Genomic DNA, 57,671 nt, shown 5'->3' with positions numbered 1-57,671 from the left:
TTAGCTTAATAGTTTTATCAGTTGTGCTCATACATACCGGTACTATGGGTACATCTGCGCTTAAAGCGGTGTGAAATGCGCCGGTTTTAAATGGCAGTAAACCGCGGCCATAGCTTCTTGTGCCTTCGGGAAATACCCAAATAGATAGGCCTTTTTGTTTAATTTTTTCAGCGGCTTTTGAAATTGTACCTGCCGCTTTTGAGCGATTAGCTCTATCAATCAGTATGTTGCCCGACAACCAGTAAAGTTGTCCAAAAAATGGGATCCACTTTAAGCTTTTTTTGCCTAAGCTAACGCAGTTTTCAGGCACTATAGCCGATACAGTAAATAAATCGTAATTGTTTTGATGGTTTGATAGGTAAACCGCAGGGCCAATATTGAGCGCATCTGGGTGGCGCTTAAGGACAAGTTTAACCCCTAACATTTTAGCCATTGAGCCAAACCAGCCAGCTATCACATGCACATTATTAGGGTGAAACGGTCTCACAATCGACAATAACAACCCAAACACGCAGCTGAAAAATATAAACAGCACCATAATTAAAATACGTATAACAGCTAACAAACTTCTCTCCAAAATGTGTGTGCAATGCGCTATAAGCCACGCATATTTCACTATTATAACGTGATTTTATGACGATCACGAGACAATAGCGAACAGCTGTAAGCTGAAAAATACAGGATAAACAAAAACGGCCTGCAAAAGCAGGCCGTTAGAGGTGTATATTTCGGGTTTATTCTTCGACTAATGTGTCATCATTTTGCTCATCTGCCGGCGTAAACTCCACCACTGCTTCATCAACACGCTGTAAGCCTCGCGGTAACTTATTACCTCTACGCCCGCGCTCACCATGATAATGCTCCAAGTCGCTCGGTTTAAGCGTTAGCTTTCGTTTACCAGCATGAAGGGTAACGCTACTGCCTTGTGGTACCACCGCCAGCACTTTGACAAACTCTTCACGTGCTTGCACTTTAGCCCCTGGAATAGAGATAATTTTATTGCCTTTACCTTTACCCAGTTTTGGTAAGTCGCGCAGTGGGAATAACAGCATGCGCCCTTCGTTCGAAATGGCCATGCAGTAATCGGTTGCTACATCGTTTACTCTGATTGGTGAAAGTAAAATTCCGCCCTTAGGCACGCTCACCAAGGCTTTACCGTTTTTATTTTTACTTACTAAGTCTTTAAAGTCAGTAATAAAGCCATAACCCGCGTCAGAGGCCATAAGCAGCACTTGATTATCTTCACCCATTACCACGTGCTCAAAATTAGCCCCAGTGGTGAGGTTAAAGCGCCCTGTCATTGGCTCGCCTTGGCTACGTGCCGAAGGCAAGCTGTGCGCATCGGTTGCAAATGCACGCCCTGCTGAGTCTAAAAATACCGCAGGCTGATTACTCTTACCCTTAGCGGAGGCTTTGTATTCATCGCCAGCACGGTAATTAAGCCCTTCTACGTCAATGTCATGGCCTTTACCAACACGTGCCCAGCCTTTATCAGAAAGCACGACTGTTACCGACTCTGAAGGAATTAAATCTTTTTCACTCAGTGCTTTAGCTTCTACGCGCTCAATAACAGGTGAGCGGCGATCGTCGCCATACATGTCGGCCGCTTCTTGAATTTCTTTTTTAAGAAGCGTTGACATACGACGGTCTGAGCCAAGCGTTAGCTCTAACTTGTCACGTTCTTTGGCCAACTCATCTTGCTCGCCACGTATTTTAAATTCTTCTAGTTTTGCTAAATGACGAAGTTTTAACTCTAAAATGGCTTCGGCTTGAGTATCGGTTAAATCAAAGCGCTCCATCAACACAGGTTTTGGTTTATCTTCTGTGCGAATAATTTCAATTACTTCATCAATATTTAAAAAGGCAGCAAGTAAACCTTCTAAAATATGCAATCGTGCCAGTACTTTATCTAAACGGTGCTGTAAGCGCCTGCGTACTGTTTCGCGTCTAAACGTTAGCCACTCAGATAAAATACTGCGTAGGTCTTTTACTTGCGGGCGGCCATCAAGGCCTAGCATGTTTAAGTTTACACGGTAGTTTTTTTCAAGGTCGGTGGTGGCAAATAGGTGCGCCATTAACGGCTCAGCTTTAATGCGGTTTGAACGCGGTACAATCACAATACGGGTTGGATTTTCGTGATCAGACTCATCTCGTAAATCAGCGACCATTGGCAGCTTTTTAGCATTCATTTGCGCTGCTATTTGCTCAAGCACTTTAGCCCCTGAACACTGATGCGGTAGCGCCGTAATAACAATATCGCCATGCTCTTCAGTATACACCGCGCGCATTTTAATTGAGCCTCGGCCGGTTTTGTATATTTTATGAATATCGGCTTTTGGGGTAATTATTTCAGCGTCGGTTGGATAATCAGGTGCGTGCACAAGCTCAAGTAACTCATCAAGCTCGGTTTTAGGCTTATCAAGTAATAAACAACAGGCACTGGCTACTTCACGCACATTATGTGGTGGAATATCGGTTGCCATACCTACTGCAATACCCGTTACGCCATTTAACAAAATATGCGGTAAGCGCGCCGGTAACACTAATGGCTCGTCCATAGTGCCGTCAAAGTTTGGCGTCCAATCAACGGTGCCTTGCCCTAGCTCTTTAAGTAATACCTCAGAGAACTTTGATAAGCGTGCTTCGGTATAACGCATTGCTGCAAACGATTTAGGGTCATCTGCTGCCCCCCAGTTACCTTGCCCATCGACTAATGGGTAACGGTAAGAAAACGGCTGCGCCATTAATACCATAGCCTCGTAACAGGCACTGTCGCCATGCGGGTGGTATTTACCTAATACATCACCTACCGTACGAGCCGATTTTTTATATTTAGCAGCGGCCGATAAACCCAGCTCGCTCATAGCATAAATAATACGACGTTGAACCGGTTTTAAACCATCACCAACATGCGGTAATGCACGGTCCATAATTACGTACATAGAGTAATTTAAGTAGGCGTCTTCGGTAAAACGCCCCATTGTTTGTTGTTCAATTCCTTGCATTAGCAAGGTATCTGTATCACTCATTAAAGCTTACCTAGTTTTTCTTATAGCTTACGCGGTAGATCACGTTTGCGTAATCGTCGCTTATTAGCAGACTGCCGTCATTTAATTGTGCAAATGCAACTGGGCGTCCAAAGGTTGTTTCGTTATGCATAAAGCCGGTAATAAATGGCGTGTATTTAGTAATACGCCCTTGCTCTACATTGGCTACAGCCACTTTATAACCTGACTTTTTAGTACGATTCCACGAGCCATGTTCAGCAACAAATAGCTGCTCTTTGTAAGAGCCCGGGAACTGTTTACCGGTATAAAAATGAATGCCAAGTGGCGCAACGTGAGCTCCTAGCGCAAGCGCTGGCGGGCTGTAGTCGCTAATGTTTTTACCTTTACCAAACTCAGGATCTACAATGGCACCGGCGTGAACATAAGGAAAACCAAAATGCTCGTTTTCTTTACTTACGCGGTTAATTTCATCAGGTGGAATATCATCACCCATCATGTCGCGGCCGTTATCGCTAAACCATAATGCTTGCGTGCTTGGATGAAAGTCAAACCCCACTGAGTTGCGTACCCCTTGGGCTATTGTTTTAATTTGTTTGGTTTCTACATCAAGTGCAAAAATACGCCCGTAACGCTCATCTTCGGCGCATATATTACACGGAACACCAACCGGAATAATAAGCTCGCCAGTGGGTGCAAAGCGTAAAAACTTCCACCCGTGGTGACGATCCGATGGCAACGCGTTGTAAACCACGTCAAATTTAGGGTCTTTTAACTGCGTGTCTACGTTTTTAAAGCGAATAATACGGTGTACTTCACCTACGTATAAGTCGCCATCTTTAATTGCTAAACCAGAGGGCATGTTTAGCCCCTCAGCAATCACCATTTTTTTATCTGCTACGCCATCACTGTTATGATCGATTAACGCATACACATTTCCTGCTTTGCGCGAACCTGCGTAAACAATGCCTTTTTTTGATACTGCTATTTGGCGTGCATTTTCAACATCATCAGCAAATAAGCTTACCTCAAACCCTGGTGCTACGGTGAGTTTGTCTAGTATGTCTTTTGCCATTGCTGGGGCTGTTGTTAAGCCAAGCAATAATAAACTTCCTAGTATTTTATTCATTTGCCTCTCCAAGTGTTAAACACAAGCCTATTATACCTGTGCTTTATTACCGTGATCTTCTAGCCACTGGCGTCTGTCTGACGAGCGCTTTTTAGCAAGTAGCATATCCATCATTTCTAATGTTTGCTCTTCTTCATCTAGCGTAAGTTGCACTAAGCGGCGAGTATTTGGGTCCATTGTCGTTTCGCGCAGCTGCAGCGGGTTCATTTCGCCCAGCCCTTTAAATCGTTGCACGTTTACTTTACCGCGCTTTTTCTCTGCTTCTATGCGGGCCAAAATACCTGTTTTTTCATCTTCATCGAGGGCGTAATACACCTCTTTACCAATGTCGATTCTAAACAGCGGTGGCATAGCTACGTATACATGTCCTGTTTTAACCAGTTGCGGAAAATGACGCACAAACAAAGCACACAATAAGGTGGCAATGTGTAGTCCATCCGAGTCAGCATCGGCCAATATACAAATTTTATTATAACGCAGGCCGGTTAAATCAGTTGAGTCTGGGTCAATACCCAGTGCCACCGAAATATCATGCACCTCTTGCGAGGCTAATATTTGCCCTGATTCAACTTCCCACGTATTCAAAATTTTACCGCGCAGTGGCATTATTGCCTGAAACTCACGATCGCGCGCCTGCTTAGCCGAGCCACCTGCTGAGTCACCCTCTACCAAAAATAGTTCTGTACGGTCGTTATCGGCGGCACTACAGTCGGTTAGTTTACCGGGTAACGCTGGGCCTGAGGTGACGCGTTTACGCACTACTTTTTTAGCCGCTCGCAATCGGCGCTGTGCATTTGAAATACACAGTTCTGCAAGCAATTCTGCAGTATCAGTGTGCTCGTTTAACCATAAGCTAAATGAGTCTTTAACCACACCCGATACAAACGCTGCACATGAGCGAGAAGAAAGCTTTTCTTTAGTTTGACCAGCAAATTGTGGGTCTTGCATTTTTACCGATAACACATAGCTACAGCGCTCCCAAATATCATCTGGGGTAAGCTTTACGCCACGCGGTAATAAGTTTCTAAATTCACAAAATTCGCGCATTGCTTCAAGTAAGCCTTGGCGCAAACCATTTACGTGTGTACCACCTTGTGCGGTAGGAATAAGGTTTACATAGCTCTCCGCAATCGACTCGCCGCCTTCTGGTTGCCATACAACAGCCCAATCAGCCCCTTCAATCGAGCTTGAAAACTCGCCTACAAATGGGTCTTTTGGCAGTACTTCAAAGCCTTTAACAGCTTCAATTAAGTAATCCTTTAAACCTGTTTCGTAAAACCATTCTTGAGTTTCTTTAGTTTGCTTATTAACAAACTTAATGCGCAAGCCTGGGCATAAAACCGCTTTAGCTTTTAATAGGTGGTTTAATTTAGTAATTGAAAAGTTAGCTGAGTCAAAGTAACTCGCATCGGGCCAAAATCGAACGGTTGTACCGGTGTTGCGCTTACCAACAGTGCCAATGACATTTAAGTCTTCAACTTTATCACCGTTCTCAAAGGCCATTCTAAATTGTTGAGCGTCGCGCCTTACCGTTACTTCAACACGGTGCGATAACGCATTTACAACCGAAATACCTACCCCGTGTAAACCGCCCGAAAACTGATAGTTTTTGTTAGAGAATTTACCACCTGCATGCAGCTTGGTAAAAATCAGCTCCACCCCAGGAATACCTTCCTCAGGGTGAATATCTATAGGCATACCACGGCCATCGTCTATAACTTCAAGAGAGTTATCTTCGTGTAAGATCACATCAATTTTAGTGGCATGGCCCGCCATGGCTTCATCGACACTGTTATCGATAACCTCTTGGCCTAAATGGTTTGGACGTACCGTGTCGGTATACATACCAGGGCGGCGTTTTACCGGCTCTAATCCATTGAGAACCTCAATGGCTTCGGCGTTATAATTTTGCTGACTCATAATTTTTATCTTTATATGCGCTTAGGCTAATTTGTTTTAGGTAATTTAAGAAACTCTACAATACTATCAAAGGTGCGTTCAAAACCAACAAAGCTGTGATCGCCACCAAACTCAACTAACTGTTTGCATTGTGAAAAATAATTTACTGCGTGTTGATAATTTAACACTTCATCTCCCGTTTGCTGCAACAAATAGAGCAATTCGGGGGATGTTAATTTAGGCACATACAATGCTTTTAAAGCATCCATGTGGCTGGTATTTAACTCATAATGATAATCTTGGTACGGATTATAATTGTGGCCAATAAGCGGCGCTAATAAGTTAAACGGTGCTACTGCTGGGTTTATTAATGCTGCTCGCAGGTTATAACGCTGCGACAAATAGGTGGCATAAAATCCACCTAGTGAGCTCCCAAGTAACGCGGTATCTGGCGTTAATAAATGCTCAAGCTGTAAAATAGCTTGTAAGGGCTCGTGATTTAAACGCGGTACGCAATAGTCAACGTCATAGTTTGCCATAAGCTCGCCAAAGCGCACAGCTTTATATGATTTTTCAGAACTATTAAAGCCATGAATATAAATTACGCGTTTAACCATACAACATCCGTTTTAACTGTTAAAGCATTGTCCTGTGTAGTTAAATGCAACATTCGATAAGCGGGGCCGTGGTTTTCTTGCTGCCATTGCGGGCAATTTTTTGTAAATTGCACCGAACTGGCGGGCGTTGCATAAATACTCAGCTCTCTAAAAGTTTGCGTATAGTGATTATGCACATGACCGTGCAGCAACGCCGCTACATTAGCACTATTAACTAACACGTTTAATAATTGCGGGCCGTTTTCAAGCATGTGTTTATCAAGGTAGCCATTAATAGCAAGCGGGTTGTGATGACAAAACACCACATGCTGTGATTGCGAACTTGCTAAACAATCCGCGATTTCATTTAAGTGCTCACTAGACACCCACCCTGCAGGTGTAGGGCCTTTTGAGTTTATAAGTAGCAGCTCAAATCCTTGTGCGATAATGCGTTTAGCTGACACTATTTCCCCACCACTGATGCGATTAAGCATGGCAATCTCATCATGATTGCCTGGTACCCAAAATACTGGGCAGGTCAAATCAGCGTTATTAATAAGCTCAGCAAATAATAAATAAGAGTCAAAACTATGATCTTGTGTTAAATCACCACCAAATATAACCGCATCTAATGACTGCGAGGCCATGTGCGCTAATGCTTGTGCAAAATGTGCGGCGGTGTTTACGTTAAAGTACTCTGCGTTAGGGTCGGCAAATAAATGGCTATCGGTTATATGCGCAACACGCAGCGATGAGCGATTAAAGTGATAATGTTCATCAAACCAAGCCATTGTTTATATCCCAGTTTAGTACTGCTCGGCCATGCTCTACACAGGCTACTAACCAGTCATATAAAAATGCATTAAGTTGATACTTTTCATCTTTTTGGTGCATTTTAGGATTTGGATAACCATAAGATGGCTTTATCCGTTGATGGTAATCGTGGTGAATAATTTCAGCCACTTTTGCATCTTGATAAAGCCTGACTGTTAAATACAAAGGAGAAACGCCTTTAACCATCCCTGTTAGCTGTTTGATAGAAATATCCAGTGTGTACTTAGCACTATCGTCAATGATAATGGCAAATTCACTATGACCTAATTTAACTTTACGCACACTATTAGCGCTGCGCTCTTTAGGTAATAGTTTTGAAAGACGTACGTAATTATGCTCGCAAAGCGTCATGTACTTTGGGAGGCTCTGAATATATCGTTGGGTTGCTAAAAGTGCTGTCAAAGTACCGCCGTATTAAAAAGTTAAAATTATGTCCACTTACTGCTTATTTTTTCACGATTTAACGCCAACCACTGTAAACAGATTACCGTTGCCGCGTTATCTATTTCACCGTTATTGAGGCGCGAAAGCGCATCATCAAGGCTTAAAATATGGGTTTTAATGTCTTCACCTTCGCTTTCAAGGCCATATACACCACTTTGTACTTGGCTTAAATCTGCTCGCGCTAGGTATAAATGTAAGCGCTCAGTGGTACCGCCCGGACTTGAAAGGTAAGAGAGCATAAATTCAAGATCAGTAAGCTCAAGCCCAGCCTCTTCATAGGCTTCTTTTTTTACCACCCCTTCGTAATCGGTACTGCCATCAGTCATACCGGCAATACATTCTAGCAGCCAGGGCGAGTGTTTGCTGTTAATAGCGCCAATACGTATTTGCTCTATTAATAGTACACTTTGCGTAGTTACATCATAAGGTAGAACAGCGATTGCATCGCCCCGCTCTAGTATTTCGCGCTTTATAAGTTGCGATGTACCACCATTAAACAGACTATGCTCAAACTCATACATATCCACCTTAAAAAAGCCATTATACAGACTTTTAACTGCTTTTAAGCTCACATCTTTATGTGTAAATTGAACCAAGCTTTTATCTGCCATATTATACATCCCGCTTATTTAAACGATTAAAGTTTGTTAATATATTCTGTTACATTTGAACATACAGTTTTACTAATTTCTTTTTTAGTTATTAAGCAAAACACGTTACCATGCTTTTAGTACAAAATTTGTCTAAGGACTGAACCTAACATGAAAAAGAACATCCTTGCAGCGCTCGTTAGTTTGTCGTGCGCATTAGGCACAACCACAGCAAGTGCTGAAGATTTAATGCAAGTTTTTGAAATTGCTACTGCTAACGATCCCACTGTTTTAAAAGCAAAAGCCCAAGCAGATGCGCAATCTTACGAGAGCGATTTAGCAATGAGTGCATTACTGCCGCAAATTGGCGTAAGCATGGGCTATGAAAAAAGCGATTCTACCTCTTTTCAGAGCGTTGGTGATTTAGCTGACCAAGTTAAAATAAACAGCGATACCGACCAATTCACGCGTGGTGTTAGTTTAAGCCAAACCTTATTCGACTTAGGCGCATGGAATACACTTGATATTGCCGAAAAACAAGCGCTGCAAGCCAATGCGCAATACGATAACGCAAAACAAAACTTAATTGTGCGCGTTGCTGAAGGCTATTTTAACGTATTAAGCGCCATTGATAACCTTGAATTTGTGCAAGCCGAAAAGCGTGCCATTGAACGCCAGTTAGAGCAAACAAAACAGCGCTACGCAGTTGGTCTTACAGCGATTACAGATGTTCACGAAGCGCAAGCACAATACGATAACTCAGTAGCACAAGAAATTATTGCCAGTAATGCCGTTGAAACCGCACGCGAGCAACTGCGTGAAATAACCGGTAAATACCACGCAAAACTTGATTTTTTAAACACCGAAACATTTTCAACAGTAAAACCGGTTAAAAAATCGACTGACTTTGTAAAAGTAGCTGAGAACAATAATATCAGCTTACAAGTGGCTAAAGTCACGGTTGATATTGCTAAGGATCAGATCACGCTTGCTAAAGCTGGCCACTACCCAAAGCTAACACTTGATGCCAGCTACGGTGATTCTTTAACTGACCAAAATATAAATGGTTTAAGCTTTAACGACCAACCACGTGCCGACTCAACATCGGTTGCCGTTAATTTAAGTGTTCCTCTGTACACAGGCGGCGCAACCGTAGCTGCAACTAAACAAGCCCGTGCGTTTTATGTTTCAGCCAGCCAAGATTACGAAACAAATTACCGCGCCGTAACGCGTACCGTTATTACCTCATACAACCAGGTTGTATCAGACATCGCGACTTACAAAGCTCTAGAGCAAGCTGTGGTATCAGCGCAAAGTGCGCTTAAAGCAACAGAAGCTGGCTTTGAAGTAGGCACGCGTACTATTGTTGATGTGCTTGTAAGCACGCAAAACCTGTACGATGCAAAACGTAACCTAGCTGATGTACGCTATCGTTACGTGTTATCTACGCTTCGCTTAAAGCAAGCTGCAGGTACACTAACAAGTGCCGATTTACTGGGTATTAACCAAGGCTTAAAAAAAGCCTAATAAGTTAAAAAGTAGCGTTTAAAGCCAGCCATTGCTGGCTTTTTGTATTTTATAACACTAAGCGTTAAACTAGCGTTTTTATTTTAGAGAGTATTTTGTGGTCACCTCATCTCCTTTTAAAGCCTCGTTTTTAGGCCCTCGTTATTGGCTAACGTGGATTGGCGTTTTCTTTTTGTATTTGATTTCGTGGTTGCCACAAAAAATTCAGCTTAGCTTAGGTAAGTTATTGGGGCGCTTAGTACATAAATTTATGAAACGTCGTCGCCATATTGCCGAGGTTAATATAAAGCTGTGTTTTCCTGATATGAGCGAAGCCGAGCAACAACAGCTTGTGCTAAAAAACATGGAAAATACCGGTATTGCCATGGTTGAAACTGGCATGGCCTGGTGGTGGCCGCAGTGGCGCGTTAAAAAAGCGTATGGCTCTATCAAAGGATTAGAGCACTTTGAGCGCGTGCAGGCTCAGGGTAAAGGCGTATTGCTATTGGTGCCGCATATTTTGCATTTAGAAATGGCGAGTCGTGTTATGGGCACCAAATGCCAAGGGCTGGGGTTTTACCGCCCACATAACAATGCACTCATGGAATACTTTACAACTAATGGCCGCCTTCGTTCTAACGAGTATTTAATTGGACGAAAGGACGTAAAAGGCTTGTTAAAGTCACTAAAAAATAAAAAGGTGTGTTATTACCTACCCGACCAAGACTACGGCCGTAACCGCTGTGAATTTGTGCCTTTTTACGCAGTGCCAGATACAGCCACAACCACAGGTACATTACTTTTTGCAGCAAGTAAACACTGCGAAACCATGAGCCTAATTAGTCGTCGTGATGAGCACGGTAAATACCATTTAGAAATAGTACCTGAGCTTGAGAACTTCCCAAGCGGCGATGATAAAGCAGATGTAACACGTGTAAATCAGCGCGTTGAGCAATCAATTAACGCAGCGCCTGAGCAATACATGTGGCTGCACCGCCGTTTTAAAACACGCCCTGATAAAAATACCCCTTCTTTTTATAAAAAGTAGTGGTATAAATAAATAATGATAATAAATGAGCATGAGTTATGTGGTTTTGGGTTAAGCATTTAATACTAGCAGTTGCATTAATCTTACTAGCTACCTATGTGTTAGTTGGTACGGGTCCATTGTTTGACATAAAAGAGAGTAAAAACGCAGCTGCCGAGGGGCTTTCTCGCTTTTATTCGTCTATCCGTAACCAAGTTAAATCCGATAGGGAGCGCGATAAGTTTGTATTACAACTTAAAAAGCCCGAGCAAACACTTGATCGTGTTTTAGCAGAGCGCGGCAGAGCCGTTGACCCGATGCCTGCTAGCTGGACAGGAACAAGTGCACCAAGACGCTTTGAAAACGGCTCAACGTTAAAAGACGTACTTAACCAATACGCTAAAAGCGAAGGTATTCAATTATATTGGTATTTGAGTAAAGACTACGTTGTAAAAGATCATTTTAGGGTTGATAGCAGTTTTACCTCAGCGCTTTATCAAGTTGGCCGCGCAATTAATGATGACTTTGAATACGAAGTGTATACCTACCTTTGCCACAAACAGCGCGCAGCGGTGATCACTGAGCTGCCCTCTGAATTTGTGCGCAGCAATTGTCTAAAGCTTAATACTTAGCAGCGTAAATAAACCAACCCCATACATAATAAAAACCCAAGCCTGTGCTTGGGTTTTTAGTGTTTATGTTTCGAGGGCGTGTTGAACTTTGATGGTTGAATTTTCAGCAGCATGTTTGGTTTTTAGGCAAGACAGAGCCTATGAAGTGTGGTTATTCCACATAAATAGGCGATAACGCAGCATAAATGCCAAACATGCGCTGCCCTTCGGGTTCTGCCTAGGGGCGATAAACTCTTTGTTGCCTACATGGATGTAGGTAAGGGGCGTGAGCAGGACGCGGAAGCCTTGCTCGGTTTTTACTTATTCTTACAGGGATGTAAGTCATTAGAATAACGCAGGAGCAGTTATCGAGCCCACTAGGTTACAAACCTCGCGCCGCGATTTAATCGTCCCTAGATTGAACAAATTTCAATCCGCAAAGATCAACACGCCCTAGTTCAAATATTGTATTCCAGCATGTTGTTACACTTTCTATATCGGTTTGATACTCCTTACGCGACACCAAACGACCTTGCTGATTTAGGCTTAAAACGTGGTAACGTGAGCGATAATCAATATACGCCTGAATTAACTGCTGCTTTTGGGTTTTAGTGATACAACCAATTGCGGCAGCGTCTGTAAGTATTCTTACATTATCGGAAAACACCGTTAGCTGGCTAAACTGATTTGCGTTTTTGAGCACTAGGTATTGAGTTATAAATTCAATGTCGGTCATGGCACCTACATCTTGTTTTAAATCAAATTGCTCAGAGTTTCCCTTAGCTAAGTGCGTGCGCATTTTTTCGCGCATTTTAAGCACATCCTGTTTGAGTGTATCTACATCCCGTGGGGCACATAATATCTCTTTACGAATTTGTGCAAAGCGCGCTCTTAGCTCATCTTGGCCTAATATAACGCGGGCGCGCACAAGCGCTTGGTGCTCCCAAGTCCATGCTTGGGTTTGCTGATAATGATTAAAGCTCTCTAAGTTAATAGCCAATAAACCAGAGGCGCCTTCAGGGCGCAGGCGTGTATCAAGCTCATACAATATGCCCGAGGCGGTACGGGTATTAAATAAATGCATTAAGCGCTGTGCAAGTTTTAAATAAAACTGTCGTGAGGTAATCGATTTATCGCCATTGGTACTGCTATTACCGTCGTGATTATGCACAAACACAAGGTCTAGGTCGGAGTCGTAGCCTACTTCAAAGCCGCCCGTTTTACCGTACGCAATAACGGCAAAGCCTTTGTGTTCATCATCTGTATTTGGTGGCATGCCAAAGCGCTTAACCGTGTTATACCACGCTATATTAACTGCTTGGTCTACCACAGCCTCGGCAAGAGCCGTTAAGTGATCGCTTACTTTCATAACATCAATCACACCGGTTGCATCGGCAGCCGCGATACGTAATTGATGTGTTTGCTTAAACTGCCTAAGCGCTTCCATTTGTAGCTCTAGGTCGTCGTGTTCTATACGTAAAAAATATTGCCGTATTTCATCTTTATAGGCGCTCAACGGCGTAGGTTTGTAAAGCGCAGCAGGGTCTATTAGCTCATCAAGCAAAATAGGATAACGAGAAATATGCTCCCCTATCCATTTACTATGGCAACATAATAAAACAAGCTGCTTTAGCGCACCTTGGTTTTCGTAAAGCAATTCAAGGTAAGCAGTACGCGATACAATTTTATTTAAAATTTGGCATACCAAGGTAAATGTTTCACCACTGGCATTAAAGTCACTGAGCTGTTTGAGCAATAAAGGCATTAGCTTGTCGAGAATATCTCGCCCACGATTACCTATATTTACCTTACTCAAACGTTGTTTAAAATCATGAAGTGGTACTTGCCATTGCTCTTTTATATCGTTTAAAAAGCTAACATCACCATGATCCCAAGCACTTATAAACGCACCTTCGCAGGTATCAAGAGGAACAGTTTCCTCCCCTATCACCAATAAAAATTCATCGTGAATTTTAGCCATGACCTGCTCAATGTCGCTCATGGTATGGTTAAAGCTTTCAGACTCGAGTAAGTAATTTAAGCGCTCTTGATTAAGCTCATCATCGGGCAGAGTTTGTGTTTGTTGATCGTCAAACATTTGCAAGTATTGCTCTACTTTACGCAAGTGTAAGTAGTTGCGCTTTAGCTCATTCGCTTCTTGCTCATCCATCGCTTGGTTTAACGTTAACTGCTCTAAGGCGTACAGTAACGATTGGGTTTGTAAGTTAGCCTCTCGCCCACCACGGACCATTTGCAAAGCTTGTACAATAAATTCAACCTCGCGAATGCCACCAGCACCTAGTTTTATATTGTTGGTCAGGCGTTTTCGGCGAACCTCTTGGGCTATCATAAGCTTCATTTTTCTGAGCGATTCAATCACCGAAAAATCAATATATCGACGATAAACAAAGGGCTTTAAAAGCTGTATAAATTCATCCCAATATTGATTGGGTGTGCCAATTAGCCGCCCTTTTAGCATGGCGTAACGTTCCCAATCGCGCCCTTGCTCTTGGTAGTAATCTTCTATGGCGTGAAAGCTCATCACTAAAGGCCCACTTTCACCAAATGGGCGCAAGCGCATATCAACCCTAAATACTTGGCCATCACCGGTTACTTGATTAAGTGCATTAATCAGTTTTTGTGCTACTTTGGTGTAAAACACTTGGGCTTCAATACGTTTACGCCCACCTTGGGTCGGTACATTGCGCGGATAAGCAAAAATCAAATCTATATCTGATGAATAATTAAGCTCGTGGCCGCCCAATTTACCCATGCCTAAAACCATTAAAGGCAAAGAGTTACCTTGCTCATCTGATGGCTCCCCTGCTGTTTTTGCCGTTTGCGCATGGGCCCATCTATTTGCGCTATTAATTAGCATATCAGCTAATAGGCTTATGTATTTTATACTGTCACTGATTGGGTTATCGCAACACAAATCGAGGTACGCTACTTTTAACCAGTATTTTTCTCGGTACTGTCTTAAAATCTTATTGCACTGGTTTTCATCTACCTGCTGCAAGTCAAGGCCGTCGAATGGCGCGGGCACGTCTCGGCTAAATTGCTCATCGGGGTTTATTAACCAGTCTTTTAATTGAGGTTGCGACTCTAAACTACGAAAAGCAAAGTCGCTCAAAGCACATAATTTTACAACTTCTTCTTGTATAGGTTGCTGCGGATACAGCTGTGCAAAGCGTGTTGAGCCAAGTTTTTGTAATTGAATAGGAAGTTGCATTTTGTTACTCATCAATCCTCTCTTTTATATATGCGCTAACCATACTAGAATAACTAAAACCAAGAAAGGTTATCTCTACTTAGGATCAGCATGTCATATTTATCATTATCTAACACTAGTTTAGTTGCGATTGCCATTAGTTTTGCGGTTATATGCATTACTATTTTTAGTCTTAGAATTGTCGCTCAAATAAAAGCAAAACAGGCACTTAAAGACGAACTAGCGCAGCATGATAATTTTGCAATGGGGATTAGTTTCGCCTCAGAAATTACCGTGGTTATTGCAACTATGGCGTTTTTATTTGATGAAATAAGTATGAGTACGGCACAACATAATCCATTAAAAGTGGTTATTTTAATTGTTCTATTATTTACATTTATAAAAGCCGGACATTTAATTCATAGAAAGTGGATATTACATAGATTTAATGAAGAAGCTGCTATATTAAAGCAAAATGTATGCGCTGCATTGGTTGATTCTGGTATGTTATTAGCCAATTGTATTATTGCACTTGGCTTGTATACCTGGACTCATGCACAAGGGTTTAGTAACTTACTTATTGCTTTTGTTAGCTTTTTTACGCTACAAGGGATGTTTGCGCTAGATAGCAAAATCCGTGAATACCGCTTCGCTAAAGCAAACCAAGGTGCCTCACTGCAAAGTAACTTTAACCTTGAAAACACCTCTATTGGCATTAGATATGCAGGAAAATCAATAGGTTTAGCCCTAGCCGTGTATGCTGGATTATCTAGTGCGGCCTTTCAAAATGGAAAAATGGTCGAAAATATATTTACACTGGTAATGCATTGCGGTGTAATGTGGGTGTTATTATATTGTTTAAGTTTTGTAATAAAAGCTATTTCATTACCCAATATTGATGCCGCTTTAGAGGTCGACCATCAGGACAATATAGGCATAGCATGCATTGAGTTTGCTGTTTTTTGTGCTATAGGCTATTTACTTATTAGCATGTTTTCACTTTAACGCCACGCTATTAAATAAGTCGCCAAGCGCCCCGTATTTAGTTAACTGGCATAACACATTTGCATAAAGCAACGGGGCCCTATGTCATTTGAAGTAACTAATTATTTGTTAATTGATATAGATAACGAATTTAGTCGTACATTTGCCGAGTATTATTTTAAGCACGCGGCACCCAATACACCCAGCACCTTAATAGTTGCAGGCAGTAACACCCGTAAGCTGGTAAAAATGATGTTTGACGAACTCATTAAAGACTATTGCTATTGCGACCTAGAAAACGAAATTAGCGTATCTGAACTGGCCACTTACCTACACGAGCACCACGATATTCAGGGCGTGTTATTTAATAACACCGACTATCTACTTGCCGACGACAAACAACGTTTTATATATAACTCTCTGCATGAAAAACGCTACGTAGTTAGCTTTGACGACAACGGCTATACATTTAATCGTATTACTGACGAAGGCTTTAAAAATCACTTATCGTGCGATACCGATATTGCCGAAACACCTAAAGATTTAATCGCACTTGCCAAGGCACTTAAACAAAAATAAATAATTGCGTACAGCGCCCCGCTTACTTACCATAGCGCTATACACCTTTACGCTATAAAATAAGTGACCCCCATGCGAGTACCTCATATTTATCAGGCATCGAGTATTGCCTTAAACACCCCGGTTTCTTTAAACGACGATGCAGCGGGCCATATTGGCCGCGTATTGCGCATGAAAGTAGGCGAACATGTGTCTATTTTTAATGGCGAAGGCGGTGAATACTTCAGTGAAATTATTGAGGTAACTAAGAAAACAGTTGTTGTTATGCCACAACGTTTTGATGAGCATGATGTCGAGTCGCCGCTTAAAATTCATTTAGGGCAATGCGTATCACGTGGCGACAAAATGGACTTTACCATCCAAAAATCTGTTGAGCTTGGTATTAGCGAAATCACCCCTATTTTTAGTCAGCGCTGTGGCGTTAAACTCAGTGGCGACCGGTTAGAAAAAAAACACCAACAATGGCAAAAAATTGCAATTTCAGCCGCCGAACAATCGGGGCGTAACTTTGTGCCAGTTGTTCACACACCGGTTGATTTAAAGCAATGGCTTGAACAACAAACAGACGCCATTAAGCTCACTTTGCACCCTCGTGCCGAGCACAGCATTAAAACAATAACCGTTCCAAGCGCCGGTGTACGCTTTTTAGTAGGTCCTGAAGGCGGCTTTACCGATGAAGAAATGCTGCAAACTAAAGATCAGCACTTTGTTGATATTCGCTTAGGGCCGCGCGTTTTACGAACAGAAACGGCCGCTTTAACGGTCTTAAGTGCATTACAATTGCAATTTGGCGATTTAGCTAATTGAAATAGCTCAATGGCACCCTCATATTAAAACTATTAGCACTCTAGTAGTCATTATAATTAGATTAAGGCACAGCGCATGGCGATAAAGTTAGGTATTATTTCTGATCCTATTAGTGGATTTAACATCAAAAAAGACACCGGTTTTGCAATGATGATGCAAGCGCAAAAACGTGGCTACGAAATTTACTACATGGAGATGGATGACTTATCGCTTCGCCAAGGTAAATCGTATGCAACCGCAGCAAAAGCGCAGGTATTTAACAACACCGAAAAGTGGTACGAACTTGAAGAAAAAACCACAATTGCGCTTGCCGACCTAGACGTTATTTTAATGCGAAAAGATCCACCGTTCGATACGGAGTACATCTACGCAACTTATATCTTAGAGCGTGCAGAGCAAGAAGGTACGTTAATTATTAATAAACCACAAAGCCTGCGCGATGCTAACGAAAAGCTATATACAGCGTGGTTTAGCGAGCATACGCCAGATACGCTAGTAACACGCAGCCAAGCTCAAATACGCGCGTTTTTAGCTGAGCATAAAGACATTATTTTAAAACCACTTGATGGCATGGGCGGCGCATCTATTTTTCGTATTAAAGAAGATGATGCAAACATTGGCGTTATTTGCGAAACCTTAACGGAGCATGGTAGTCGCTTTGCCATGGTGCAAAATTACATTCCAGAGATCAAACAAGGCGATAAACGCGTATTGGTTGTTGATGGTGAAGTGATTCCGTATTGTTTAGCGCGTATTCCACAAAATGGTGAAACCCGCGGTAACTTAGCTGCAGGTGGCCGTGGTGAAGCCCGCCCCCTTAGCGAGTCAGACCTTAAAATAGCTCAAGCAGTTGCCCCTACGCTTAAAGAAAAAGGGTTAGTGTTTGTAGGGTTAGATATTATTGGCGACAAGCTCACCGAAATTAACGTAACAGCACCAACCTGCGTACGTGAAATTGAAGCCGCTTACGATATATCTATTACCGGTATTTTGTTTGACGCAATTGAGCGTAAGCTCGCTAAATAAACACCATTTAAAAGTCCATTAATTTAAGTATTTCATACAATTAATGGACTTTTTATACGCTACGTATATATCTATGCCATACTCAAAGTTCAATAAGTATTCATAAACTAAAAGGGTGAAATCTATGCAATCATTAGAAAATCATTTTTTAATCGCTATGCCGTCGATGCAAGACCCTTTTTTTAAACGTGCCGTTACCTATATTTGTGAGCACAATGAAGATGGGGCTATGGGATTGGTGATCAACCAGCCTATTGATGTGACCGTTGGTGAGCTTTTAGATAAAATAGAAATAGACAACGACAAAACCCAACAAGCCGCGCAAGTCTCTGTGTTTGCAGGTGGTCCGGTTAAAACCGACCGAGGTTTTGTACTTCATTCACCTCAGCCAGGCTACTCTGCAAGCCAAAAGCTTAGCAGTGATATAATGATCACCACATCAAAAGACGTACTTGCCAACCTGACCACCGCCCACGCACCTGAGCAATTTATTATTACGCTTGGTTACTCGGGCTGGGAGCAAGGACAACTTGAGAAAGAGCTTTTAGATAACAGTTGGTTGATCATTAAAGCCGATCCGAAGATCATTTTTGATACGCCGGTAGAAAAACGCTGGGAAAAAGCAGTTTCGATGCTAGGCTTTGATGTTAGCCAACTTTGCAGCGAAGCTGGACACGCTTAAAGAACGATAATGACGAAAAAAAACCTTAAGCCGCAAGGCCAGCGCACCGTAATGGGCTTTGACTTTGGCACCAAAAGCATTGGTATTGCCATAGGACAAGAACTAACAGGCAGTGCGTCTAGCTTAAAAGCGGTAAAAGCCCAAGATGGTATTCCTAATTGGGATCATATTGCGGTTCAAGTTAAAGAGTGGCAACCCGACTTAATGGTCGTCGGGTTACCCCTTAATATGGATGGTACTTCGCAAGAGGTAACCTTTAAGGCTAAAAAGTTTGCTAACCGCTTGCACAATCATTACGGCATACCGGTGCAAACACAAGATGAGCGACTCACAACCGCCGATGCAAAAGCGCGTTTATTTGAGCACGGTGGCTATAAAAATTTAGGGAAAGGAAATGTCGATAATATGTCGGCAGTGATTATTTTAGAGAGTTTTTTTGAAGCCAGTTATGGTGAATAAGTAATGCCAACTCCTTTAATTACGTAATCTATTTTAAAGGTCGAAAAGCACCGCAGTGGTATAAAACGTTATAAGTAATTTTATCCATAAAAAAAGCGCCCAGCGGCGCTTTTTTTATGGATAAAATGCAGTGTTAATTGCTGTTTTTATCATCTAGTCCATCAATAGTTACACCTTGTAAAAATCCTGCACCTTGTTGCTCATTATTGCGCAGCTTAATCATTAAGCGTAAATCGTTTGGCGAATCAGCATGATGTAGTGCATCGGCGTAATTAATACGCTGCTGTTTGTATAGCTCAAATAAGGCTTGGTCAAAGGTTTGCATACCCATTTCTTTAGACTTAGACATGGCCTCTTTTATGCCACCAATATCCCCATTTTTAATTAGCTCAGCCACCATGGGTGAGTTTAATAATATTTCAATCGCGGCTACACGCCCTTCCCCATCAGAAGTGGGAATAAGTTGCTGGGCAACAATGGCGCGTAAATTTAGCGCTAAGTCGTACTTAAGCTTGTCGTGTTTTTCTTTAGGCACTAAGTGCATAATACGGTCAATGGCTTGGTTGGCATTATTAGCATGCAATGTAGCCACACATAAGTGACCCGTTTCGGCAAAGCTCAGAGCGTATTCCATGGTTTCTTGCGAGCGTATTTCACCAATTAAAATAACATCGGGAGCTTGGCGTAAAGAGCTTTTAAGTGCCGACTCAAAGCTGTCGGTATCAAGCCCTACTTCGCGCTGAGTAATAATACTTTTACGGTGCTCGTGTACAAACTCAATCGGATCTTCAATGGTGAGTATATGGCCACGCTGATGACGATTTCTGTAGCCAATTAAGGCAGCCAGTGAAGTTGATTTACCCGTGCCAGTACCACCAACAAACAGCACTAACCCGCGTTTTGACATAATCACATCGGTAAGTGTAGAGGGCAGCCCTAAATCACTTATATCAGGTATTTGCGTTACAATGCGGCGAATAACCATACCCGCTTTATCGCGCTGCCAAAAAGCCGATATACGAAAACGCCCTTCGTCTGTGGCTATCGCAAAGTTACACTCTTTAGTGGTATGAAACTCGTTTTTTTGTTTATCGCTCATCGCTGACTCTACAAGCGCAAGCGATTGCTCATCACTTAACTTATCGTCGCTAAGAGCGATAAGCTCACCATTAATTTTTGCACTGACTGGTAATTGGCTAGAGACAAATAAATCCGAGCCTTTTTTATCAATCATTATGTGTAAAAAGTGATTTAAAGATAAATTCATAATATGTCCTTAGCCACCAAACTGGGTTTTATCTTGGGCTTTTTCTTTTGCGGCTGCGGTTGTCACAATGCCGTGATTAACTAAATTATTTAAACATTGATCCATGGTTTGCATACCGTGTGATGCACCCGTTTGAATAGATGAATACATTTGTGCAATTTTATCTTCACGAATTAAGTTACGAATCGCCGGTACACCAATCATAATTTCGTGCGCGGCCACGCGTCCACCGCCAATTTTTTTAAGCAGTGTTTGCGAAATAACGGCGCGCAGTGATTCAGAAAGCATTGAGCGCACCATATCTTTTTCTTCACCTGGGAATACATCAATAATACGGTCAATCGTTTTTGGTGCCGAGGTGGTATGTAGCGTACCAAACACTAAGTGGCCGGTTTCTGCGGCGGTCATCGCAAGGCGAATGGTTTCTAAGTCACGTAGCTCACCAACGAGTATTACATCCGGGTCTTCACGCAGCGCGCTGCGCAGTGCATTAGAGAAGCTGTGCGTATCTCGGTGTACTTCACGTTGGTTAATAAGACTGAGTTTATTATCGTGTACAAATTCGATAGGATCTTCAATGGTGAGGATATGGTGATGTTTTGTTTGATTTATATAATCGACCATAGCCGCAAGCGTTGTTGATTTACCCGAACCAGTTGGGCCGGTAACCAATACTAAACCACGCGGGTTATCTGATATTGTTTTAAAAATATCTGGCGCACCTAAATCCTCAAGCGTCAGTACATCGCTAGGGATGGTACGAAACACCGCTGCAGGGCCGCGGTTTGAGTTAAATGCGTTAACACGAAATCGAGCAAGGTTAGGCACTTCAAACGAAAAATCCACTTCTAGATTTTGTTCGTAGTCCTTGCGCTGATTATCGTTCATAATGTCGTAAACAAGGCTGTTTACATCTTTGTGTGCAAGTGCAGGTATATTAATGCGGCGAACATCACCATCTACGCGTATCATAGGTGAAACACCTGACGATAAGTGTAAATCAGATGCTTTGTGTTGCACACTAAACGCTAATAATTCGGTAATATCCATTTATGACTCCACAACTAACTGATAAATATATGGTTACAATAGCAGAACGACTCACATCCGCCTACGCTAGAATTGCCAGCGCGGCTAAAAATGCTAAACGTAGTAGCGATGCTATTACGCTGCTAGCAGTATCAAAAACAAAACCAAGCGACGATATTATTGCTGCCTACGAGCATGGCCAGCGCCAATTTGGTGAGTCTTATGTTCAAGAGGCTGTAGATAAAATAGCTCAACTACACACATTTAGCGACATCATTTGGCATTTCATTGGCCCTATTCAATCAAATAAAAGCGCCCTTGTTGCTGCACATTTTGATTGGGTACAAAGCGTAGATAGAATAAAAATAGCTAAGCGTTTAAACAGTCAACGTCCAGAAAACCTAGCCCCTTTAAATGTGCTTATTCAAGTAAATATAAGCGCCGAGGAGGCAAAGTCGGGCTGTAGCGTAGAGCAAATCCCCGAACTAGCTGAGTTTATTGACCAATGTGAGCAACTCACTTTGCGTGGTTTAATGGCTATTCCGGCTAAAAGCGACGATCCGAGTGAGCAAAGTCAATCTTTTGAGCAATTACAAACTTGCTTTGATAAACTAAAGGCCCAATATCCTCATATAGATACGTTGTCGATGGGGATGAGCAATGATGTTGAAGCCGCCATTAGCGCAGGTTCAACCATGGTGAGGATCGGCACAGATATTTTTGGAACTCGAACTTAAAAGGTGATAACAGACATATGTCAGATAAAACAATCGCATTTATAGGCACAGGTAACATGAGCTACGCCATTATTGGTGGCATGGTAAAAAACGGTTTTAATGCAAACAACATCATTGCTACAAACCGCAACCAAGAAAAGCTTGCCAAGGTAGCAGACGATTTCAAGGTGAAAACCACCAGCGACAATAACGAAGCCTTACGCGATGCTGATGTCATTGTATTGTCTGTTAAACCACAAATGATGGGCGATTTATGTAAATCGTTTCAAGAATCGGGTATCGACTTTAGTGATAAACTGTTTATTTCGGTAGCGGCTGGCTTAACCGTTAAGCGTTTACGCGAAATGCTTGGCCAAAACGTTAAAATGGTACGTTGTATGCCAAACACGCCATCGCTACTAGGGCGTGGTGTATCGGGTTTATTTGGCGCAGATGAAACAGCCGAAGAGCACGACTTTGTACAACAAGTGTTTGAGTGCACAGGTATTGTTGTTTGGGTAGAGCAAGAGTCGCAAATTAACGATGTCATTGCTGTGACAGGCTCATCGCCCGCTTACTTTTTCTTATTTATGGAAGCCATTGAAGAAAAAGCGAAAGCACTTGGCTTTAACGATGAAGATGCGCGCCGCTTAGTACAGCAAACTGCGCTAGGTGCAGCCGAAATGGCATTGAGCCAACCAGAGATAAGCATTTCGCAATTACGCGCTAATGTAACCTCTAAAGGCGGCACCACCCATGCTGCGGTTGAGCATTTAAAAGGCGAAGGCCTAGTGCAAACAGTTAGCGATGCAATGGATGCGTGTATTGCGCGTGCAATGCAAATGGAAAAAGAACTTTAAAATTACTTTTTATTGAAGGTTACACTATGAATGCCATGCAATTTTTGATCAGTACCCTGTTTGATTTGTTTTTAATGGTGGTACTACTGCGTTTTTGGCTACAGTGGGCAAAAGCCGACTTTTACAACCCAATGAGCCAATTTGTGGTTAAAGCAACCTCGTTTGCAGTTAACCCGTTACGTAAAATTATACCCGGGTTAGGTGGGCTTGATTTAGCCTCTCTATTGCTGGCATTTATTGTAGCCGTTGCCAAAATAAGTACTTTAATGTTGGTGATATACGGCGCATGGGCTGCGCAACCTGTGTTTATACAAGCACTTATTACCGTACTTAAAGAAGGCTTAAACCTTGTATTTTGGGTATTGATTATTCGCGCTATTTTAAGCTGGGTAAGTCAAGGTTATAACCCAATAGAAGCGGTTTTCCATCAGCTTACTGAGCCAATGCTCAAGCCACTTCGTAAAATTATTCCACCAATGGGTGGCTTAGATTTATCGGTGCTTGTACTAATTATTGGTATTCAGTTTTTACAAATGCTGCTAATGGACTTTTTAGCCTAAATTTTTTGTTATAAGCAAAAGAGGCCCTTTGGCCTCTTTTTTATATAGGACATCATAATGAACCGTTTAATTAAGTTTTGCTTTATTAGTTTTTTAGCCTTTGCTTTTAATGCCCACAGTGAAGACATGCAAGGCGCACAGTACAAAGAGCTGGGCCCTTGGCAAGTGCATTACATTGCTTTTCCATCTACCTTTATTCAGCCGCAAATAGCTAAAACATATGGCCTTGAGCGTAGTGGTTATAAAGGCATTGTTAATATTTCAGTTCTGAAAAACAATAGCGATAAAACCGCGCAAACCGCTCAGCTCAGCGGCACCGCAAAAAACCTACTCGGCAATAAGCAAGCCCTTACTTTTAAAGAAGTAAAAGAAGGTGAATCAATTTATTACCTTGCGCAAGTAGACTACACCAACGAAGAGATTTTACGTTTTGAGATAAACATCCAGCAAGGTAGTCAGTCTCAAAAACTCACGTTTCAGCAAAAATTTTACGTAGATTAAAAACATGACCAAAACATTAGTGCTTGCCACAGGCAACCCTGGCAAAGTTAACGAGCTGGCCAATATGCTTAGCCCGCTTAATATAAATGTGCTTCCGCAAAGCGATTTTAACGTAGACGAAGTGGCCGAAACCGGCACCACCTTTGTAGAGAACGCGATAATTAAAGCCCGCCATGCTGCTAAAATTACCGGCATGCCAGCCATTGCAGATGACTCAGGCTTAGAGGTAGATGGCTTAAATGGTGCGCCGGGTGTTTACTCAGCTCGTTTTGCCGGTGAAAGCGCCAGCGATCAAGACAACATAGATAAACTACTTAACGAATTAGCCGATAACCCAAATCGTAAAGCCCGCTTTTGGTGTGTGCTGGTATTAATGCGCCACGCCGACGACCCTACCCCACTTATTTGCAGCGCAAGCTGGGAAGGCGAAATTACACAAACCCAAAATGGCGAAGGCGGCTTTGGTTACGATCCGGTATTTTTTGTAGCAGAGCAAAACTGTACCAGCGCCGAGCTCACCAAAGCGCAAAAAAATGCGGTGAGTCATCGCGGCCAAGCACTTAAAAAGTTATTACTAGAGCTACAAAACAAAGGCGGCCTGTGAACCTTCCACCACTGAGCTTATATGTGCACGTACCTTGGTGCGTGCAAAAATGCCCCTATTGCGACTTTAATAGCCATGGGCAAAAAGGCGACATTCCTGAAGCTGAATATGTTCAGCATTTAATTGACGACTTAAAAGCCGATTTGCACTTGGTGCAAGGGCGTAAAATTCACAGTATTTTTATTGGCGGCGGTACACCAAGCTTATTAACTGGCGATGCATACACCCGCTTGTTAAACGAAGTCGATAACCTAATTGGCTTAAGCGACAACTGCGAAATAACCCTTGAGGCAAATCCTGGTACCGTAGAAACCGGGCGCTTTAAAGAGTACGTTAAAGCGGGTATTAACCGTATTTCTATTGGCGTGCAAAGCATGCAAAACGACAAGTTAAAAGCACTTGGCCGTATTCATGGTGCCGATGAAGCGCACTACGCTGCAGAGCAAGCTAAGCAAGCCGGGTTAAATAGCTTTAACCTTGATTTAATGCATGGCTTACCGGGGCAAAGCCTTGACGATGCACTGAGCGATTTAAAAAAAATAATTGCTTTAAACCCGCCACATATTTCCTGGTATCAGCTCACTATTGAGCCTAATACACAATTTGCATCCAAACCGCCCACTTTGCCACAAGATGAAACCCTATGGGATATTCAAGAGCAAGGCCAAGCACTACTTGCTCAAGCCGGTTACATACAATACGAAATATCGGGCTATGCAAAGCCAGGCTTTCAATGCCAACATAACTTGAATTATTGGCGTTTTGGCGATTATCTCGGTATTGGCTGTGGCGCTCATGGTAAGGTGACTGATGCAAAAACCGGCATTATTACCCGTACTGAAAAAATTAAGCATCCGCGCGGTTACATGGATATGCTTAAGCCGTACTTGTATAAAAGCTGGCAAGTAGAGCAAGACGATTTAGCCTTTGAATTTTTTATGAATCGCTTTCGCTTAGTCGAGCCTTGCCCTATTGATGATTACAGTGCGCTGACTAATCAGCCATTGCAAAGCCAACAAGCAGCGTTAACTAAAGCAATAAATGCAGGTTTGTTAATACAAGAAAACGGCCACTGGCAAGTTAGCCTCAAAGGGCATCGTTTTTTAAATGACCTGCTAGAATTGTTCGTGTAGTGGTTTTAACCACGCGCGATAAACATAAAATACAAGCAAATAAATATAATACACCCTAATGGGTTTCTAACAACAAAGGGAAAACAATGCGTAAACTTACCTTTATTGCAGCAGCCGTGAGCGTTGCTATTTTAGCCGGCTGCCAGCAGGCACCACAACAAACAACCCCGGCGCCTGCAGTTCAAGCGCAACCTGTGCAAAGCGAAATCGACAAAGCGAATGCGTTTTTTGAAGATACCTTTAACCGCGATGTGATGAGCAGCCCGGTTTATCAAACTTACATGGGTATTAAAAAAGATTACGATAAATGGGATGACGGCAGCGAAGAGCAAAAACTAAAAGACCTTGCGCAAGTAAAAGAAGACTTAGTTACTTTAAATGCTATCAACCGCGACCTGCTTGATGATGCCACTAAAGTAAGTTACGACTTAAAAAAACAAGACCTAGAAAGCTCGATTGCTGATTTTAAATGGCGTTACCATAACTACCCGGTTAACCAAATGTTTGGTACTCACTCTATGGTGCCTGCGTTTTTAATTAACCAACATTCAATTAGTAATGTTAAAGAAGCTAAAGATTATATTGCGCGTTTAAACGGTGTACCGACTGTATTTGATCAGCTAATTACTGATTTAGAAACCCGTGCTGATAAAGGCATTATTGCGCCTAAATTTGTGTTCCCACATGTTATAGATTCGAGCAAAAACATCATTCATGGTGCGCCGTTTGAAAAAGGTGAAGACTCAACACTATTAGCCGACTTTAAACGTAAAGTAAGTGCTCTTGAAATTAGCCAAAATGAAAAAGATGCCTTAATTAGCGAGGCAACTGATGCATTAAAATCAGCCGTTAAGCCTTCTTACTCTAAGTTAATTAATTACTTAGCACAGTTAGAAAAACGTGCAGATAACCGCGATGGCGCATGGAAACTGCCTGACGGCGAAGCGTTTTACAATAACGCACTTAAGCGCACCACAACAACTGACTTAACCGCTAAAGAAATTCATGCCATTGGCCTTGCTGAAGTAAAACGTATTCATGATGAAATGCGTGAAATTAAAGACAAAGTAGGCTTTAAAGGTGATTTAAAAGCGTTTATGCAGTTTATGAAAACGGATAAACAATTTTATTATGCCAATGACGAGCAAGGTAAACAGCGTTATTTAGATGAAGCCACTGGCCTAATCAACACCATGAAAACTCGCCTAGATGAGTTATTTATTGTTAAGCCAAAGGCTGATCTTAAAGTTAAAGCCGTTGAAGCATTCCGCGAAAAAGCAGCAGGTAAAGCATTTTACCAACAACCTGCGCCAGATGGCTCACGCCCTGGTATTTACTACGCAAACCTTTACGACATGGAAGCAATGCCAACGTACCAAATGGAAGCATTAGCATACCATGAGGGTATTCCGGGTCACCACATGCAAATTGCCATTTCACAAGAGCTTGAAGGTGTACCTAAGTTCCGTAAGTTTGGTGGCTACACCGCTTATATTGAAGGTTGGGGCTTATACTCAGAGTACATTCCTAAAGAAATGGGCCTTTACTCAGACCCATACTCAGACTTTGGTCGCCTTTCTATGGAATTATGGCGTGCGTGTCGCTTAGTCGTTGATACCGGTATTCACGCAATGAAATGGACTCGCCAAGAAGGTATTGATTACTACGTGAATAATACGCCTAACGCCACATCTGACGGTGTTAAAATGGTTGAGCGTCACATTGTAATGCCATCGCAAGCGACAGCTTATAAAGTGGGTATGCTTAAAATTTTAGAGCTGCGTGAAGATGCTAAAAAGCAACTAGGCGATAAGTTTGATATTCGTCAGTTCCACGACGTTATACTTAAAAATGGCCCTGTACCACTTAACGTATTAGAGAACTTTGTAAACGAGTGGGTAGCAAGTAAAAAAGCTTAATACTTGGTTATAAATAGAAAAAGGTCGCTGATGCGGCCTTTTTTGTTTTATAGTAATAAAAACGCTCAGAGGTAGAGTTAATAATGGATTTAAGCATACAATTACTTAATGCGCGCATTGCTAAGCATCAGCTAGACGAGCTCGATAACGACTTTAAACAGTTAAGCCCGGCTCAGCAAACATTACAGCTAAACCACCTTTACGAAAGTGCTTTGCGGATGAGTATTAAATACGACTTTATGCAAAATGTGGCAACACGTATTTTAACAACCAACACCCCACCAGCACCTTTTATAAACCAATTAACAACAACTGATGCATTAACGTTTTTTACACCTGCATTAAAAGAAAATAACGGCTTTTTAGCACAAGACAGCCAAGGAAATAATGTACTGCACAATGTATTTAAACACGCCAATGCTCAAGAGCTGGCGTTTAACTATGTGCGCTCATTAATGCTATTTGAATCTAACGATAATTTAGTAAAAGCCCTTGCACAAACAAATGCTCGCGGCCTTACCCCTGTTGCCTGTTATATCGCCTATGCTGATAAACCTAGCACACCAATAAAGCATGAATTTTCAGCATTATTAGCGCTTATGGAAATAGAGCAAAAACAAAATCCAACCGCTAAACAGCAACTGGTAAATATATTAAAAGGCGCTGATATAAACGAAACTAGCATTTTACTTAGCGCTGCTTACCTACAGCGCTCAACCGCGCAAATTGCCCACTTAGTTAGAGCAATTTAGTCACTTAAGTAATATTCAACACTGGTGACCACCCTCACCTTTTTGATATGTGGCGTATTTGAATCGCGATTGCTAATGCTAAATTGCCCTTGGCGAGCGGATTTTATTTTACCAAGCTTTGAGTTCGAATCTTTAGCAAATTTGTTGGCAACTTCACGGGCTTTTTCTGTAGCCTCTTGCACCATTGCAGGCTTTATATCGTTAAGGCCGGTAAATAAATACTCAACTTTGGTTTCGTAACTATTTTGCACAATGGCAATGCCCTGTTTAGCTAATTGACTCACTTTACTCAGCGCATTTTGTACTTTGTCGGGCGCGTTCGAATACACAATAATATTAACGCGTACCAAGTAACGAAATTTTTGATTATCGTTAGCGTATTCACGGGCTTGCTTATCAATAATCGACTGGCTACCCGTGCTTATTTCGTCATCATCAAAGCCATGTAGCTTTAAAAATGCAATAACAGCATCGTTTTTTTGCTCAACCCGACTAACCAGCTTTTCTAAGTCGTTGTCTGCATCGCTGTATTGCAGCGGCCAAATTACCGTATCGGCGCTAACTTCACGCTCTGCTAACCCTTTAACCTGCACACTACGTTCCATGCTTTTTACATCTACTGCGGCACTTTTAATAATAAAGCCTAATAAAATTAAGCCTATACTTAGGCAAATTGCGGCTATAACGGTGTAAAAACCGGGTGTTTTATTCACAAAAAACTCCTTGATTGATATCAATAATAAGTATCTATGCGCTCGAAATAACTCAGCAAACAGGGTACATTGAGACTATAAATAACGCAAAATATAATCAGCCAAGGATATGCCATGAGCTTAAAGCGCATCAGCCAATTTTTTAATCCGGCCTCGGTAGCCGTTATTGGCGCCTCGAATACCCCCACACGCGCGGGGTTTGTGGTTATGCGCAATTTATTACAAGGTGGGTTTAAAGGGCCAATCATGCCCGTAACCCCTACCCATAGTGCGGTACACGGTGTGCTTGCCTACCCTGATATTGCCGCGCTGCCCAAAGTGCCCGACTTAGCCGTTATTTGTACAAATAAAAATACCTTACTGAGTATTATCGAGCAGCTAGGTGAGCTTGGCTGTAAAAGTGCAATTGTGATTGCTGATGGGCTCTCATTGAGCCAAAAAACAGCTTTAAAGCGCGCTGCAAATGCCCATCACGTTACTTTGCTTGGGCCTAATTGTTTAGGGCTGCTTATTCCGCATATTGGCCTTAATGCCAGCTTTTCTCACACAGTTGCAGCACCAGGGAAACTGGCATTTATATCGCAATCCGCAGCGGTGTGTTCCACTATTTTAGATTGGGCTAAAAATAAAGAGATTGGCTTTTCGTATTTTGTTTCGGTCGGTGATTGCCTAGATATCGATTTTGACGAGCTGCTCGATTTTTTAGGCCGCGATGCTAAAACCAAAGCGATTTTGCTCTACATAGATAATATTGAAGATATTCGCGGGTTTATCTCGGCAGCACGGGCAGCGGCCTTTAGTAAGCCAGTTATTGCCATTAAAACGGGAAAAACCGGAGCAGGTGCACTGGCTGCTGAAATTCATACCGGTGGCAAGCAAAGTTCAGATGCAGTGTACGATGCGCTTTTTCAACGCGCCGGTATGCTGCGTGTTAGTGATCTGCGCGAACTTTTTGCAGCCACGCAAACACTTGCCATCCACCCTAAATTACTAAAAGTTGAGCAGTTAACCATTTTAACCAACGGCGGCGGCCCGGGGGTTATGGCGGTCGATGAGCTTATTTTAAATTCGGGCAAACTTACCCAGCTTAGTGAGCAAACGCGCTCCGCACTCAATAAAGTTATTCCGCAGTCAGATACTACATCTAACCCTGTCGATATTTTTGGCGACTCTGCTCCGGCGCGTTACAAGCAAGCATTAGAAATTTTACTTCGCGCCGAAGAAGTTAAAAACTTACTTATTATTCATACCCCTTCGGCACTTGCACCAAGTGAAGACTATGCCGATATGATAGTGCAAACCTTACAAAAAATACCAAAGATGGCACGCCCTTATGTAATGACCAACTTTATGGGTGAAGATGCGGCTTATGCCGCGAGGCGTGTTTGCTCTAACCACACTATTCCAACCTATCGTACGCCTGAGGGTGCGGTTGGCGCATTTATGCATTTAGTTAGCTACCGTCGTAACCAAAAACATTTAACGCAAACACCCGAATCAAATACCGATGATGCAAAAATAAATAAATCAGCGGCCACTTCGCTCATTAACGAATTTTTAGAAGAAGAGCAAAGCTACTTACCCACTCATCAAGCAAGCCAAATTCTTAGTCATTATGGTGTTGAGTGTATTCAAACAGAAGTAGCCTACACGCCCACAGAGGCGCGTGAGCAAGCAATTGAACTAGGCTTTCCGGTAGCGTTAAAGTTGATTAGCCCAAGTATTGCCTCAAAATCAGAAGTAGGGGGCGTGGTTCTTAACTTAAACGATGCAAACGAGGTTGAGCAAACCGCCTTTGCCATGCTGATACGAATTAAAAACACCTATCCAGATGCTGTTATTGAAGGGTTTTCATTGCAAAAAATGGCGCCGCGCGCCGGCGCTAATGAGCTGCGAATCGCCATTAAAACTGAGCCTAATTTTGGCCCTGTTATATTACTTGGTGAAGCGGGTAATGGGTTAGAGTATGCCCAAGCAGCCGTTGCTTTGCCGCCGCTTAATATGAACTTAGCTAAATACCTCATTGCAGCAGCAAACGATAAAGGCGTATTAAAAGATCGCATTTTGCCAGAAAAGGTCGACAAATATCGCTTGTGCGCCCTGCTCACACGTATATCTCAACTTGTTGTCGATCAGCCCGATATAAGTGCCATGGAACTTAATCCTATTTTAGCCAGCAATGGGCAATTTTTAGTACTTGATGCCACTATTAGTGTTAATCGCTATCAGGCACGCAGCGATCGTAAACGTTTATGTATTCGCCCTTACCCTATTGATCTTGTAGAAGAAGTAACCCTTAAAAATAATACGCGAGCTACATTAAGGCCTATTCGTCCAGAGGATGAAAAAGCCCACCAAGAGTTTGATCAATCACTCAATAAAGAAGATCGTTACAAACGCTTTTTTGGTGAGCTGCCCCAGTTTAACCACGATCAACTCGCAAAAATGACGCAAATAGATTACGACCGAGAAATGGCCTTTATTGTATGCCAGCGCTTTGAAGGTAAAAGCCGCACCCTAGGTGTAGCACGCGTTATTATGGACCCTGATAATTTACATGCTGAGTTTGCAACCGTGGTTCGCTCTGACTACCAAGGCTTAGGTCTTGGCAGGCTGCTTATGAGCGCTGCAATAAATCATTGTAAGCGCCAAGGCGTAGAAGTAATTGAAGGCATAACACTGCCTGAGAACACCGGCATGATTGAGCTTGCCCGTAAGTTAGGTTTTACAATTAGCCGCGATTTTGAAGAAGGCAGTATTAATATGCTGTTAAAGCTAAACACATGAGTAGCACAGCAAGGCAAACTTTAGCGCAGGTATTTGAAGGGACTGGCGATTACCGCAAAGCGGGGCATATACTCGACACCGCGCTAATTGCTTTAATTATGCTTAACGTTATTGCCATTGTGTTGGAATCAGTACCGAGTATAAACAAAGTATATTACCCGCAGTTTTTACTTTTAGAGGTTATTTCGGTGGCTATTTTTAGTCTTGAATACCTTGCAAGGCTTTGGGCCTGTGTCGATAAAAGCAAATACGCGGCTATAAAAGGTTCAAACGCAAAACGCCGGCTGCATTATTTTTTATCACCTTTGGCTCTTATCGATTTAATAGCCATTTTACCCAGCTTGTTAATGTTTGTGTTTCCTCTGGATTTGCGTTTTTTACGTGTATTAAGGCTGTTAAGAGTATTTAAACTTACCCGTTATTCACGTGCAATGCAGTTGTTATTACAAGCATTTAAAGACGAAGCGAGCTCGTTACTGGCCGCGTTTTTTATTATGTCGGTACTGCTAATACTTGCCTCCTGCGGTATTTATTTATTGGAGCACGATATTCAGCCAGATAAATTTGGCTCTATTCCTGCGGCTATGTGGTGGGCTATGGCGACCCTCACTACGGTTGGGTATGGTGATGTTGTACCGCTAACGCCACTTGGTAAACTATTTGGTGGCGTAGTCACTTTGGTGAGCATGGGAATGGTGGCAATTCCTACAGGCTTGCTTGCCTCTAGTTTTTCGGAGCAAATACGTAAACGCCGGCAATTTTTTGAAGATGCCGTACATGAGCAAATTCACCAAGGCAGTTTAGATGACTCACAGCGTTTGCACTTAGAGGAGCTGCGCTACAAACTAGGTTTAAGTAAGCTTGAGGCCAATAAAGCAATTAAAACGCAGCTTAATCAACGCAACAGCCATTTATTTTGCCGCCACTGTGGTAAACGCCAATAAGCTTATTTTTACTGGTTAAATATGTTGCCCCAATCTTGTTTGATCAGTGCGGGAACAGCTTCTTTAGGTACTGGCTTACTAAATAAATAGCCCTGAAAATGCTTACACCCTAACTGCTTTAAAAACTGCAGCTGTTGTTTGTTTTCAATGCCCTCAGCCACACACTCTTTACCTAAGCTATGAGCTAAGGTAAGCGTTGATTGAATAATGGCTTCATCATCCGAGTCCACGCCAATATCTTGCACAAAACTTCTATCTATTTTTAGTACATCGATAGGAAAACGCTTTAAATACGTTAATGAGGCATAGCCTGTTCCAAAGTCATCCATGTAGAGCTTACAGCCAAGCTTTTTCAGCATTTCCATACTGTGCAGCGCATGTTTAGAGTCGCGCATTAAAATAGACTCGGTAATTTCAAACACTATGGCTTCTGAGGGCACATTAGCGTGGCTCAACGCTTTATGAATGTCGGTTACAAGCTCTTCGTATTCAAAATCAAGTGCAGAGAGGTTTATCGACAAGTACAGCTGTGGTGAAATCTCACGCCATTGTTTAAGCGCTTGCAACGCACGGGCAAAGGTTTGCAGCATAATTTTTGTTATTAACCCTATGCTCTCAGCCGCTAAAGAAAACTCTTGCGTGGGCACTAAAGTGTTTTCAGGCCAGCGTAACAACACTTCAAAACCTTCGGTTTTTTGAGTGTGCGCATTCACTATAGGCTGGTAGTAATTGCAAAACTCTTGCTCTTGATACGCTTTAGTTAGCAAAGACTCTAAATGCAGGGCTTTTTGTACATGCTGGTTCATCTCCTGCTTGTAAAACTTATAACTGCTTTCGAGCGACTCTTTTGCATGGTACAAAGCTATACTGGCAGCTTTTAACAGCGCAGCATGATCTGCGGCATCATCAGGCGCTATTGCTACCCCGATACTTAAATTAACATTTACCACCTGGCCATTAAATTCCATATTTTGGCTTACAGAGTCTATTAATTTAGAGCAAATAAGTAATACTTCTTCAATTTGCTGCACATCTTCCACCAGCACCACAAATTCATCGCCACCAAAGCGTGCAACACTTGCAGAAGGACGCAAGGAGCGCTTAATACGCTTAGCCACTTGCTTTATTAGCTCATCAGCCGCTTCACGTCCAAATGAGTCGTTAAAGTATTTAAACCGCTTAATGTTTATGTGCAGCATAGCTACTTTACATTGATGATTTTGCGCTTGCTCAATCGCATGCTCAACCCTGTCGTTAAACAGCATACGGTTAGGCAAACCGGTTAATGAGTCATAATTGGCTAAAATATGAAGCTCATTTTCAGCCAATTTTTGCGCATGAATATCGGTTAAAATAATAACGTAGCTGCTTAAACGGTGTTCGGTGTCGGCCACTGCACTTATTTTTACTAACACATGGCGCTGCTCACCACTGGCAAGGGTGACTAAGTCTTCACAGGAAAAATGCTCACCCACATTCAGCTTTTGCATTATCCGTAAATAGTCAAAGCGATTACTTCGCGATATACCTAAATTAAGGGCGCGGCTAGAGCGTGGCTCACTAGGAAAGTTAAAGGCCGTTTGCAACGATTTGTTAGAGGCGCGAACCGTAAAGTTTTTATCAAGAATAAATACCCAATCACGGGTTTGCTCAAACGCAGCGGTAAATAAGCGGGCATGCTCTTCAAACACCATTTCGCGGGTCATATTGGTGTAAGTACCCGCAACTTTTTTAGGAAGTTGTCCGCTCCATTCCACCACTTTGCCAAAGTCTTTATACCAACGCCAATAGCCTTTAGCGTGGCGTAAACGATAAGTGCAATTAAAGTAGCCTTTATCGGTTGATAAAAATTCTAACCATTCTAATCTGAAAAGCGCTTTATCTTGCGGGTGAATTTTAGCTAGGTAATCATCCAGGCTCACGCTTTCTTGATCATACCCCAGTTCATTACATAAGCGCGGCTGGTAAATACTACTCGATGTAGACTGCCAATCCCACATGCCCGACTCACTACCCTCTAAGGCTAGTTTTAATCGCGCTTCACTTTCTTTACTTTCTTTATTAGCGGCCAGTAATATGCGCTGAATTTTGTTGCGGCGCATTACCCAAAAAGCAATAAATGCGATAAACAAAACGCCATAAAGCACCATAAAATATGGCGCTCGCCACAGAGGATACTTAACACGAATTTTTAGCACTGCAGGCGGCGTGTACTCGCCGGTTAACGGATCTTTAGCCCATACTTTGAGCTGGTAATTACCTGGATTTAATTTAGGGAATAACACCCGATTATTATTACGGGTGTAGGTTTTTTGGCCGTTATCGAGCTGGTACTCATAAATTATGCGCTCTTGATAGCTAAAGGCCATCGCCGAAAACGCCACTTCTAAACCGATATCATCATGGTTAAGGACTATTTCATTTAATGGCTGTTTTAAATCGATAGATAAGTCGCGCGACATTAAATCAACTCGCGTTATATTTACATGATCAATTAATGAGTGGTAATTTTGATTTTCCATCGGATGAAAATATGTAATGCCCTTTAAGCTGCCATAGGCAATGCGGCCATCGCTTAAATGCGCCATGGCACTGCTGTTAAACTCAGCAGAAAGCAGCCCCTCAGATGTAGTAAACTGCTGAAAATGAAGTGTTTCTGGGTTTAGTCGCCATATACCTTTATGACTGCTCATCCAAATCATGCCATTATCATCAAGCACCATGTCATAAAGTAAGGTACCTAACTTATTTTTTTCTAAGTCAATCGTGTGTACCAATTTGTAACTGGCTGCATCAAGCCCAATCAGGCCAAAATTAGATAGCGAAATCCATAAAATATTGTTGTTATCGACCACGTAAGAAAGCACATTAATAGCCACGTTATCGTGCTGTTTTGGCACTTTATAAATGGTGTTTAATGCTAATGTGGTTGGGTTTACCTGATATAAAATACCCGCATTAAAAAACAGGGGCATATCAGGCTTGGTTGCCAGCGCTGGCGAAAAACCATGCGCCAAAAACGGCTCTATGTTGCTAAAAGCCCCTTCTAATCGGGTGATCTGCTGAGTATCAATATTATATACAAACATACCGTGATCTGAGTGCACATAGTACAAATCACCGTTAGGCATTAAGGTTACGCCGTGTACCCAGCCTTCTATGTAGGCTCTATTGTTGGGGTTTGTTATTGTTGGCTCGTTAATTTGATGCGTTATGGGGTCAAACTCAAACAGCCCACGGTTTGTATGCAACCAAAGCTTTTGCTTATAAGGAATAATTTCATACACGCTAAATTCAGTAGTCAGTAAGTCTACTTTGTGGTTTTTTAAGTAAACCTGGCTGGTGTTAGTGGCTAAATCAATTTCGGTTAAGCCATTATGCGTTGCCAGCCATAGGCTGTTGCCATACTCCGTAATGCCCCAAACCGAAGGATGAGAAAGGCCATCGCCACCCAGTTTACTACCATCTATATTGCCAAAGTGATAGGTATTATTAGACAGATAAAATGCACCATCGGTTTTAGTAGCGAGCCAATACCCTCCCGATTTATCTTTTACCATGTCTATCATACTGGTATCAGATAGGCTGTATTTACTTTGTGTAATACGTGTGTTTTTTACCAACTCTTTGGTATTTAAATCAAATTTAAAGAGCCCTTTATTAGTTGCCAGATCTAGCTTTTCGCCTTCGTTGATGATGCGCCATACATTTAAATCGGCAATAACGGCTTGGTTTTTAAATGCTATGTCGGGGCGTTCAAACATGCCTGGCAAGTCGCTAATATCAACTTGATACAAGCCTTTAACGGTGCCTACTAACAACTGATTATTTTCAATAACCGAAAACGATTTAACGTTGTTTTGATAAATATGCTCAGCTTTGCTTTTTAAATGCTGCAGCGGCCTAATTTGTTCAGAGGCGATATCAAATACAAACGCCCCATGGCTTGTGCCTATAAAAATATACCCATTGTAATGAAAAAGCTCTCTGACTAAGGTGTTTTCGTATTCTTTAGGCAGCTCAAATAGGCTGGTTATTTTACCTGTTTCAATATCTAATTTAGCAAAGTCGCGACCACGCCCAATCCATAAGGTTTTGTCATCAACCGAAGCCATACTAAATACCGACTGGCTTAAAATTTGTTTTTCGCTGGTAGGTTGAGAAATAAATTGCTGGTAGGTGTCGGTACTTGGGTCGTATTTAAATAAGCCGGCAAGTAACGAGGCTATCCAAATATTGCCTGCGGGGTCTTGGTAAATACAATCAATTATGGCTTCTTCAAGCTCGCCATTAGGGCCATTAATTGAAACAACTTGGTAACCATCATAGCGGTTTAACCCCCCTTCGGTAGAGAGCCATAGGTAACCGTTATCATCAAGCAGCATAGTGTTCACATAGCTTTGCGACAGGCCTTCACTGGGGGATAAACGCTTAACCTGTGCGCCAACTTGGCAACTAAATATAGCGATTAAAGCTATACAGCAACTAATGATCCAATGAACGCCTTTACTCATGGCTTGATCCGTTGTTTTTGTTATAGGTATTCGAGTGCGACTATATTTCGATGTGTATAAATATCAAAAAGTGCTTTTAAACCAGGAGTATATGTTAATACTTGGTTAAAACCAAGACTCGTATATAAAGCTGTAATATTTTTATAAGCAAAGGTGTAAAGCGGCATGCTTTGCTGTTTTATAGCGGCGCATACAAGTTGCTTTGCCAGCCCTTTTGCACGGTGCTGCGGGGCAACAAATACGGTAGATAAGAATAAAAAATCGTGTTTATTTTGTATTCGACACGCCGCAACTATCTGCATTTCACTGTAAACAACCCAAACCTGATCTTGCTTATTAGCACGTCCTCTTACGCTATACAGTGCATAAAACTTATTAACTAATGGAATCTTAAGTGTGTCTAACTTTTGTACTGTGTACATATATTAGCTTAGCATTAACGCCAAATACTGCTCAAACTGTTGCTTTAAAAACGTTTGCTCTGCCACTGGGCGGCTATGAATCGTGTTATAAACTTGCTCACGTGTTTTTTTATTACGTTTAATTTGATAAGCCCAAAATGAGGCTTCGTAATCTAATTGAATCTGGTATTTTTGCTCTCGAGGTAAAGCACATAAATTAAAACTCACAACCACTCCTAAGTACGGTTAGTTATCCGCATTTATTATACGTATATTTGAACCCATTTACTGTTTAAAAAGCAACAAACATGGGCAAAAACCAAACTATTTTGGTATTATTCGCTGCGTTCATTTGCCCTCTCCTTATTTTAAACGGAAGTAACCTTGCAGATACAGCTCAATGCTTTGTTTTTATTAGTCGTTTTATTTTTTAGTAAAATTACACTCGCCAATCACAATAGCGTTATATTTAACCGCCCGGCCGACTCAGCTCAAGCAAGCTATGCGCTCGCTTTACTCACATTAGCCTATAAAGAACTTAATTATGAAGTACACATAATTGATTTTAATCGCCAAAATGCCTTATTAGCAGCCAATAATGGGGTGTTAGATGGCCAACTTGGCCGCGATATAAGTATAGAGGCGGACAATAAAAACCTGATCAGAATTAACTACCCACTGTTTGACTATAAGCTTTTACTGTTTAAAAACTGCCAACCCAATACACTCGATAAACTCGATAGTATTGCGGTTTTATCAGGCTATCCAGTTCAGCACCATTACTTAAATGAGCATAAGTTTAACGGCAATATTATTGAAGTAAAAAATATTACGACCCAACTTAACCTACTAGCCCAGCATAAAGTTGATGGGGCAATTATGCTCGACTTTGTGCTTAAAGCCGATAACTTTTCCCTGCCAGAGACCTGTATGCAAACCCAGCTGCTAAGTACGTTTTCGCTCTATCATTATGTACATAAAAAGCACGCGGCTTTGGTAAGTAAATTATTGAATGCTTTAAATAAGCTACACGATAACGGCACTAGTCGCGCATTGCGTGCAAAATACAATTTAAAACTCTAGCATGTACAGCAAGGTTTAAAATTCAAAGCCTTGTTGTTTATCTAAAGTGGCTTGTGATTGCGCAGCTTGGCGCTTTTGTAAATACCGTTTGTAACGTTGTTGGCACAAGCTAAGTACTTTCTTTTTTTGCGCATTGCTTAACGCATTCCAATTAAAGCGCTCATCCCGGCTTCGGTAGCAGCCTTTGCAATAACCTCGGTTGTTTACTTGGCAAATACTTTTACAGGGGCTTGGAATATCAAATATTTCAATTTGTTGCATTGCGCCCCCTAAGTAGAATAATTGCTTTGTATGAGTATAGCGTTATTTATGCACAAAAAAAAAAGCAGCGTTTACGCTGCTTTATTACGCTATTTGCCAACGCAGATGCCTAATGGCTTTGCTCACATACTTTGTTTGTGATTTCAGTTTTGCGTTGAAATGGCTTTGCATACATAGCTAAAACAAGTGGCTTTAGCTCTTCTGGCACTAAGGCTAAACGCTGTTCAAAAGTGGCGGTATCGGGCTCATCAATAACTGCTTGCTTGCACCCACCGGCAATGTAATTTCCTGGGTGTAAGTAAAAAGACTCAACAATGTGCTTATCAATTGTTTGCGCCAGCTCATCAGCATCATCGCAACCGCTTTCAACCGGTTGTCCAAATGCTAAATGCACATGCCCTTTAGCAGAGCTAAATCCTTCAACAATACTTGCTATGTCTTCGCCTGCTGATTTTACGTATTCACCGTGCTGCTGTTTATGATAAAGCTCTTTTGCTTTAGAAATTGCACAAGGCTCATACTGATAAGAAATAGACACAGGAACAATTTTTAACTCTTTAATATACTCGCCAAATTCTTTCTTTTGCTTACGACCATTAAGTTGCAGCATTTTTAAAAGCGCCGGATCTGTTTGATCAAAGCCGTCTTTTGCACGCCCTTCTTTTTGCGCAATCCAAATAGAATTTCCTGCTGTTAACGAGTCATAAATATAGGATGACAACTGCGTTAGCGCCTTAAGCATCTCTTTAGGTGCTTTGGCTGAGCGCTTAACGATAAAGCTTTTATTTAAACGCATCAGCTCGGTTATATACGGTATTTGCAATAAGTTATCACCAATTGCTATACGCACCGTCTTCATTTTATGCTGATACAAACCCCAATTAACAAGTGCAGGGTCCAGCACTATGTCGCGGTGGTTTGATATAAATAAATACGCCTGCTGCGGGTCTAGTTTATCTAAACCCGAAAAGGTAACTTTTGAGGTAGTGCGTTTTATTAGTTTATCTAAATACTTTGCAACTTCGTTTTGTACATCTTCAACGCTCGTAAATTTGCCCCATTTTTTTCGTAAATGGCTTCTCACCAGTGTGCGAGCAATAAAAGGCATAGCGGATATAAAGCACGGTAAGTTGTACTTTGCTATTACATCTATAAACGCATTATCGTTAATTAAACGCGCTAGCGAGGCCGCAACTTCATCGTCGTTGTAAGGTCTTATGTCTGCGTACTTATCTTCTAATTCACTCATTACTGCATCTACAATGTTAAAAAAACGGCACGCAAAACGTACCGTTTATATATAATTTTGATTATAACTCAGCCACTCTTAAATAAGAAATAGCCATTTGGTTATGCTTATTTGCGAGCCATTTCAGTCTATGACCACACAAAAAGGGGTTGGTGCATTGTTTTTTAGTTTTATCAACCTTAATAAGGCTTGTTGACCTTTCAGAGGAAAGGGAGTTCAACCTCAAAAAATAAACAGGCCCCAGCGATATAGCCCGCTAAAATATCATGTTATTTATATTTGAGTGGGCAGACCAGACAATTTAAACTTTTAACAGCAACCTGACTTTTTGTACTAAGCATTTGGTAGTAATAGCATTAACAAAGGTGTGTATTCGTAGTACCTTAAACGCTCTTGCCATTTTACGGTACGCATTTAGATAGGACACACAATGAAAATCACCATTCTCGATAACGCTACTTTAGCTAAAACCTCGTTAACTTGCATTGAAGAACTAGGTGAGCTAACTACTTACGAACTTACGTCACCTGAGCAAGTTGTTGCTCACAGCCAAGGCGCGGACGTCCTTATTACCAACAAGGTTGTGCTAAATCGCGATACGATAAGCCAACTTAAAACGCTTAAGCTTATTTGCGTAAGTGCAACAGGCACTAATAATGTTGATTTAAACGCCGCTGAAGAATTTGGTATTGCCGTTACCAACGTAGCAGGCTACTCAACCCCTTCGGTTGTACAGCACACGTTTTCGTTAGTGACTAATTTATTAGGTAATACACACCGCTACCAGCGCGACTGCCAGCAAGGCGCTTGGCAAAAAAGCGAGATGTTTTGCAGATTAGATTACAGCTTTAATGATTTACAAGGTAAAACATTTGCCATTATAGGCGGCGGAACGCTAGGTAAAGGTGTGGCGACAGTAGCGCAAGCTTTTGGAGCCAATGTAGTGGTTGCAGAGCGTAAAGGCGCCTCTTGTAGAGAAGGCCGTACAACTTTTGAAGAAGTATTAGAAACCGCTGATATAATTAGCGTGCACTGCCCGCTTACTGATGAAACACGCGATTTAATTTCGTTAGATGAGCTAAAAATGATGAAACCCAGCAGTATTATTATCAATACCGCCCGTGGTGGCATTATAAATGAAGCCGACTTAGCCACAGCCCTAGAGCAAAATTTAATTGCCGGTGCGGGTGTTGATGTACTTACTAAAGAGCCGGCAGAGCCTTCTAACCCGCTGGCTAATTACACAGGCGAAAACTTGCTTCTTACACCTCACATTGCATGGGCCAGCACAGAGTCAATCGTGCGCTTAATTAATGAGGTAAGCCTAAATATTGCAGCCTTTAGTAACGGTGAGTCTCGTAACCGCTTGGTATAATAGCAATTTACAACAATAATTAGCCGCATTGAGGCTAGGTTTTACCTGTCTCAAAGTCGCTCATTCTATTTAGTAAATAGCTGTAACGTGTGTTTTCGCTAGGCTAAATAAACGCAGGCTAGCTTAATCGTTAAAAAACCTAAAAAGTGGCTGTTTTTGCTAATGATTTTTATAATTCATCACTTAAAAACAGCCATTACAATCTAACCCCTTGAATTTTATAACTTTGTTATATTGGCCTATTACTTGCTCCTGATAAGTAAATAATTAAATTAAAACTCATCAAGGACTATAACAATGAAAAAATCACTTTTAGCTGCTGCACTTATTGCTCCGTTTTTAACAGGCTGTGTTATTGCCGTATCAGATGGCGAAGCAGAAACGCACTGGGCAGGTAACGACTCATCAAGCTGGAAACATCAGCATAAAAAAAACCGCGAAGCGATTGCAGATTTAACAATGGATAGCAGCTATCAATCTGTTTTAGCGCAATTAAAAACGCCAAACTTTACCGAGCTATTGAAAAAAGATGATGATGTGTATCAGATACTGTTTTACGTGACTAACAGCATTCACTCTGATGGCAAAACAACAAAAGATGAATGCACGCCATTGGTATTTAAAAATGATAAATTGGTGGGTATTGGTGAAAGCGCACTGGGCATGATCACAAAATAACAACGCGCTAGTAGCGTAAAGCAGCCCCGCTTGGTAATAACATTAACGTGTGGGGCCGATTTAAATAACGCTTTAATATAAACACAGCCACATTATAAGTTAAGCGCAACCACCTGATCGCGCCCTGCATCTTTTGCGGCATATAGCCCTAGGTCAGCTTGTTCGAGTAAGGCTTGTTCGGCACTTGCATTGCCGTTTTCCATACTAGCAATGCCAATACTGATTGTTATGTGATCTGCATTTAACGAAGCTTTGTGCTCTATATTGAGGCTGTTTACCGCTTTTCTTAACTTTTGGGCAAATGCTAATGCCTGTTGTTTATTAACATCGGGTAATACCGCTGCAAACTCTTCCCCCCCGTAGCGGGCAATAAAGTCAGTACTACGCTCACATTGCGCTGCTAACGCCTGGGCAACCTGCTTTAAACACTCATCCCCCGCTCGGTGGCCATAGCAATCGTTGTAACGCTTAAAGTGATCTATATCCATTAATAAAACAGACAAACACGAGCCATTGCGTTTACTTCTGCGCCATTCACGAGAGAGGTTTTCATCTAAATAACGCCTGTTGGGTATTTCCGTTAAACCATCAATTGAGGCAAGCATTTCTAACAAATCATTTTTTTGCTTGATCAGTAATTGGTTGCGTACCCGCACTTTGACTATAGACGCATTAAAGGGTTTAGTGATGTAATCCATTGCACCTAATTCAAGTCCTTTTGCTTCATCGGTGTGGCTATTATTAGCCGATATAAACACAATAGGAATAGACTGAGTAATAGGGTTTTCTTTAAGCTGTACAAGCACTTCATAACCATCAATGCCTGGCATCACCACATCTAAAATAATTAAATCGACCTGATTAGATTTAATAAAGGTGAGCGCTTTTTCGCCGCTTTCGACTAAAAATACGTCATGCTCCGAGCCCAGTGTTTTTTCAAGCACCAGCCGGTTAAGGGGATCATCATCCACAATCAGTATTTTAGCTTTTTTCGACATCCCGTCCCCCTAAGGTTTCAATAAATATAATCACTTGCTTTAGCTGAATGATTAGCTCTTTTAAAGTGTGCTGAAGCGGCTCGTTAGTTGTTTTAAGGTGCGTTTCACATTGTTTTGCACACAATGAAAGCCTAATAAAACCTAAGTTACCCGCCACGCCTTTAATGCTATGCACTAAGCGTACCACTTCATCTCGCTGGGTGTTTTCTTCAATTTGTTCTAACTGCGTTTCACACAACTTCGCAAACTTTCCGACCATGGTTGCCAGTAAATTTTCATCAAAATTAAACTGGGTGAGCGCAAAGCTTTGGTCATAAAACTTAGGTTTTATAAAGTCTACGTCTCTGATTGCATCTAACAGCACAGCTGCAACCACAGGTTTAGTCAAATGCTTATTCATGCCGCTACTAAGTGAGCGCTCAACATCTGCAGGTTCACAATGTGCTGTTAAAGCAAAAATAGGCAGCTGGCGCGCGTCAAACTGTTGGCGAATCAATTGCGTTGCTTGGCAACCATCAATATGCGGCATTTGCACGTCCATCAAAATTAAATCTGGTTTTAATATTTGTAGCAGCTCTATTGCATCTGGCGCATTGGTAACCGTTATTACATTTATATGGGCCTGTTTTAGCACACTGCTAATAATGTCTAAATTAAGCGGGTTATCATCAACCGCCATAATAAGTAGACCCGATATATCTTTTTTGACTTCTTCATTATTTTCAGCGGCTTTAGGTGGCTCCGCCCCCGCATTAGCATTTAAGCTAATCAAGCGCTGAGCTAACGCCGTAGCTTTAATATGTTGTGCGTTAATTTGCGTAGTACAAGGCAATGCTAAAGTGTGTTCGTGATTCACCACAACCACAGGGTATGAGTTGCCACTGAGCGTTTCGTGTATAGATTCAACCTTTAATAAATCGTTCAATGTGGTTTCATCAATAATCAGTTGCTGTGCATCAGCAAGCTTTATTGGGTAGCGAAGCGCCTCTTCTAAATCAATAGCTACCACTTGTGAGTATGCATTAACCACTTCGTTTAGCTGTACAGTCTCATCGCTCACAATGGCTAACGTATTAGGTATAAATACACTATTTTTAGCCGTATCTACCGCAAGCGCTAGAGTAAAGAAAAACTCACATCCACGGCCTTTGTCACTATTAATTGCAATTTCGCCTCCCATTAAGGCTACACCATGTTTAACTATAGCAAGTCCAAGCCCAACCCCTTGGTGAATACGCGTAGAGGATTCATCGCCTTGAGTAAAAGCATCAAACAGTCGTCGTTGGTCAGCTTTAGCAATACCTACACCACTGTCTATTACGTGAAAACAAATACGTTGCTGATCTAAAACGTCATTTTCTTCAAGTACCATTTTTAAAGTAATACTGCCTTTATTAGTAAACTTAACGGCATTGGTGAGTAAGTTACCTAATATTTGTTGCAAACGTATTGAATCCCCCACCAGCGCGGGGTTAATGAGTGGATCTATTTCAATATTAAAGCTTAACCCTTTGTTTTGGCACAATGGCGCTGTTAAGCTCTCGCAAATATCAATCAGTTCAACCAAGCAAAAAGGCACCGGTTTAATTTGCGCTTGCGCACTTTCTACACGGGCAAAATCGAGCATTCTGTTTAGCATCAGCAACAAGCTTTGAGCTGCGTTTTTAGCCTGCTTAGTTTGTTGCAGCTGCTTATTTTTTAAGCCTTGCTCTACTATCATATCTAACAGCCCTAACACAGCGTTAAGAGGGGTGCGGATCTCATGGCTTAGATTAGCAATAAAGCGGCTTTTAGCTATTGTTGCGCGTTCTGCGTCATGCTTAGCTTTAGTCAGCGCACTTACATCTTGAATATGAATAACATAATAAGAGGGATCACGGTTTTCATCCCAAACCAGCGACACACTCAGCTGCAGCCAACTTGTGAGTTTTCCTTGTGAGAGCGTTAAATGATAAACCCGTTTTTTATCATCTAATAAGTGACAAAGCGCATTTTTTATTTCTTGCCACTGCGCCTCATCAAACAGCATTTTTAGTGGCTCACCAGTTAAAATATCTTGCTGTGAAAATAACTTACGAGCCGCTTTGTTAACTTGCAATATGGTGTGCTCAAGCGAAAGTAACACCACACTGTTTGCTGCAAACTCTATTGCACTTCTAAATTTAGATTCTGACGCTTTTAACGCCGATAGAGTTTGCTGCTGCTCAGTAATGTCTCGCCCAATTCCCATAGTGCCTAATAAGTGCTGGTGCTCGTTATAAAATGGGGCAATCGTTAATTGATACGATTTGTCGGTGCTATCTATGCGTTGCTCAATGCTACTTTTGGTTTGTAAAACTTGCTTTTCTAGTAGGCTTAACTGTAAATCGTCGCTGTCTAAATCTTCAATACGCTTACCGACTAGGATGGCTTGCTCTTTGCCTACATAGGCTTCAAATGCTTTATTACAACCTAAAAAAGAGCCATCAATATTTTTAAAGTAAATAAGATCAGGCACACTATTTAGCATGGTATTTAATAGCGCTAGGTGTCGCTCTTTTGCTTCGTAGCTACGTTTTAGCTTTTGAGATTGCAGCTGTAACTGCTCATCGAGTTCTTTATTAGCCTCTTGGAGCGACTCAACTAACAGTGCATTTTTATCAAATACATATTTAACGCGAGAAAACCAAGGCTGCCAATTTAAAGGAATGGGGTAATTGGAAAGCGCGGCTTTAGGGGCATCATTTTGTTCAAAATATTGCATTAAATGAGTCATTGGCCTAACAAAAATACGTTGGCTTAACCAAAAAAATACCGCAAACATTAAGCTTAAAAATAACGTTAAAAACGCAAACTCCAAAAGAACTTCATACCTAATTGGCGTGATCACTTTTATTTGCGGCTCATAAAAGGCGGCATGAATGGGCAGGTTCCCCATTGCTTGCATAAAAAACTGCGCATTTGTGTTATTAACTAAGTTTATTTTTTCATTGTCATGGGCTAATTCAGGCCAATAATCTTTTAAGGCTGTTGCTTCATTTAACTGCTTAACAGAGCTGGCTATCACTTGATGCGATTGGTTCATAAACACATATTCGCCTTCGCTTGGTGCCACCTTTTTAAGCCAGCTAGACATGGCCTCTAAATCGTATATTAAAATGATGTAGTCTGACGGATTAGGTTGTTTTTTACGGCCAATAGCAAAATAAGCGCTATCGCGTATTTTAACAATAGCGCTTGAGGTAAGCTGGCCAGGTATAAATGTGGGCTTAAAATTACCATTTAAAATTTTATTAAGCATAGTGCTTTGGCTTTTATTACGCCTTACCACATAGGCAAACCCCGAATCATCAACATAGGCAACAGCCGACAACGATTGCATAAGCGATAACGCGGTATTAAACGTTGGGCTTAGGGTTGTAGCTTGCTGCCATTGGATCAACGCGCGGTTAGAAAAAGCAAACTGCCCTTTACCGACTATTTCGCCTTGGCGCTTGCTAAAGTGGCGGTAGTAGTAATTGTCGTATTGATTAATACCTTCTAGTAAGTTGCGATTGAACTGCTCAACACTAGGCTGCTGATACGATATAAAGGCATTGTCAAAAAAGTCATTTACCGAGCTCATTATATGGCTAACTTGAGCCGACACTTGCTCAAAATCGGCTTGACGTTTTTCTATGGCGCGCTCAACTTTTATATTATACAAGTGCAAACACAGTAAAAATGCCACAAATAAGGGAACAAATAATGCTACAAATAAAGAGCGGTAATAGTCTTTTAGAGGTAAAAATTTCAACGTTTTGCCTAAGTTTTAGCCCGATAGTCAGCCACTAGACTATCGAGCCAAATTGTTCTGCGCAAGTTATAAATTTTCTTCTGCAAAGGAGGCTAAACGGCTGCGCACTACCCCGTTTAAATTAACTGTTGCACTGCCTTCAAAGTCTTTAAAACGCTCAACAATATAAGTAAGGCCGGAGGTAACGGGGGTTAAGTAGTTACTATCTATTTGCGCTAAATTACCGCTACAAATTAGTTTTGTTCCCTCGCCACAACGGGTAATAATAGTTTTAAGCTGAGATGCCGTTAAGTTTTGGCTCTCATCCAAAATCACCCCCGAATTGATATAATATTTGCCATTTGTTGAAGCTCAGCTTGTAGTGCTTTGAGTTCTCCCATTAGATTGTTAACTAAAGCCAATTTAGCCTGTGTCTATCATAAGTTCAAAACTTAAACTCTAGATATAAGCTGAAATTGAGTCAATCGTATTACAAATACTCTTATTGATACTGGCTCATTACTTGCACTTTTTCGAGAACATGACCACATGTAGAGAATAATAGGCTAACAGTGGGAAATATTTACACTATCAATGTAAGGATTACTTATGAAATACTCAAGATTTGCTGCAATGATCATCACCTCAACCATTGCTATGTTTGTAATGATGTATCTCAACACTTACGCAGTATCACATATATGGTTTAGTGAAACGCGTATCTATATGGCGTTGTATATGGGAGCAGGTATGGCAATGATCATGCTGGCCTTTATGCTTGGCATGTACAGTAACAAGAAGCTCAACATGGCTATTTTTCTATTGGCGACAATACTGTTTGCCATATGTCTTTATCTTGTTCGCTCTCAAAGCACAATTTCTGACAGTGCCTACATGAAAGCGATGATTCCTCATCACTCCATTGCTATTCTTACTAGTGAGCATTCAACTTTGGAGGATGTACGCGTGCGTGAATTGGCAAATGGTATTATTAAAGCCCAACGAAAAGAAATAAAAGAAATGGAATGGCTGATTAAAGATATTTCTGAAAATGGAAAGGTCAGCTCACAAGCTCAGGCTGAGCAACGACCGCTCCCAAAGTTTGAAGGCACACTGAACAAAGGAGACTAAGATGACTAAGACAGCTACCCTGTACAGAATGGTCACTGACGAACATATCTGCCCCTATGGTTTAAGGTCGAAAGATTTGCTGGAGAGGCAAGGGTATGATGTAGAAGATCATAAGCTCACGTCTAGACAACAAGCTGATGACTTCAAAGCTAAGCATGATGTCAAAACTACGCCACAAACCTTTATTGAAGGAAAGCGTGTCGGAGGATACGATGACTTAAGAGAGTATTTTGGTAAAGATGAAGCAGGTCAAACTGGCACAACCTACACGCCCGTTGTAGCCATTTTCTCGATAGCTGCACTTCTTGCTGTCGCATCTCAACATTTTGCTTCCGGCTCATTTATCTCCATCAGAACACTGATGCTATTTATAGCTTTTTCAATGACGCTCTTAGCGGTGCAAAAACTGAAAGACCTATACAGTTTCACAAATTCGTTTATTACTTATGATTTACTAGCGATGAGATGGATAAGATATGGTTATATTTATCCCTTCATTGAAGCATATGCAGGTATTGGTATGGTTGCCCAACTACAGCCTCTCGCAGTGGCACCATTTTCATTGTTTATCGGCACAGTTGGAGCAATTTCAGTTTTCAAAGCCGTTTACATCGACAAACGCCAGTTAAAGTGTGCCTGTGTAGGCGGCGATAGCAGTGTGCCACTTGGATTTGTATCACTATCTGAAAACTTATTTATGATCGCGGGAGCATTGATTATGCTGCTGATGTAAAGGTATAGCTCTATTCGGCGGCCCCTTAACTGTTAAGATTAGACCTAGGATGCCAGCCCACACCTTTCTAATTCATATGTAACATTTTTTCTGTCGTACTGGCATCAAGATAACCAGAACTGAGCAAACAATCTCAAAGGTTGTACAAAATAACACTAAAGTTTTTTCATTAAGTTTTATTGTTATGCTCTTGTGGTGGCTTTCGCCACCACTTTATTAGTTTTCAAGTTCCACCATATCTTTCGCTGCAATGTCACCAGACACTAGCTTTACAGTTGCGAAATGATCATTCACAATTTTAGTAATTTGTACCGTTCCTACCTTTTCGATAGTGTAGGGATCTTCACCTTCACTCAATACTATTCTTTCATGGAATCTAATAACACTGTATTTTTGCCCAACCTCTGCGCCATGCTTAGCACCAATACAGATTAGAGTTCGATTATCAGAACTTTCTACTACCTGACCTCTCACCATGTATTTATGATAAAAAGTGGTATTGGAACAACCCACTAAATATAAACCGAATGTAAGCAATAAAAGAGCTTTTATATAGGGTGTTTTCATCACTGTTACCTCATTTGACTAACTAATTATCTATACACTTTTTTATGAATTCATTTGTTTTTCCGGCCAGCCCCCGAAGGTGCTTGATGACAACTCCAAGGCTTATGAACAGAGTTATCTTTGATGTTCTGATCAACAAATTTATAGTAACTTTCTTTAGTATGTGTCCACCAATCATCATGAACATCTGCGCCATACTTACGGATTACCTCCTCAATCCCATCAAGGCTTACGTTTGCGGCATCATAGGCAAGGTGTATTTCACCTTCTTTGATGTTGTAACTAACTTCATCTATACCAAAAAGCTGATCTATTTCTTTTACTAACTCGTCACAGCTTTCTTCTGTGACATTGCTAAGCTTTAGGTTTCGAACAACTAAATTTTGCTCTTTAACGCCAACTCTATGATTTAAATCGCTCATAATTTATCTCCTAATGTGAGTGCGAGTGTTGTTGTTTTTTGTCTTTCATTTCTGCCATTTTGTATTTCATTTGTGGCATCATGTTTTCCATCATTTCCAGATGATGTTCAGCCATCTTGATTTGCTTATGCATTGGCATTGCTTCCATGTTTTTGTGCATGGATTGCATCATCTTCATCATTGAGCGGTGATGTTCAGCCATCATCTGCTTTTGCTTTTCAGGATCTTTTTCAGCTTTAATGGTATGGACTTCCTTTTTCATTTCCATCATTTTTGAATGCATTTTTCCCATGTTCTCATGCGACATTGCCATGCCTTGATGCATATCCGATTTGTTCGCACCTTCATGTTTATTCTCATTGTTTTGAGCAAATAAGCTTGTGGCCGCCAATAGTGAGCTGACAAATAAAATTGATTTAGTTAACGTTTTCATGATTTTTACCTTCTATGTTCTTATTAAAATTTGGAATCCAACTTGGTGTCGATTCCATATAGCTATGGTACTCCGAACCAAACTCGGCAATAGCTTGTGTCTCTTCGCGTTTCGCTAGCTTGACGTAAACAACGACTAAGATTGGAAACATCGCAAGTGTTAGGATGGTCGGCCACTGCAATAAAAAGCCGAACATGATTAGAATGAAAGCTACGTACTGTGGGTGACGACACCTCGCGTACCATCCTGTAGTAGCCAATTGATGGTGTTTTTGCGCGTGATGCAATACGTTCCATGCTGAAGACAACATAAAGAAACCTGCCACAATAAACACCATACTCGCTATATGAAATGGGTCCCAATGGGCATCACCTTGAAATCCAAAGAAAGTATGTAATAAGTGCCCATTTTCATGCGCAAAGAAATTTACTTCTGGATAGGTCTCCGTCAGCCACCCCGACAGAAAATAGATAGTTAAAGGAAAGCCATACATTTCAGTAAATAGGGCAACAATAAAGGCAGAGAACGCGCTTAGACTTCTCCAATCAGTTGATGTTTTTGGTTTGACAAAACTAAAGGCAAAAAAGATAAAAATTGCTGAGTTCAGTATCACCATTGACCATAAGCCATAATCATATGTTTCATTCATCACTGCTCTCCTTTTTATGTGATTCCTTACGTGCCTTTTCTAACCCTTGTATGTAGCCATCGCGATAGGCTTCATTTTTATCCGTGAGTTCTTGAAAGCTCTCTTCCTTTTTGTCATCAGGCGCATGTGAATGATCGTGACCATGTTTGCCGTGACTGCCATGCATAAATACATGCATCAAAGGACATAACAGCAAAATTAAATAGGGAAGAAATTGCAGAACATGTTGTCCATGTTCAAAGATTAAAAAATAGGTGGCTGCGGCAATAAGCACCAATGCAGCCCAACCTGTGGGTGTAAACCAAAATTTAGGGTGCTCATTTTTCATGTTGGCCTCCTAAACGACTTTTAAGACACCGCGATACATTTGCATCTGACAATGAAACTCATGCTCTCCCGGTGATAAGTTCAATAAGGTAATTTGAGTAATTTCATTTAATTTAAGCTGCTCACTTATCTCCAATGATGGAATAAGCATTGTTTCAGCGCAGGGTGATTGATCTTTGCGCATAAACTTCAGAGTGACAGGCTGGCTAGCAGACACTTGAATTGAGGATGGGGAATACACACCATCCCTCACTTCAATGAGTACTTCATTACCTTGAACGATTGTTTTATTGGGTTTATATAGCCAAAACCACCAAACAATCAGCGCGATTAACATTAAGCCTAATAAGTTAATAACCATCATTGTGATTCTCCTTAATGCTCTTTTGCTTTAAAAAAGCGAAGTCGATTTGCATTTGACACTACAGTCAATGACGAAAACGCCATTGCAGCACCTGCAATTACAGGGCTAAGCAGAATGCCAAAGAAGGGATATAGAACCCCCGCAGCAAAAGGAATCCCGGCTACGTTATAGACAAACGCGCCAAACAAGTTTTGTTTGATATTTCGTAAAGTAGCTTTGCTTACCGCTATGGCATCAGCAAGGCCATGAAGTGAACCACGCATTAGGGTAATGTCAGCACTTTCGATAGCTACATCAGTCCCTGTGCCTATGGCGAAGCCAACATCGGCTAACGCTAGCGCAGGAGCATCGTTGATGCCATCTCCTGTCATACCAACAATTTCGCCGCCTTCTTGTAGCTCTTTCACCTTGTTGGCTTTATCTTCTGGCAGCACTTCAGCAAGAAACTCACTAATACCCACTTTTTTAGCTACGGCGGCAGCGGTTTCCTTGTTATCACCCGTTAACATGATGACGCGTATACCATTAGCCTGAAGCCGTTTGATAGCAGAGATTGAGTCTGACTTGATAGGATCTGCAACAGCAATGATTGCTGCAAGTTCACCATCTACAGCAAAGTACATAGGTGTTTTGGCTTCTTTGGCTAAAGACTGTGCTTGTTCAACAAAGCCTGTGAGGTCTATGCCTTTTAACTTCATTAGTTTATCGTTTCCGAAAAGCAGGGCTTTGTTGTTGCAGCTTGCTTCTACACCAAAACCCGTAATGGCGTTAAAGGCTTCAATTTTTAGTAACTCAATATCCTGATCTAACGCACTTTCAACAATCGCTTGCGCTAAAGGATGCTCTGAGCCGCTTTCTAAACTTGCTGCAAGCTGTAGTACGTCTTTTTCGTCAGTAGCTTTTGCTAAAATAATATCGGTTACCTTAGGTGCCCCTTCAGTAATAGTGCCCGTTTTATCTAAAATCATGGCAGTGATTTTAGAGGCGGTTTGCAGTGCCTCACCGTTGCGAATAAGCACTCCGGCTTCTGCTGCTTTTCCTACTCCCACCATGACAGACATAGGCGTTGCCAAACCTAAAGCACACGGGCAGGCAATAATAAGCACAGTAGTTGCTGAAACGATGGCAAAAGCAATGGCTGGCTCAGGTCCAAAGTTAAGCCATGCTAGCGCACTTAACACAGAGGTGATCATCACGACAGGTACGAAAAAAGCTGAAATAACATCGGCCAAACGGCCAATCGGCGGTTTTGAATTTTGTGCTCGTTTCACCATATTGATGATCTGTGCAAGCGCCGTGTCTTTACCAACGCGTGTGGCTCTAAATAAAATCATGCCTGATTTGTTCAAAGTACCTGCGACAACCTCATCTTCTTCAGCTTTTTCAGCAGGCATAGGTTCGCCTGTCAGCATGGACTCATCAATAGAGGTGTGTCCTTCCAATACCACGCCATCGACGGGAATTTTTTCACCCGGTTTTACCTTCACAATATCGTTAAATAAAACCTGCTCAATACCTATCTGAACTTCTTTGTTGTCACGAACCACGGTTGCTGTTTTGGCTTGCAAGCCGATAAGACGTTTAATGGCCTCAGAGGTTTTACCTCTGGCTTTGATTTCTAATGCTAAACCTAAATCAATTAAGCCAATGATCATGGCGGTAGCTTCAAAATAAACATGCCGTGCCATCAATGGAACAGCGTCAGGTGCAAACACGACAACCATCGAATACAACCAAGCCGTGCCTGTTCCTAAAGCAATTAGGGTGTCCATATTGGCTGAATGATTTTTGAAGCTCTTCCATGCTCCTACATAGAAATGCTTGCCTGAAAAATACATAACACCAAAAGTTAAAATGCCTACAACCAACCAAGAAATTCGTTCAAGGTTTGTTTCAACCGTCATTTCTCCAACTACAATGCTGTAGATCATCAAAGGAACGCCGAGTGAAAGGGCAATAAACGTATCGCGCATTAGCTTTTTGTAATATGCAAAATCCGCAGCCTCTTTCTCATCAAGCGCATCTGTTGCTGAGCTATCATCAATTGGCTTCGCGTTATACCCCACTGACTCAACAGCTTTGATCAACTCTTTTGTTTTAGCTGTCCCAGAAACTGTTACAGTCCTATCAGCAAAATTCATTTCCGCACTGACGACTCCAAGAGTTGCATTTAATGCCCCTTCAATTTTGCCTACACAGCTAGCACACCCAGCGCCTTCAATGATAAGCTGTTGGTTATGTGATACTTTCTCCAACGTATTCTCCTTACTTTTACACGAAGAGGATTGAGCTTTTGCCTGACAGCAACAGCCTGATTCAGTTTTTATATTTGTGTTAGTAGCCACCCTTTTTCCTCCTATGTTTTTTTAATTTGCTCAAAGTTTTCGATGAGATGACAAACCATGTTTGCAGTCGGTGCTTTGTCTTCCATTTCTTCCCATCGAGAAAGCGCAGAAGACATTTTTCCTCGAAGTGCCAACATTGCTTGAAACTGTTTTTCTGTTTCTTCGAGCCGCTCTTTGATCAGGCTTCTGACTAATGGGCACGCACTTTTACCATCTTCAGATTCATTAATAATTTCCTTGATATCTACAACGGAAAAACCAAGGTTTCTGGCACTTAAAATGAATTTAAGTCTCGATACTTCTTTATTCGAGTATGACTTGTAGCCGTTCACTGACTTGGCAGGTTTTAACAGTCCCAATCGCGAGTAATAGCGCACCGTATCAGCAGTCGTTCCAAGGCTTTTTGCCAGCTCTGCAACTTTCATGTTCACTCCTTAGTTCTTCACCTAAGTTTGTAATCTCACCTACAGCTTAGACCTGTGTCTAAGACACAGGTCAAGTGATTATTCGTGATTAATAATGCAAAAGCTAAAAACTAATTTTTTGGTAAAAGAGAAATCTCGGTCAAAATCGACAGTATTAATTACTGTAAATGGCAATAACTTGAGCATTTTCATAGTGCCTTCAAAATATCGTACTAATCGTTCAAAACAATTGATTATTTAAATCAATGAATAAGTCATTCTATTTTTGATGGGACTGGCGAAAAAAAGACGCACTGATCCTGTGATTAGCCAATAATTGGTGGACGATAAAGTAAGAGATGGATACCAGATTTTGGTAGGGGTGTACGCTGTAGAATTAGCTCAGAATGAATATTGCAAATACCTTCGTCTTGCGCTTCCACAAGATAGGCATTTAAATGAAAGCTTGTACAAAAACCGCCTTCACAACAAACACAATCACCAGCTTTACATTTTTCACAGTCTTCATCACCATGACGGTTTTTAGAATCTTGCGAATTTTCAGTGTGATAGTGACTATTGTCAATCATTGATTGATGATGCATATTTTTGCTTGGTTGTATAATATGCGTGTCGGATGAGCCATTATGATGCTCTTCACAATTCATTGGTTTAGCAATCGCAAAGCCATGCTGCGTAAGCAACACAGTTATTATTACTATTTTAAACCACCTGAAAAGTCCAAACATTATCATTCCTTCTTTAGCACCTACAATATTAGCCACTTTATAAAAATAATTTTATGATCTTGATCAACCTTTGAACTAAAACCTACGTTCTAACCTAGCCCTTAAAGTCTGCTTCAAAACATTTTATACACACTTTTAATATACGAATTACTCTAGTACTGCTGAGTTTACTAGCACCATAGAACTTTTAAAAACAACAGCAAAGCCACCATTGATAGCCACGCTAATCAGCGCTTGGTCTTCAAAAATTATGCTGCCTAGCTTGTAGTCATGTTTGAAATCGGCCACCTCTAATTGGCTGACAATAAAAAGCTCTTCATAAATTGTTATTAAGATGCCAAAATGCCCATATTGACGTATTGCTTGCCTAAATTGTTGAGTATCATTGAGCCACGACATGATTCTCCTTTCTATACTAGGTTGCTTCCAATAAGTAGCTAATCGTTTTTGTTGTGGCGTAGCACTCTCATAGATAGTTTCGAGATCATTTAACAAGGTTTGCAGTAAAGATTCCGCAAGTAAGCTTGACTTCACCATTAAGGAGGAAATGGATTCATTTTGTCCTACTTCAAATTGTTCTTGGAGTAAGATATCTCCGCCATCAAGCATATATGTGACTTTGTGTATGCTTACACCTGCAAATTCTGGTAGATCCACAATGTAAGTTAATGGCGTAGGGCCTCTACCTTTAGGTAAAAGTGAGGGATGAATATTAAAGGCATATTTTATATCTGTTATGGGCAGTCTATATCCATAGTCAGCAACGACAAAAAGAGTTACTCCAGATTTTATATATTCATCAAGTTCTTCTTTAGTCGGTCTTAAAGAATGTGTCATTATCTTATGTATGCCACAAATTCGTTTAACGATACTTGCGTTTTCCTCTACATCATTAATATAAACAGCTTCAACACTAAAGCCTTGGTTAACCATAAATGTTAAACAGTTTGAAAAGAGATTATTTCCGAAATAGAGGACTTTCATATTCAATTGATCCATTCGATAGCGCTAAAGCCAGCAAAAAGCAAAGGTTGGTGAAGTAAATAAATCAGTAAAGAGTGTTGACTAAGCAATGTCAAATAAGGGTTTATCGCATGTTGATTGGCGGGAGCCAGACGAAAGATTCGGAAATTTGCAGCCCAGATACCGAGCAAGGGCAAAGCCAACCAAGGAAAAAGAGTAACCAAGTCACTAGGATGTTTTGAAATATATTGTTCAATATAGCTAAAAGGCCAATTCCACGGTATTTCTATCGCTATGTATGCGCTAAAAATAAATAAAGATAGCAGCAAAGCAAGTTTAGGTTTCCCCACCAACCAAACTAATAGAAGTGTTGCAACTGCTATGAAGTGTAAAATACCAAAGTAAATCCAATGTTCTGGCAAGGTAAATAGTGAGGATAAAGTCACTAGTAACGCAGCACTAGATATCTTAACCGTTCGCCAAGCTAATTTCTTCGCTGATATACCACCTTGATAGGAATAAACCAGACTGGCACCAACAGAAAACAAGAACAAACTTACAATTATTGCTCTTAGCTCTTTCCAGAAAAAGCCGTTAGGTATGTCTGTTCTAATATAACCAAAATAGTTTAAATCCCAGACAAAATGAAAAGCTACCATCAATATAATTGCGGTAGCTCTCATTAAATCAATGTAGTTATTTCTTCGCATTAAAGCCAAAACTTGATACCAGCAACAAATGCAGTATCACGAGTACTTTGCCCATTTAACTTCGCAAAGTCGGCTGTATTACCAAATTTATTTGTCCACTCAACGCCAACATAGGGAGCAAACTGGCGGGTAAACTCATAACGAACCCTAAAGCCAATCGCGCTGCTTGATAGGCCACTTCCAAGTTCGTTTTGTTTATCGTTTTTGCCATAAAGTGTAATTTCGGCTCGCGGTTGTATAATTAGCTTTTGCGTGAGTAATAGTTCGTACTCTGCCTCTAACGTAAATGCGGTATTGCCTCGCTCACCTACGTATGCTGTCATATCAAGTTCAAACCAATAAGGGGCTAAACCTTGTAAGCCAAAAGCTAACCATTGCCGATTTTCA

General features: G+C 41.4%; 56 protein-coding genes (1 of these 56 running past the window's edge). 24 read left to right on the top strand and 32 right to left on the bottom strand.

From position 1 onward, the window contains the following. The 8 genes from PSH50_RS11290 to PSH50_RS11255 all read right to left on the bottom strand — a co-directional run. Positions 1 to 565, bottom strand: the 5' portion of a protein-coding gene (locus PSH50_RS11290) for a 1-acylglycerol-3-phosphate O-acyltransferase (RefSeq protein ID WP_273587758.1). The gene continues 149 nt to the left of window position 1, outside the view; the window shows 565 of its 714 coding nt (coding positions 1–565); its start codon is at positions 563 to 565; its stop codon lies off the left edge, out of view. Between the two features lie 169 nt (positions 566 to 734). Further along, entirely contained in the window at positions 735 to 3,029 is a 2,295-nt protein-coding gene (gene parC / locus PSH50_RS11285) for a DNA topoisomerase IV subunit A (protein WP_004587968.1), read from the bottom strand. Between the two features lie 10 nt (positions 3,030 to 3,039). Further along, complete coding sequence (locus PSH50_RS11280; protein WP_004587967.1) at positions 3,040 to 4,134, bottom strand: sorbosone dehydrogenase family protein; 1,095 nt, start codon at positions 4,132 to 4,134, stop codon at positions 3,040 to 3,042. A 30-nt stretch (positions 4,135 to 4,164) separates the two neighbouring features. Continuing rightward, a complete protein-coding gene (gene parE, locus PSH50_RS11275) occupies positions 4,165 to 6,054 on the bottom strand; it encodes a DNA topoisomerase IV subunit B (protein WP_055254871.1) in 1,890 nt (629 codons plus the stop codon). Between the two features lie 26 nt (positions 6,055 to 6,080). Further along, positions 6,081 to 6,650: a YqiA/YcfP family alpha/beta fold hydrolase gene (locus PSH50_RS11270; protein ID WP_273587760.1), complete on the bottom strand. Its 570-nt coding sequence runs from the start codon at positions 6,648 to 6,650 to the stop codon at positions 6,081 to 6,083. After that, positions 6,635 to 7,420 carry a metallophosphoesterase gene (locus PSH50_RS11265; RefSeq protein WP_273587761.1) on the bottom strand — a complete coding sequence of 262 codons (786 nt, stop codon included), beginning with the start codon at positions 7,418 to 7,420 and terminating at the stop codon, positions 6,635 to 6,637. The genes PSH50_RS11270 and PSH50_RS11265 overlap by 16 nt, the downstream gene beginning before the upstream one ends. Further along, positions 7,407 to 7,865 carry a DUF1249 domain-containing protein gene (locus tag PSH50_RS11260; protein WP_024031550.1) on the bottom strand — a complete coding sequence of 153 codons (459 nt, stop codon included), beginning with the start codon at positions 7,863 to 7,865 and terminating at the stop codon, positions 7,407 to 7,409. Before PSH50_RS11260 ends, PSH50_RS11265 begins: the two co-directional genes overlap by 14 nt. Before the next feature lie 26 nt (positions 7,866 to 7,891). Further along, on the bottom strand, positions 7,892 to 8,518 hold the full coding sequence (locus tag PSH50_RS11255) for an NUDIX domain-containing protein (protein WP_004587962.1): 627 nt from the start codon (positions 8,516 to 8,518) through the stop codon (positions 7,892 to 7,894). Positions 8,519 to 8,668: 150 nt separating this feature from the next. On the opposite strand from PSH50_RS11255, the gene tolC reads away from it, so the two are divergent. The 3 genes from tolC (at position 8,669) to PSH50_RS11240 (ending at position 11,662) form a co-directional block, all read left to right on the top strand. After that, positions 8,669 to 10,024, top strand: a complete 1,356-nt coding sequence (tolC, locus tag PSH50_RS11250; protein ID WP_029772380.1) for an outer membrane channel protein TolC — start codon at positions 8,669 to 8,671, stop codon at positions 10,022 to 10,024. Positions 10,025 to 10,121: 97 nt separating this feature from the next. Beyond that, positions 10,122 to 11,051 (top strand): LpxL/LpxP family Kdo(2)-lipid IV(A) lauroyl/palmitoleoyl acyltransferase, encoded by a 930-nt coding sequence (lpxL, locus tag PSH50_RS11245; RefSeq protein ID WP_054983765.1) that lies wholly within the window; start codon positions 10,122 to 10,124, stop codon positions 11,049 to 11,051. Between the two features lie 38 nt (positions 11,052 to 11,089). Further along, positions 11,090 to 11,662, top strand: coding sequence for a toxin co-regulated pilus biosynthesis Q family protein (locus tag PSH50_RS11240; RefSeq protein ID WP_024031547.1), 573 nt, complete (start codon positions 11,090 to 11,092; stop codon positions 11,660 to 11,662). Between the two features lie 382 nt (positions 11,663 to 12,044). Here the strand turns inward: PSH50_RS11240 and glnE are convergent, their stop codons facing one another. Beyond that, positions 12,045 to 14,885, bottom strand: coding sequence for a bifunctional [glutamate--ammonia ligase]-adenylyl-L-tyrosine phosphorylase/[glutamate--ammonia-ligase] adenylyltransferase (glnE, locus tag PSH50_RS11235; RefSeq protein ID WP_273587762.1), 2,841 nt, complete (start codon positions 14,883 to 14,885; stop codon positions 12,045 to 12,047). A gap of 78 nt (positions 14,886 to 14,963) precedes the next feature. Between glnE and PSH50_RS11230 the strand changes: the two genes are divergently transcribed. The 6 genes from PSH50_RS11230 (at position 14,964) to ruvX (ending at position 19,389) form a co-directional block, all read left to right on the top strand. Next, the gene (locus tag PSH50_RS11230; protein WP_024031545.1) at positions 14,964 to 15,857 is read left to right on the top strand and encodes a hypothetical protein; all 894 of its coding nucleotides are present in this window, start codon (positions 14,964 to 14,966) and stop codon (positions 15,855 to 15,857) included. An 81-nt stretch (positions 15,858 to 15,938) separates the two neighbouring features. Continuing rightward, positions 15,939 to 16,415 carry a hypothetical protein gene (locus tag PSH50_RS11225; protein WP_024031544.1) on the top strand — a complete coding sequence of 159 codons (477 nt, stop codon included), beginning with the start codon at positions 15,939 to 15,941 and terminating at the stop codon, positions 16,413 to 16,415. A 72-nt stretch (positions 16,416 to 16,487) separates the two neighbouring features. Next, positions 16,488 to 17,222 (top strand): 16S rRNA (uracil(1498)-N(3))-methyltransferase, encoded by a 735-nt coding sequence (gene rsmE / locus PSH50_RS11220; RefSeq protein WP_054983576.1) that lies wholly within the window; start codon positions 16,488 to 16,490, stop codon positions 17,220 to 17,222. A gap of 75 nt (positions 17,223 to 17,297) precedes the next feature. After that, positions 17,298 to 18,248, top strand: a complete 951-nt coding sequence (gshB, locus tag PSH50_RS11215) for a glutathione synthase (RefSeq protein ID WP_273587763.1) — start codon at positions 17,298 to 17,300, stop codon at positions 18,246 to 18,248. 124 nt (positions 18,249 to 18,372) lie between these two features. Next, positions 18,373 to 18,930: a YqgE/AlgH family protein gene (locus PSH50_RS11210; protein WP_004586843.1), complete on the top strand. Its 558-nt coding sequence runs from the start codon at positions 18,373 to 18,375 to the stop codon at positions 18,928 to 18,930. 9 nt (positions 18,931 to 18,939) lie between these two features. Next, positions 18,940 to 19,389: a Holliday junction resolvase RuvX gene (gene ruvX / locus PSH50_RS11205; RefSeq protein WP_004586842.1), complete on the top strand. Its 450-nt coding sequence runs from the start codon at positions 18,940 to 18,942 to the stop codon at positions 19,387 to 19,389. Between the two features lie 133 nt (positions 19,390 to 19,522). Here ruvX and PSH50_RS11200 read toward each other — a convergent pair whose 3' ends face one another. Both PSH50_RS11200 and PSH50_RS11195 read right to left on the bottom strand, forming a co-directional pair. Further along, positions 19,523 to 20,656 (bottom strand): PilT/PilU family type 4a pilus ATPase, encoded by a 1,134-nt coding sequence (locus PSH50_RS11200; RefSeq protein ID WP_024031540.1) that lies wholly within the window; start codon positions 20,654 to 20,656, stop codon positions 19,523 to 19,525. Between the two features lie 9 nt (positions 20,657 to 20,665). Further along, complete coding sequence (locus PSH50_RS11195; RefSeq protein WP_273587764.1) at positions 20,666 to 21,706, bottom strand: type IV pilus twitching motility protein PilT; 1,041 nt, start codon at positions 21,704 to 21,706, stop codon at positions 20,666 to 20,668. Between the two features lie 2 nt (positions 21,707 to 21,708). Between PSH50_RS11195 and PSH50_RS11190 the strand changes: the two genes are divergently transcribed. The 8 genes from PSH50_RS11190 (at position 21,709) to PSH50_RS11155 (ending at position 28,730) form a co-directional block, all read left to right on the top strand. After that, positions 21,709 to 22,422 (top strand): YggS family pyridoxal phosphate-dependent enzyme, encoded by a 714-nt coding sequence (locus PSH50_RS11190; protein WP_024031539.1) that lies wholly within the window; start codon positions 21,709 to 21,711, stop codon positions 22,420 to 22,422. A gap of 17 nt (positions 22,423 to 22,439) precedes the next feature. Then, positions 22,440 to 23,261, top strand: a complete 822-nt coding sequence (gene proC / locus PSH50_RS11185; protein ID WP_004586838.1) for a pyrroline-5-carboxylate reductase — start codon at positions 22,440 to 22,442, stop codon at positions 23,259 to 23,261. Between the two features lie 26 nt (positions 23,262 to 23,287). Then, positions 23,288 to 23,821 carry a YggT family protein gene (locus PSH50_RS11180; RefSeq protein WP_004586837.1) on the top strand — a complete coding sequence of 178 codons (534 nt, stop codon included), beginning with the start codon at positions 23,288 to 23,290 and terminating at the stop codon, positions 23,819 to 23,821. Positions 23,822 to 23,878: 57 nt separating this feature from the next. Further along, on the top strand, positions 23,879 to 24,322 hold the full coding sequence (locus PSH50_RS11175; RefSeq protein WP_004586836.1) for a DUF4426 domain-containing protein: 444 nt from the start codon (positions 23,879 to 23,881) through the stop codon (positions 24,320 to 24,322). Between the two features lie 4 nt (positions 24,323 to 24,326). Further along, a complete protein-coding gene (locus PSH50_RS11170) occupies positions 24,327 to 24,926 on the top strand; it encodes an XTP/dITP diphosphatase (RefSeq protein WP_138611335.1) in 600 nt (199 codons plus the stop codon). Beyond that, the gene (gene hemW, locus PSH50_RS11165; protein WP_024031536.1) at positions 24,923 to 26,059 is read left to right on the top strand and encodes a radical SAM family heme chaperone HemW; all 1,137 of its coding nucleotides are present in this window, start codon (positions 24,923 to 24,925) and stop codon (positions 26,057 to 26,059) included. The genes PSH50_RS11170 and hemW overlap by 4 nt, the downstream gene beginning before the upstream one ends. Before the next feature lie 86 nt (positions 26,060 to 26,145). Continuing rightward, positions 26,146 to 27,978 (top strand): DUF885 family protein, encoded by a 1,833-nt coding sequence (locus PSH50_RS11160; RefSeq protein ID WP_138611336.1) that lies wholly within the window; start codon positions 26,146 to 26,148, stop codon positions 27,976 to 27,978. An 83-nt stretch (positions 27,979 to 28,061) separates the two neighbouring features. Next, positions 28,062 to 28,730, top strand: a complete 669-nt coding sequence (locus PSH50_RS11155) for a hypothetical protein (RefSeq protein WP_138611337.1) — start codon at positions 28,062 to 28,064, stop codon at positions 28,728 to 28,730. On the opposite strand, the gene PSH50_RS11150 is transcribed toward PSH50_RS11155, so the two are convergent. Continuing rightward, entirely contained in the window at positions 28,727 to 29,443 is a 717-nt protein-coding gene (locus PSH50_RS11150; protein ID WP_273609630.1) for an SIMPL domain-containing protein, read from the bottom strand. The genes PSH50_RS11155 and PSH50_RS11150 overlap by 4 nt on opposite strands. Positions 29,444 to 29,557: 114 nt before the next feature. Between PSH50_RS11150 and PSH50_RS11145 the strand changes: the two genes are divergently transcribed. Together PSH50_RS11145 and PSH50_RS11140 are read left to right on the top strand one after the other, a co-directional pair. Continuing rightward, entirely contained in the window at positions 29,558 to 32,230 is a 2,673-nt protein-coding gene (locus PSH50_RS11145) for a bifunctional acetate--CoA ligase family protein/GNAT family N-acetyltransferase (protein WP_273609629.1), read from the top strand. Next, the gene (locus PSH50_RS11140; protein WP_004586829.1) at positions 32,227 to 33,174 is read left to right on the top strand and encodes an ion transporter; all 948 of its coding nucleotides are present in this window, start codon (positions 32,227 to 32,229) and stop codon (positions 33,172 to 33,174) included. Before PSH50_RS11145 ends, PSH50_RS11140 begins: the two co-directional genes overlap by 4 nt. A gap of 8 nt (positions 33,175 to 33,182) precedes the next feature. Here the strand turns inward: PSH50_RS11140 and PSH50_RS11135 are convergent, their stop codons facing one another. Genes PSH50_RS11135 through PSH50_RS11125 form a run of 3 tightly spaced genes read right to left on the bottom strand, consistent with a single transcriptional unit; the run spans position 33,183 to position 38,317 of the window. Beyond that, complete coding sequence (locus PSH50_RS11135) at positions 33,183 to 37,688, bottom strand: EAL domain-containing protein (protein ID WP_138611340.1); 4,506 nt, start codon at positions 37,686 to 37,688, stop codon at positions 33,183 to 33,185. A gap of 20 nt (positions 37,689 to 37,708) precedes the next feature. Continuing rightward, entirely contained in the window at positions 37,709 to 38,110 is a 402-nt protein-coding gene (locus PSH50_RS11130) for a GNAT family N-acetyltransferase (protein ID WP_004586827.1), read from the bottom strand. Positions 38,111 to 38,113: 3 nt separating this feature from the next. Next, positions 38,114 to 38,317, bottom strand: a complete 204-nt coding sequence (locus PSH50_RS11125) for a DUF3283 family protein (RefSeq protein WP_004586826.1) — start codon at positions 38,315 to 38,317, stop codon at positions 38,114 to 38,116. 156 nt (positions 38,318 to 38,473) lie between these two features. Between PSH50_RS11125 and PSH50_RS11120 the strand changes: the two genes are divergently transcribed. After that, entirely contained in the window at positions 38,474 to 39,172 is a 699-nt protein-coding gene (locus PSH50_RS11120; RefSeq protein WP_024031530.1) for an ABC transporter substrate-binding protein, read from the top strand. Positions 39,173 to 39,187: 15 nt separating this feature from the next. Here the strand turns inward: PSH50_RS11120 and PSH50_RS11115 are convergent, their stop codons facing one another. Then, positions 39,188 to 39,433, bottom strand: coding sequence for a DUF1289 domain-containing protein (locus tag PSH50_RS11115; RefSeq protein WP_004586824.1), 246 nt, complete (start codon positions 39,431 to 39,433; stop codon positions 39,188 to 39,190). Positions 39,434 to 39,542: 109 nt separating this feature from the next. Further along, positions 39,543 to 40,682 (bottom strand): 1-acyl-sn-glycerol-3-phosphate acyltransferase, encoded by a 1,140-nt coding sequence (locus PSH50_RS11110; RefSeq protein WP_138611341.1) that lies wholly within the window; start codon positions 40,680 to 40,682, stop codon positions 39,543 to 39,545. A gap of 430 nt (positions 40,683 to 41,112) precedes the next feature. On the opposite strand from PSH50_RS11110, the gene PSH50_RS11105 reads away from it, so the two are divergent. Together PSH50_RS11105 and PSH50_RS11100 are read left to right on the top strand one after the other, a co-directional pair. Further along, on the top strand, positions 41,113 to 42,057 hold the full coding sequence (locus PSH50_RS11105) for a D-2-hydroxyacid dehydrogenase (RefSeq protein WP_138611342.1): 945 nt from the start codon (positions 41,113 to 41,115) through the stop codon (positions 42,055 to 42,057). 297 nt (positions 42,058 to 42,354) lie between these two features. Continuing rightward, a complete protein-coding gene (locus tag PSH50_RS11100) occupies positions 42,355 to 42,735 on the top strand; it encodes a DUF3192 domain-containing protein (protein ID WP_138611343.1) in 381 nt (126 codons plus the stop codon). A gap of 92 nt (positions 42,736 to 42,827) precedes the next feature. Here the strand turns inward: PSH50_RS11100 and PSH50_RS11095 are convergent, their stop codons facing one another. From PSH50_RS11095 to PSH50_RS11085, 3 genes are all read right to left on the bottom strand, one after another. Then, positions 42,828 to 43,733, bottom strand: coding sequence for a diguanylate cyclase (locus PSH50_RS11095; protein ID WP_138611344.1), 906 nt, complete (start codon positions 43,731 to 43,733; stop codon positions 42,828 to 42,830). After that, positions 43,717 to 47,508, bottom strand: coding sequence for a PAS domain-containing hybrid sensor histidine kinase/response regulator (locus PSH50_RS11090; protein ID WP_138611345.1), 3,792 nt, complete (start codon positions 47,506 to 47,508; stop codon positions 43,717 to 43,719). Before PSH50_RS11090 ends, PSH50_RS11095 begins: the two co-directional genes overlap by 17 nt. A gap of 66 nt (positions 47,509 to 47,574) precedes the next feature. Continuing rightward, a complete protein-coding gene (locus tag PSH50_RS11085; RefSeq protein ID WP_082874002.1) occupies positions 47,575 to 47,835 on the bottom strand; it encodes a PhoH family protein in 261 nt (86 codons plus the stop codon). A gap of 261 nt (positions 47,836 to 48,096) precedes the next feature. Between PSH50_RS11085 and PSH50_RS11080 the strand changes: the two genes are divergently transcribed. Beyond that, positions 48,097 to 48,618: a DUF305 domain-containing protein gene (locus PSH50_RS11080; RefSeq protein ID WP_138611346.1), complete on the top strand. Its 522-nt coding sequence runs from the start codon at positions 48,097 to 48,099 to the stop codon at positions 48,616 to 48,618. A 1-nt stretch (position 48,619) separates the two neighbouring features. Further along, positions 48,620 to 49,351 carry a MauE/DoxX family redox-associated membrane protein gene (locus PSH50_RS11075; RefSeq protein ID WP_008109669.1) on the top strand — a complete coding sequence of 244 codons (732 nt, stop codon included), beginning with the start codon at positions 48,620 to 48,622 and terminating at the stop codon, positions 49,349 to 49,351. A 216-nt stretch (positions 49,352 to 49,567) separates the two neighbouring features. Here PSH50_RS11075 and PSH50_RS11070 read toward each other — a convergent pair whose 3' ends face one another. The 12 genes from PSH50_RS11070 to PSH50_RS11015 all read right to left on the bottom strand — a co-directional run. Continuing rightward, positions 49,568 to 49,918, bottom strand: coding sequence for a hypothetical protein (locus PSH50_RS11070; RefSeq protein ID WP_024602002.1), 351 nt, complete (start codon positions 49,916 to 49,918; stop codon positions 49,568 to 49,570). A gap of 50 nt (positions 49,919 to 49,968) precedes the next feature. Beyond that, the gene (locus tag PSH50_RS11065; protein ID WP_008467865.1) at positions 49,969 to 50,340 is read right to left on the bottom strand and encodes a hypothetical protein; all 372 of its coding nucleotides are present in this window, start codon (positions 50,338 to 50,340) and stop codon (positions 49,969 to 49,971) included. Positions 50,341 to 50,350: 10 nt separating this feature from the next. Then, positions 50,351 to 50,773 carry a hypothetical protein gene (locus tag PSH50_RS11060; protein ID WP_058552467.1) on the bottom strand — a complete coding sequence of 141 codons (423 nt, stop codon included), beginning with the start codon at positions 50,771 to 50,773 and terminating at the stop codon, positions 50,351 to 50,353. Beyond that, positions 50,757 to 51,422: an isoprenylcysteine carboxylmethyltransferase family protein gene (locus PSH50_RS11055; RefSeq protein WP_273609627.1), complete on the bottom strand. Its 666-nt coding sequence runs from the start codon at positions 51,420 to 51,422 to the stop codon at positions 50,757 to 50,759. The genes PSH50_RS11060 and PSH50_RS11055 overlap by 17 nt, the downstream gene beginning before the upstream one ends. Then, the gene (locus tag PSH50_RS11050; RefSeq protein ID WP_273607764.1) at positions 51,415 to 51,750 is read right to left on the bottom strand and encodes a DUF2933 domain-containing protein; all 336 of its coding nucleotides are present in this window, start codon (positions 51,748 to 51,750) and stop codon (positions 51,415 to 51,417) included. Before PSH50_RS11050 ends, PSH50_RS11055 begins: the two co-directional genes overlap by 8 nt. 9 nt (positions 51,751 to 51,759) lie before the next feature. After that, positions 51,760 to 52,113, bottom strand: a complete 354-nt coding sequence (locus PSH50_RS11045; RefSeq protein ID WP_273609626.1) for a cupredoxin domain-containing protein — start codon at positions 52,111 to 52,113, stop codon at positions 51,760 to 51,762. An 11-nt stretch (positions 52,114 to 52,124) separates the two neighbouring features. Next, a complete protein-coding gene (locus PSH50_RS11040; RefSeq protein WP_138765476.1) occupies positions 52,125 to 54,368 on the bottom strand; it encodes a heavy metal translocating P-type ATPase in 2,244 nt (747 codons plus the stop codon). 101 nt (positions 54,369 to 54,469) lie between these two features. Continuing rightward, on the bottom strand, positions 54,470 to 54,883 hold the full coding sequence (locus PSH50_RS11035) for a MerR family transcriptional regulator (protein WP_008109656.1): 414 nt from the start codon (positions 54,881 to 54,883) through the stop codon (positions 54,470 to 54,472). 305 nt (positions 54,884 to 55,188) lie between these two features. Beyond that, entirely contained in the window at positions 55,189 to 55,611 is a 423-nt protein-coding gene (locus PSH50_RS11030) for a hypothetical protein (RefSeq protein WP_004589264.1), read from the bottom strand. 147 nt (positions 55,612 to 55,758) lie between these two features. Then, a complete protein-coding gene (locus tag PSH50_RS11025; protein WP_138611683.1) occupies positions 55,759 to 56,595 on the bottom strand; it encodes a formyltransferase family protein in 837 nt (278 codons plus the stop codon). Between the two features lie 2 nt (positions 56,596 to 56,597). Next, positions 56,598 to 57,284, bottom strand: a complete 687-nt coding sequence (locus PSH50_RS11020; RefSeq protein ID WP_138611682.1) for a heparan-alpha-glucosaminide N-acetyltransferase — start codon at positions 57,282 to 57,284, stop codon at positions 56,598 to 56,600. Continuing rightward, positions 57,284 to 57,671: copper resistance protein B (locus tag PSH50_RS11015; protein WP_273609625.1), on the bottom strand; the 388-nt coding region annotated here is incomplete at its 5' end. The genes PSH50_RS11020 and PSH50_RS11015, both read right to left, overlap by 1 nt.

Source organism: Pseudoalteromonas sp. Angola-7 (assembly GCF_028599255.1).
Classification (GTDB): domain Bacteria; phylum Pseudomonadota; class Gammaproteobacteria; order Enterobacterales; family Alteromonadaceae; genus Pseudoalteromonas; species Pseudoalteromonas atlantica.
This window is presented reverse-complemented; position numbering and strand designations above follow the sequence as displayed.

Bases quoted from the DNA above. Each gene is read 5' to 3' on its own strand.
- PSH50_RS11145 (WP_273609629.1), top strand. From the start codon at position 29,558: ATGAGCTTAAAGCGCATCAGCCAATTTTTTAATCCGGCCTCGGTAGCC.
- PSH50_RS11175 (WP_004586836.1), top strand. From the start codon at position 23,879: ATGAACCGTTTAATTAAGTTTTGCTTTATTAGTTTTTTAGCCTTTGCT.
- PSH50_RS11270 (WP_273587760.1), bottom strand. From the start codon at position 6,650: ATGGTTAAACGCGTAATTTATATTCATGGCTTTAATAGTTCTGAAAAA.
- gshB (WP_273587763.1), top strand. From the start codon at position 17,298: ATGGCGATAAAGTTAGGTATTATTTCTGATCCTATTAGTGGATTTAAC.
- PSH50_RS11070 (WP_024602002.1), bottom strand. From the start codon at position 49,918: ATGAAAACACCCTATATAAAAGCTCTTTTATTGCTTACATTCGGTTTA.
- PSH50_RS11105 (WP_138611342.1), top strand. From the start codon at position 41,113: ATGAAAATCACCATTCTCGATAACGCTACTTTAGCTAAAACCTCGTTA.
- PSH50_RS11155 (WP_138611337.1), top strand. From the start codon at position 28,062: ATGGATTTAAGCATACAATTACTTAATGCGCGCATTGCTAAGCATCAG.
- proC (WP_004586838.1), top strand. From the start codon at position 22,440: ATGTCAGATAAAACAATCGCATTTATAGGCACAGGTAACATGAGCTAC.
- PSH50_RS11135 (WP_138611340.1), bottom strand. From the start codon at position 37,688: ATGAGTAAAGGCGTTCATTGGATCATTAGTTGCTGTATAGCTTTAATC.
- PSH50_RS11065 (WP_008467865.1), bottom strand. From the start codon at position 50,340: ATGAGCGATTTAAATCATAGAGTTGGCGTTAAAGAGCAAAATTTAGTT.
- ruvX (WP_004586842.1), top strand. From the start codon at position 18,940: ATGACGAAAAAAAACCTTAAGCCGCAAGGCCAGCGCACCGTAATGGGC.
- tolC (WP_029772380.1), top strand. From the start codon at position 8,669: ATGAAAAAGAACATCCTTGCAGCGCTCGTTAGTTTGTCGTGCGCATTA.
- PSH50_RS11050 (WP_273607764.1), bottom strand. From the start codon at position 51,750: ATGAAAAATGAGCACCCTAAATTTTGGTTTACACCCACAGGTTGGGCT.
- parC (WP_004587968.1), bottom strand. From the start codon at position 3,029: ATGAGTGATACAGATACCTTGCTAATGCAAGGAATTGAACAACAAACA.
- PSH50_RS11030 (WP_004589264.1), bottom strand. From the start codon at position 55,611: ATGTTTGGACTTTTCAGGTGGTTTAAAATAGTAATAATAACTGTGTTG.
- glnE (WP_273587762.1), bottom strand. From the start codon at position 14,885: ATGAGTAACAAAATGCAACTTCCTATTCAATTACAAAAACTTGGCTCA.
- PSH50_RS11170 (WP_138611335.1), top strand. From the start codon at position 24,327: ATGACCAAAACATTAGTGCTTGCCACAGGCAACCCTGGCAAAGTTAAC.
- PSH50_RS11110 (WP_138611341.1), bottom strand. From the start codon at position 40,682: ATGAGTGAATTAGAAGATAAGTACGCAGACATAAGACCTTACAACGAC.
- PSH50_RS11240 (WP_024031547.1), top strand. From the start codon at position 11,090: ATGTGGTTTTGGGTTAAGCATTTAATACTAGCAGTTGCATTAATCTTA.
- PSH50_RS11020 (WP_138611682.1), bottom strand. From the start codon at position 57,284: ATGCGAAGAAATAACTACATTGATTTAATGAGAGCTACCGCAATTATA.
- PSH50_RS11045 (WP_273609626.1), bottom strand. From the start codon at position 52,113: ATGATGGTTATTAACTTATTAGGCTTAATGTTAATCGCGCTGATTGTT.
- PSH50_RS11255 (WP_004587962.1), bottom strand. From the start codon at position 8,518: ATGGCAGATAAAAGCTTGGTTCAATTTACACATAAAGATGTGAGCTTA.
- PSH50_RS11265 (WP_273587761.1), bottom strand. From the start codon at position 7,420: ATGGCTTGGTTTGATGAACATTATCACTTTAATCGCTCATCGCTGCGT.
- PSH50_RS11140 (WP_004586829.1), top strand. From the start codon at position 32,227: ATGAGTAGCACAGCAAGGCAAACTTTAGCGCAGGTATTTGAAGGGACT.
- parE (WP_055254871.1), bottom strand. From the start codon at position 6,054: ATGAGTCAGCAAAATTATAACGCCGAAGCCATTGAGGTTCTCAATGGA.
- PSH50_RS11190 (WP_024031539.1), top strand. From the start codon at position 21,709: ATGACTCCACAACTAACTGATAAATATATGGTTACAATAGCAGAACGA.
- PSH50_RS11060 (WP_058552467.1), bottom strand. From the start codon at position 50,773: ATGAAAACGTTAACTAAATCAATTTTATTTGTCAGCTCACTATTGGCG.
- PSH50_RS11075 (WP_008109669.1), top strand. From the start codon at position 48,620: ATGACTAAGACAGCTACCCTGTACAGAATGGTCACTGACGAACATATC.
- PSH50_RS11095 (WP_138611344.1), bottom strand. From the start codon at position 43,733: ATGTCGAAAAAAGCTAAAATACTGATTGTGGATGATGATCCCCTTAAC.
- PSH50_RS11225 (WP_024031544.1), top strand. From the start codon at position 15,939: ATGTCATTTGAAGTAACTAATTATTTGTTAATTGATATAGATAACGAA.
- rsmE (WP_054983576.1), top strand. From the start codon at position 16,488: ATGCGAGTACCTCATATTTATCAGGCATCGAGTATTGCCTTAAACACC.
- PSH50_RS11230 (WP_024031545.1), top strand. From the start codon at position 14,964: ATGTCATATTTATCATTATCTAACACTAGTTTAGTTGCGATTGCCATT.
- PSH50_RS11195 (WP_273587764.1), bottom strand. From the start codon at position 21,706: ATGGATATTACCGAATTATTAGCGTTTAGTGTGCAACACAAAGCATCT.
- PSH50_RS11280 (WP_004587967.1), bottom strand. From the start codon at position 4,134: ATGAATAAAATACTAGGAAGTTTATTATTGCTTGGCTTAACAACAGCC.
- PSH50_RS11160 (WP_138611336.1), top strand. From the start codon at position 26,146: ATGCGTAAACTTACCTTTATTGCAGCAGCCGTGAGCGTTGCTATTTTA.
- PSH50_RS11080 (WP_138611346.1), top strand. From the start codon at position 48,097: ATGAAATACTCAAGATTTGCTGCAATGATCATCACCTCAACCATTGCT.
- PSH50_RS11200 (WP_024031540.1), bottom strand. From the start codon at position 20,656: ATGAATTTATCTTTAAATCACTTTTTACACATAATGATTGATAAAAAA.
- PSH50_RS11025 (WP_138611683.1), bottom strand. From the start codon at position 56,595: ATGAAAGTCCTCTATTTCGGAAATAATCTCTTTTCAAACTGTTTAACA.
- PSH50_RS11115 (WP_004586824.1), bottom strand. From the start codon at position 39,433: ATGCAACAAATTGAAATATTTGATATTCCAAGCCCCTGTAAAAGTATT.
- PSH50_RS11130 (WP_004586827.1), bottom strand. From the start codon at position 38,110: ATGTACACAGTACAAAAGTTAGACACACTTAAGATTCCATTAGTTAAT.
- PSH50_RS11210 (WP_004586843.1), top strand. From the start codon at position 18,373: ATGCAATCATTAGAAAATCATTTTTTAATCGCTATGCCGTCGATGCAA.
- PSH50_RS11180 (WP_004586837.1), top strand. From the start codon at position 23,288: ATGAATGCCATGCAATTTTTGATCAGTACCCTGTTTGATTTGTTTTTA.
- PSH50_RS11100 (WP_138611343.1), top strand. From the start codon at position 42,355: ATGAAAAAATCACTTTTAGCTGCTGCACTTATTGCTCCGTTTTTAACA.
- PSH50_RS11035 (WP_008109656.1), bottom strand. From the start codon at position 54,883: ATGAAAGTTGCAGAGCTGGCAAAAAGCCTTGGAACGACTGCTGATACG.
- PSH50_RS11055 (WP_273609627.1), bottom strand. From the start codon at position 51,422: ATGAATGAAACATATGATTATGGCTTATGGTCAATGGTGATACTGAAC.